General features: G+C 35.8%; 54 protein-coding genes (2 of these 54 running past the window's edge). 24 read left to right on the plus strand and 30 right to left on the minus strand.

Features of this window, described 5'->3' with window-relative positions; genetic code table 11:
- Positions 1–1,297: the 3' end of a methylmalonyl-CoA mutase family protein gene (locus ACKXGU_RS12485; protein WP_463465616.1), read on the plus strand. It extends 2,120 nt beyond the left edge of the window; 1,297 of the gene's 3,417 nt are visible here — the last part of the coding sequence; the start codon falls outside the window, past its left edge; the stop codon is at positions 1,295–1,297.
- A gap of 2 nt (positions 1,298–1,299) precedes the next feature.
- Here the strand turns inward: ACKXGU_RS12485 and ACKXGU_RS12490 are convergent, their stop codons facing one another.
- Together ACKXGU_RS12490 and ACKXGU_RS12495 are read right to left on the minus strand one after the other, a co-directional pair.
- Positions 1,300–1,920, minus strand: a complete 621-nt coding sequence (locus ACKXGU_RS12490) for a hypothetical protein (RefSeq protein ID WP_463465617.1) — start codon at positions 1,918–1,920, stop codon at positions 1,300–1,302.
- Between the two features lie 42 nt (positions 1,921–1,962).
- Positions 1,963–2,304, minus strand: a complete 342-nt coding sequence (locus ACKXGU_RS12495; protein ID WP_463465618.1) for a hypothetical protein — start codon at positions 2,302–2,304, stop codon at positions 1,963–1,965.
- Between the two features lie 172 nt (positions 2,305–2,476).
- On the opposite strand from ACKXGU_RS12495, the gene ACKXGU_RS12500 reads away from it, so the two are divergent.
- The gene (locus ACKXGU_RS12500; protein ID WP_463465619.1) at positions 2,477–2,920 is read left to right on the plus strand and encodes an Lrp/AsnC family transcriptional regulator; all 444 of its coding nucleotides are present in this window, start codon (positions 2,477–2,479) and stop codon (positions 2,918–2,920) included.
- Positions 2,921–2,922: 2 nt separating this feature from the next.
- Here the strand turns inward: ACKXGU_RS12500 and ACKXGU_RS12505 are convergent, their stop codons facing one another.
- Complete coding sequence (locus tag ACKXGU_RS12505) at positions 2,923–3,432, minus strand: hypothetical protein (RefSeq protein WP_463465620.1); 510 nt, start codon at positions 3,430–3,432, stop codon at positions 2,923–2,925.
- On the minus strand, positions 3,425–4,642 hold the full coding sequence (locus ACKXGU_RS12510; protein WP_463465621.1) for an MDR family MFS transporter: 1,218 nt from the start codon (positions 4,640–4,642) through the stop codon (positions 3,425–3,427). The genes ACKXGU_RS12505 and ACKXGU_RS12510 overlap by 8 nt, the downstream gene beginning before the upstream one ends.
- A gap of 229 nt (positions 4,643–4,871) precedes the next feature.
- Here ACKXGU_RS12510 and ACKXGU_RS12515 point away from each other — a divergent pair, with 229 nt between their 5' ends.
- Complete coding sequence (locus ACKXGU_RS12515) at positions 4,872–5,474, plus strand: DUF1684 domain-containing protein (protein WP_463465622.1); 603 nt, start codon at positions 4,872–4,874, stop codon at positions 5,472–5,474.
- Here the strand turns inward: ACKXGU_RS12515 and crcB are convergent.
- The 6 genes from crcB to ACKXGU_RS12545 form a co-directional block, all read right to left on the minus strand.
- On the minus strand, positions 5,471–5,842 hold the full coding sequence (crcB, locus tag ACKXGU_RS12520) for a fluoride efflux transporter CrcB (RefSeq protein WP_463465623.1): 372 nt from the start codon (positions 5,840–5,842) through the stop codon (positions 5,471–5,473). The two genes, ACKXGU_RS12515 and crcB, sit on opposite strands and share 4 nt — an antisense overlap.
- The gene (locus ACKXGU_RS12525) at positions 5,843–6,865 is read right to left on the minus strand and encodes an SRPBCC family protein (RefSeq protein WP_463465624.1); all 1,023 of its coding nucleotides are present in this window, start codon (positions 6,863–6,865) and stop codon (positions 5,843–5,845) included.
- Positions 6,866–7,127: 262 nt separating this feature from the next.
- Positions 7,128–8,645 (minus strand): T9SS type A sorting domain-containing protein, encoded by a 1,518-nt coding sequence (locus ACKXGU_RS12530; protein WP_463465625.1) that lies wholly within the window; start codon positions 8,643–8,645, stop codon positions 7,128–7,130.
- A gap of 261 nt (positions 8,646–8,906) precedes the next feature.
- Positions 8,907–9,524, minus strand: a complete 618-nt coding sequence (locus ACKXGU_RS12535; RefSeq protein ID WP_463465626.1) for a response regulator transcription factor — start codon at positions 9,522–9,524, stop codon at positions 8,907–8,909.
- Positions 9,521–11,167, minus strand: a complete 1,647-nt coding sequence (locus tag ACKXGU_RS12540; protein WP_463465627.1) for a tetratricopeptide repeat-containing sensor histidine kinase — start codon at positions 11,165–11,167, stop codon at positions 9,521–9,523. Before ACKXGU_RS12540 ends, ACKXGU_RS12535 begins: the two co-directional genes overlap by 4 nt.
- Positions 11,168–11,365: 198 nt before the next feature.
- The gene (locus ACKXGU_RS12545) at positions 11,366–11,806 is read right to left on the minus strand and encodes a hypothetical protein (RefSeq protein ID WP_463465628.1); all 441 of its coding nucleotides are present in this window, start codon (positions 11,804–11,806) and stop codon (positions 11,366–11,368) included.
- 86 nt (positions 11,807–11,892) lie between these two features.
- Here ACKXGU_RS12545 and ACKXGU_RS12550 point away from each other — a divergent pair, with 86 nt between their 5' ends.
- Both ACKXGU_RS12550 and ACKXGU_RS12555 read left to right on the plus strand, forming a co-directional pair.
- Positions 11,893–12,084, plus strand: coding sequence for a hypothetical protein (locus tag ACKXGU_RS12550; RefSeq protein WP_463465629.1), 192 nt, complete (start codon positions 11,893–11,895; stop codon positions 12,082–12,084).
- A 70-nt stretch (positions 12,085–12,154) separates the two neighbouring features.
- Positions 12,155–12,541, plus strand: a complete 387-nt coding sequence (locus ACKXGU_RS12555) for a pyrophosphohydrolase domain-containing protein (RefSeq protein ID WP_463465630.1) — start codon at positions 12,155–12,157, stop codon at positions 12,539–12,541.
- 26 nt (positions 12,542–12,567) lie between these two features.
- Here ACKXGU_RS12555 and ACKXGU_RS12560 read toward each other — a convergent pair whose 3' ends face one another.
- Entirely contained in the window at positions 12,568–13,638 is a 1,071-nt protein-coding gene (locus tag ACKXGU_RS12560) for a branched-chain amino acid aminotransferase (protein ID WP_463465631.1), read from the minus strand.
- Between the two features lie 116 nt (positions 13,639–13,754).
- Between ACKXGU_RS12560 and ACKXGU_RS12565 the strand changes: the two genes are divergently transcribed.
- The 5 genes from ACKXGU_RS12565 (at position 13,755) to ACKXGU_RS12585 (ending at position 16,828) form a co-directional block, all read left to right on the plus strand.
- Complete coding sequence (locus ACKXGU_RS12565; protein ID WP_463465632.1) at positions 13,755–14,276, plus strand: DUF4920 domain-containing protein; 522 nt, start codon at positions 13,755–13,757, stop codon at positions 14,274–14,276.
- Positions 14,277–14,720 carry a hypothetical protein gene (locus tag ACKXGU_RS12570; RefSeq protein WP_463465633.1) on the plus strand — a complete coding sequence of 148 codons (444 nt, stop codon included), beginning with the start codon at positions 14,277–14,279 and terminating at the stop codon, positions 14,718–14,720. It begins immediately after the preceding gene.
- Positions 14,721–14,722: 2 nt separating this feature from the next.
- Positions 14,723–15,406, plus strand: coding sequence for a tRNA (5-methylaminomethyl-2-thiouridine)(34)-methyltransferase MnmC2 (mnmC2, locus tag ACKXGU_RS12575; RefSeq protein ID WP_463465634.1), 684 nt, complete (start codon positions 14,723–14,725; stop codon positions 15,404–15,406).
- Positions 15,407–15,589: 183 nt separating this feature from the next.
- The gene (locus tag ACKXGU_RS12580) at positions 15,590–16,492 is read left to right on the plus strand and encodes a TIGR01777 family oxidoreductase (protein WP_463465635.1); all 903 of its coding nucleotides are present in this window, start codon (positions 15,590–15,592) and stop codon (positions 16,490–16,492) included.
- A gap of 45 nt (positions 16,493–16,537) precedes the next feature.
- Complete coding sequence (locus ACKXGU_RS12585; RefSeq protein ID WP_463465636.1) at positions 16,538–16,828, plus strand: hypothetical protein; 291 nt, start codon at positions 16,538–16,540, stop codon at positions 16,826–16,828.
- Positions 16,829–16,896: 68 nt separating this feature from the next.
- On the opposite strand, the gene ACKXGU_RS12590 is transcribed toward ACKXGU_RS12585, so the two are convergent.
- From ACKXGU_RS12590 to ACKXGU_RS12615, 6 genes are all read right to left on the minus strand, one after another.
- Positions 16,897–17,619 (minus strand): hypothetical protein, encoded by a 723-nt coding sequence (locus ACKXGU_RS12590; protein WP_463465637.1) that lies wholly within the window; start codon positions 17,617–17,619, stop codon positions 16,897–16,899.
- 164 nt (positions 17,620–17,783) lie between these two features.
- Complete coding sequence (locus tag ACKXGU_RS12595) at positions 17,784–18,134, minus strand: hypothetical protein (protein ID WP_463465638.1); 351 nt, start codon at positions 18,132–18,134, stop codon at positions 17,784–17,786.
- A gap of 245 nt (positions 18,135–18,379) precedes the next feature.
- Positions 18,380–18,733 (minus strand): DoxX family protein, encoded by a 354-nt coding sequence (locus tag ACKXGU_RS12600; RefSeq protein ID WP_463465639.1) that lies wholly within the window; start codon positions 18,731–18,733, stop codon positions 18,380–18,382.
- Complete coding sequence (locus ACKXGU_RS12605; protein ID WP_463465640.1) at positions 18,726–19,709, minus strand: peptidase associated/transthyretin-like domain-containing protein; 984 nt, start codon at positions 19,707–19,709, stop codon at positions 18,726–18,728. The genes ACKXGU_RS12600 and ACKXGU_RS12605 overlap by 8 nt, the downstream gene beginning before the upstream one ends.
- Position 19,710: 1 nt before the next feature.
- A complete protein-coding gene (locus ACKXGU_RS12610) occupies positions 19,711–21,504 on the minus strand; it encodes a DUF885 domain-containing protein (protein ID WP_463465641.1) in 1,794 nt (597 codons plus the stop codon).
- Positions 21,505–21,623: 119 nt separating this feature from the next.
- Complete coding sequence (locus ACKXGU_RS12615) at positions 21,624–21,971, minus strand: DUF6249 domain-containing protein (protein WP_103051882.1); 348 nt, start codon at positions 21,969–21,971, stop codon at positions 21,624–21,626.
- A gap of 139 nt (positions 21,972–22,110) precedes the next feature.
- On the opposite strand from ACKXGU_RS12615, the gene ACKXGU_RS12620 reads away from it, so the two are divergent.
- The 3 genes from ACKXGU_RS12620 to ACKXGU_RS12630 all read left to right on the plus strand — a co-directional run bounded on the left by ACKXGU_RS12620 (position 22,111) and on the right by ACKXGU_RS12630 (position 24,258).
- Positions 22,111–22,701 (plus strand): RNA polymerase sigma factor, encoded by a 591-nt coding sequence (locus tag ACKXGU_RS12620; RefSeq protein ID WP_463467434.1) that lies wholly within the window; start codon positions 22,111–22,113, stop codon positions 22,699–22,701.
- Positions 22,682–23,095: a hypothetical protein gene (locus tag ACKXGU_RS12625; RefSeq protein WP_463465642.1), complete on the plus strand. Its 414-nt coding sequence runs from the start codon at positions 22,682–22,684 to the stop codon at positions 23,093–23,095. Before ACKXGU_RS12620 ends, ACKXGU_RS12625 begins: the two co-directional genes overlap by 20 nt.
- 158 nt (positions 23,096–23,253) lie before the next feature.
- Positions 23,254–24,258 (plus strand): hypothetical protein, encoded by a 1,005-nt coding sequence (locus tag ACKXGU_RS12630; protein ID WP_463465643.1) that lies wholly within the window; start codon positions 23,254–23,256, stop codon positions 24,256–24,258.
- 140 nt (positions 24,259–24,398) lie between these two features.
- Here the strand turns inward: ACKXGU_RS12630 and ACKXGU_RS12635 are convergent, their stop codons facing one another.
- The gene (locus ACKXGU_RS12635; RefSeq protein ID WP_103051879.1) at positions 24,399–25,058 is read right to left on the minus strand and encodes a YceI family protein; all 660 of its coding nucleotides are present in this window, start codon (positions 25,056–25,058) and stop codon (positions 24,399–24,401) included.
- Between the two features lie 157 nt (positions 25,059–25,215).
- On the opposite strand from ACKXGU_RS12635, the gene ACKXGU_RS12640 reads away from it, so the two are divergent.
- The 9 genes from ACKXGU_RS12640 (at position 25,216) to ACKXGU_RS12680 (ending at position 34,537) form a co-directional block, all read left to right on the plus strand.
- Complete coding sequence (locus ACKXGU_RS12640) at positions 25,216–25,743, plus strand: nucleotide exchange factor GrpE (protein ID WP_463465644.1); 528 nt, start codon at positions 25,216–25,218, stop codon at positions 25,741–25,743.
- Between the two features lie 4 nt (positions 25,744–25,747).
- Positions 25,748–26,872, plus strand: coding sequence for a molecular chaperone DnaJ (dnaJ, locus tag ACKXGU_RS12645; RefSeq protein ID WP_463465645.1), 1,125 nt, complete (start codon positions 25,748–25,750; stop codon positions 26,870–26,872).
- A 296-nt stretch (positions 26,873–27,168) separates the two neighbouring features.
- Positions 27,169–28,095: an ABC transporter ATP-binding protein gene (locus tag ACKXGU_RS12650; protein WP_463465646.1), complete on the plus strand. Its 927-nt coding sequence runs from the start codon at positions 27,169–27,171 to the stop codon at positions 28,093–28,095.
- A gap of 2 nt (positions 28,096–28,097) precedes the next feature.
- Positions 28,098–29,411, plus strand: a complete 1,314-nt coding sequence (locus ACKXGU_RS12655) for an ABC transporter permease (protein WP_463465647.1) — start codon at positions 28,098–28,100, stop codon at positions 29,409–29,411.
- Positions 29,412–29,417: 6 nt separating this feature from the next.
- Entirely contained in the window at positions 29,418–30,305 is an 888-nt protein-coding gene (locus ACKXGU_RS12660) for a mechanosensitive ion channel family protein (protein WP_463465648.1), read from the plus strand.
- A gap of 6 nt (positions 30,306–30,311) precedes the next feature.
- Complete coding sequence (locus tag ACKXGU_RS12665; RefSeq protein ID WP_103051873.1) at positions 30,312–31,475, plus strand: sigma-54-dependent transcriptional regulator; 1,164 nt, start codon at positions 30,312–30,314, stop codon at positions 31,473–31,475.
- Between the two features lie 136 nt (positions 31,476–31,611).
- Positions 31,612–32,490, plus strand: coding sequence for a PPK2 family polyphosphate kinase (locus ACKXGU_RS12670; RefSeq protein ID WP_463465649.1), 879 nt, complete (start codon positions 31,612–31,614; stop codon positions 32,488–32,490).
- Positions 32,491–32,561: 71 nt separating this feature from the next.
- Positions 32,562–33,965: a M20/M25/M40 family metallo-hydrolase gene (locus ACKXGU_RS12675; protein WP_463465650.1), complete on the plus strand. Its 1,404-nt coding sequence runs from the start codon at positions 32,562–32,564 to the stop codon at positions 33,963–33,965.
- 2 nt (positions 33,966–33,967) lie between these two features.
- A complete protein-coding gene (locus tag ACKXGU_RS12680; RefSeq protein WP_463465651.1) occupies positions 33,968–34,537 on the plus strand; it encodes a hypothetical protein in 570 nt (189 codons plus the stop codon).
- A gap of 217 nt (positions 34,538–34,754) precedes the next feature.
- On the opposite strand, the gene ACKXGU_RS12685 is transcribed toward ACKXGU_RS12680, so the two are convergent.
- From ACKXGU_RS12685 to lysA, 6 genes are all read right to left on the minus strand, one after another.
- Entirely contained in the window at positions 34,755–36,491 is a 1,737-nt protein-coding gene (locus ACKXGU_RS12685; protein WP_463465652.1) for an amidohydrolase family protein, read from the minus strand.
- Positions 36,492–36,502: 11 nt separating this feature from the next.
- A complete protein-coding gene (locus tag ACKXGU_RS12690; RefSeq protein WP_463465653.1) occupies positions 36,503–37,918 on the minus strand; it encodes an MBOAT family O-acyltransferase in 1,416 nt (471 codons plus the stop codon).
- A 2-nt stretch (positions 37,919–37,920) separates the two neighbouring features.
- Positions 37,921–38,958 carry a hypothetical protein gene (locus ACKXGU_RS12695; protein WP_463465654.1) on the minus strand — a complete coding sequence of 346 codons (1,038 nt, stop codon included), beginning with the start codon at positions 38,956–38,958 and terminating at the stop codon, positions 37,921–37,923.
- A 248-nt stretch (positions 38,959–39,206) separates the two neighbouring features.
- The gene (locus ACKXGU_RS12700; protein WP_463465655.1) at positions 39,207–39,719 is read right to left on the minus strand and encodes an SRPBCC family protein; all 513 of its coding nucleotides are present in this window, start codon (positions 39,717–39,719) and stop codon (positions 39,207–39,209) included.
- Position 39,720: 1 nt separating this feature from the next.
- Positions 39,721–40,806 (minus strand): aromatic ring-hydroxylating oxygenase subunit alpha, encoded by a 1,086-nt coding sequence (locus ACKXGU_RS12705; RefSeq protein ID WP_463465656.1) that lies wholly within the window; start codon positions 40,804–40,806, stop codon positions 39,721–39,723.
- Positions 40,807–40,896: 90 nt separating this feature from the next.
- Positions 40,897–42,102, minus strand: coding sequence for a diaminopimelate decarboxylase (gene lysA, locus ACKXGU_RS12710; protein ID WP_463465657.1), 1,206 nt, complete (start codon positions 42,100–42,102; stop codon positions 40,897–40,899).
- A 176-nt stretch (positions 42,103–42,278) separates the two neighbouring features.
- Between lysA and sucC the strand changes: the two genes are divergently transcribed.
- Entirely contained in the window at positions 42,279–43,469 is a 1,191-nt protein-coding gene (gene sucC / locus ACKXGU_RS12715) for an ADP-forming succinate--CoA ligase subunit beta (protein WP_463465658.1), read from the plus strand.
- A gap of 36 nt (positions 43,470–43,505) precedes the next feature.
- Here the strand turns inward: sucC and ACKXGU_RS12720 are convergent, their stop codons facing one another.
- Positions 43,506–43,784: a DUF1456 family protein gene (locus ACKXGU_RS12720; protein ID WP_463465659.1), complete on the minus strand. Its 279-nt coding sequence runs from the start codon at positions 43,782–43,784 to the stop codon at positions 43,506–43,508.
- Between the two features lie 247 nt (positions 43,785–44,031).
- Here ACKXGU_RS12720 and ACKXGU_RS12725 point away from each other — a divergent pair, with 247 nt between their 5' ends.
- Positions 44,032–44,433, plus strand: coding sequence for a hypothetical protein (locus ACKXGU_RS12725; RefSeq protein WP_103051859.1), 402 nt, complete (start codon positions 44,032–44,034; stop codon positions 44,431–44,433).
- Here ACKXGU_RS12725 and uvrB read toward each other — a convergent pair.
- The 5 genes from uvrB to ACKXGU_RS12750 form a co-directional block, all read right to left on the minus strand.
- Positions 44,430–46,433, minus strand: coding sequence for an excinuclease ABC subunit UvrB (gene uvrB / locus ACKXGU_RS12730; RefSeq protein ID WP_463465660.1), 2,004 nt, complete (start codon positions 46,431–46,433; stop codon positions 44,430–44,432). The two genes, ACKXGU_RS12725 and uvrB, sit on opposite strands and share 4 nt — an antisense overlap.
- A gap of 70 nt (positions 46,434–46,503) precedes the next feature.
- Positions 46,504–48,834, minus strand: coding sequence for a choice-of-anchor L domain-containing protein (locus tag ACKXGU_RS12735; RefSeq protein ID WP_463465661.1), 2,331 nt, complete (start codon positions 48,832–48,834; stop codon positions 46,504–46,506).
- A 66-nt stretch (positions 48,835–48,900) separates the two neighbouring features.
- Entirely contained in the window at positions 48,901–53,766 is a 4,866-nt protein-coding gene (locus tag ACKXGU_RS12740) for a choice-of-anchor L domain-containing protein (protein ID WP_463465662.1), read from the minus strand.
- 90 nt (positions 53,767–53,856) lie between these two features.
- Positions 53,857–55,695 carry a gliding motility-associated C-terminal domain-containing protein gene (locus ACKXGU_RS12745; RefSeq protein WP_463465663.1) on the minus strand — a complete coding sequence of 613 codons (1,839 nt, stop codon included), beginning with the start codon at positions 55,693–55,695 and terminating at the stop codon, positions 53,857–53,859.
- A 41-nt stretch (positions 55,696–55,736) separates the two neighbouring features.
- A protein-coding gene (locus ACKXGU_RS12750) for a T9SS type B sorting domain-containing protein (RefSeq protein ID WP_463465664.1) crosses the window boundary here: on the minus strand, positions 55,737–57,671 show its 3' portion. Its footprint extends 459 nt past the window's final position; the window shows 1,935 of its 2,394 coding nt (coding positions 460–2,394); its start codon lies beyond the right edge, outside the window; it ends in the stop codon at positions 55,737–55,739.

The raw sequence follows: 57,671 nt of genomic DNA on the forward strand, positions 1-57,671 counted from the left end.
TAAAGACAATGGACTTGAAAAAGAAGTAGAAGCCAAGATTGCCAAAATATACAAGGAAAAAGGCGTGGAGCGCCCAAAATATAATGGAGATTTACCTGAAGGCAATGATGGATTGGGCTTAATGTTATTGGGTGTTACCGGAGATCAAGTGTTGCCAGCAGATGCTTATCAAGAGATTAAAACCCGAACGATTGCGCAGGTTAGGGGAACGGTTCAAGCAGACATTTTAAAGGAAGACCAGGCTCAAAATACCTGTATTTTTTCAACGGAATTTGCTTTGCGATTAATGGGTGATGTTCAAGAATATTTTATTGACAATAACGTCCGTAATTTTTACTCGGTTTCCATTTCAGGATATCATATAGCAGAAGCGGGAGCCAATCCTATTACGCAATTGGCTTTAACCTTATCAAATGGTTTTACCTATGTGGAGTATTACTTATCAAGAGGAATGGATATTAACAAGTTTGGACCAAACCTATCGTTCTTCTTTTCGAATGGTATTGATCCTGAATATGCCGTTATTGGTCGTGTAGCACGAAAAATTTGGTCGAAAGCCATGAAGTATAAATATGATGCCAATCCAAGAGCTCAAATGCTCAAATATCATATTCAAACTTCTGGACGTAGTTTGCACGCGCAGGAAATTGACTTTAATGATATTCGTACAACACTTCAGGCACTATATGCTATTTATGATAACTGTAATTCATTACATACAAACGCTTACGATGAGGCCATTACAACGCCTACAGAAGAATCTGTGCGTCGTGCTATGGCTATTCAGTTGATTATAAACAAGGAGTTAGGACTTGCTAAAAATGAAAACCCAATACAAGGTTCGTTTATTATTGAAGAATTAACCGATTTGGTTGAGGAGGCTGTATTAATGGAATTTGATAGAATCACAGAACGCGGTGGCGTGTTGGGAGCTATGGAAACTATGTACCAGCGTAGCAAGATTCAGGAGGAAAGCTTATACTACGAAACCTTGAAACATAATGGACAGTTCCCAATCATTGGAGTTAATACATTTTTAAGTTCAAAAGGGTCTCCAACGGTTCAGCCTGCTGAAGTCATTCGTGCGACTGAAGCTGAAAAGCAATATCAAATTAAAACGCTAGAGAACTTACATAAAGGTAATGACACGACGGCCTTATTAAAAGAATTACAACAAACAGCTATTAACAATCAAAACATATTTGAAGCACTAATGGATGTCTGTAAAGTATGCTCTTTAGGACAAATTACAGATGCGTTATTTGAAGTTGGTGGACAGTATCGTAGAAATATGTAATGTTATTTTTTATCAAATACTCTTTTTAGAGCAATACCCAATTTAAACCCAGAAATAGTAAAGGCATTTTGAATGCGCCTCAAATAGGTCCATTCACTGTCGTTGTCCTCCTTGTCATTATCGGCTGTGGTTATCCCGACTGGAATGGTCGTAATTTTCTTTTTGGTATTTTGTTCAAAGATGTGAAGTTTTAATTTAACTTTTGAAGGTGATTTTGCAATGCCTATATCATATCCTGCATAAATCCATGACACTTCAACCAGCATATAATAATTGGTGCTCAAGGATTCATCTAAAGAAAAAATGGGAGCTTGATAGCGTTCTAATGTTTCATTGAGTTTGGAAACGTAAGCCTCTTGCCATAAAAAGTCTTTATGTTTAAAATAGGCATTGGTCCAACCTGTGCTATCCTTTTGTCTAGAGGCCATTTTTTCCTTGAAATAATCAATAAAGGCTATTTCCGAAAGGTTGTCAGCATTAAATGATAGATTATCATACTTGAATTTAACCTGAACATGGGTTTCGTTTTTTAGAAATTCCAGTTTTTTCTTGTCAATTTTAATATGTTGGGAAAATGCAGAAAGGCTAATTGTTGTTAAAACAACCCATAAGATATATTTCATGGATATCTATTAAAGATTCATGTTAAATATAGAAAAAGAGCACTAAAGAGTCAACATCCAGGTGTGTTGTAATTTTTTGAATTTTTGTAGTTCAGAACGCAACAAAGGCAGGTAATCCTTGCCATTACTATTGCAGTCTTCCAAACGTTTTACATTTTTGTTTAAGAGCGAAGTTAGACGTTTAATAGAGGCGATATGCTTGTGTTTTTTTTCTGTGTAGCGTTCCTGTTCCGCTTTTTCAATTTCAGGAGCCAATGACACGGATTGCTGCACAATATCTCCTGAAAAGTAAATATGGTCATCTTCTGCACCATTGGGTAGTAATCCATTTAAATCTTGATTCAAATAAGTAGAAATACTTCTGGATAGGATGATAATTTCCATAGCCTTCTGATATATAGGCGAATGGAACAAATTTGATGGCGCGTTTGATAACATGATTATAATAGCAATTTTATCAAAATTACTTACTAACGCTGAATTTATTATTTAATATTTAATGTGAAATTGTATATTTGATTTAATTATTAATTATTTTAAGGTATTTTTATTTAAAATGAGTATTGATTCGTTAAACTGGAAGATTCTTGGTTGTTTGCAACAAAATGCCCGCATGAGTAATGCAGAAATAGGACGGCGGGTTGGGATAAGTTCGCCGGCTGTTTCAGAACGTATCAAGAAAATGGAAGATTTGGGGATTATTCAGGATTATCATACAACTGTTTCTCCTTTTGATGTGGGGTATCAATTAAAAGCCCTTATAACCATTCGTGCTTTTATGGGTATGTTAAAACCCTTTTTGGAAAAGGTTAAGACTTATGACGAGGTTATCAATTGTTACCGGATTACCGGGAACGAGAACATTGTCATGGAAGTGGTTTTAAAAAACCAAAAGCATCTGGAAACGTTTATAGATCAACTAATTGTTTATGGTGAAGCTAAAACACAGATTGTGCTATCACATGTTGTGAAGCACAATCCGGTTAAGCCATTAAAATAAGGTTAATCCTCATCATTATCATCTTCATCATCATTAAATGGAATGTCATCGTCTGGATCATGTTCATCATATGCTATTCCAGGTGGGTTGAATAATCCCCAACGATCAATAATATAGTTCCAAGGGTCGAAAGTTTTTACCCATTCGGCAAACAAAATTCGAAAATCTTCCATTTCTTCACGCAGAACATCCAAATATTCAGTTTCTTTAAATCCGAAATGCTCTAGAGTCGATAAATCTGTAAGTATTTCTCTGGCTGCCTTTCTAATTAGGGTCGCATTCTCCATTTTTATATCATATAGAACATTTTCATCACTAGCTCCTGCAATTTTAGCAGGAAGTATGAGCGAATTATCAACGAGATAGTTTATGCTATCATCGATCATTTTGCCATCTTCTTCCGTTTCAAAAAACATTTCGGACTCCATGGTTATTTCAACAATAGAATCAACAAGTTTTCTGATACTTTCTGCTTTTTGAAATATCGGTGAGTTTTCCCAAAATCTATTCATGACTCAATTCATTTTTAGCTTTTAAATATCGCTTTAATATCCATAATAAAAAAGCACAAATCATACCAAGTCCTGTCATTATGTACCAGGTGTTGTCAAATCCGAGGTGATCCACCAATTGCATGCCGGCATTATGTCCAAAAATATGGGCTATCGAGAATGAAATGGTGTATAAAGCCATATATTCTCCTTGATTTCCTTTCTTGGCACGTTCCATAGCAAATGCATTGGAAAATGGAAAGGCTATCATTTCGCCCACTGTCATAAATAACATACCTGCCAACAAGATACCAACCCACGAAGTGAGATTTAGTACCAAAAAGCTTGCTGCCGTCAAAAATGCTCCAACCAACATTAGAAATGGCTTGGAATATTTTGTGTTTTCCAACCACTTAATGAGTGGCATTTCCAATAAGAAAATAAAAGCACCATTTAACCCCAATAATAGCCCTATTTCCAATTCGTTTAAAGTATGTGCATTTTTGTAATAAATGGGCATGGTTGAAAAATATTGTAAAAAGATGATTCCAAATATGGTCATGGATGCCAGAAACATCCAAAAGACTTTATCCTTATAAGCCGACTGCGGATTATCATTAATGACATTGTCAACAATCCTAGCTTTTTTAGGGTTTAAAACATTTATAAGTAGCAAAGTTGCCAAAATACAGGTAATGCCATCTACCCAAAACAAACCACCATAGCTCATAGTTGTAATGATTAAGCCTCCTAAAGCAGGTCCAGCTGAAAAACCGAGGTTTATTGCCAATCGTATTAAGGTTACGCTTCGTGTTTTGTTTTCAGGTTTACTATAGGCACTTAATGCCACGTACATAGCTGGACGAAACATATCAGCAACCAACATTACCAAGAAAATACCCAAACAAATACTAACGAATGTATTTAAAAACTGAAGTCCTATAAATAGGATACCTGTAGTCAACAAGCTTCTAACCATCACTTTGTAGTAACCAATGGTGTCGGTTAATTTACCACCTAGCCACGAACCTACAAAAGAACCTAAACCAAATGCTGACATAATCCAACCAACATCTGAAGGTTCAAAATGCAAATCCTCTGTAAGATAAAGTGATAAAAAGGGGATGACCATAGTACCAGCCCTGTTTATAAGCGTTATCAAGGCTAACCACCAAACTTCCCGAGAGAGTCCTTTGAACGTATTTAAGTAATTGTTGAATAAAGTTTTCATTTTGATTGATTGTTATAAAAATAAAAAGTCCGACGATATCGTCGGACTTTTCTATATTGTTAATTTGTATGTTTATATCATCATAATATATAGCTAGCCCAACTCCTTTTCAAAGAGGTCTGTCTTTTAGTATATGTTACGATGCAGTTTTGCATAATTTTTCTATTTGTTAACCAAAACTAGGTAAAAAAACTTTAAGTTGTATTTTTGAAAACGAAAAAAATAGAAAATGAAAAAACTTTTTGTCCTTTTTTTGATAGTTTCCGTAAGTGCTTGTGCTCAAAAAAAAGAGCCCATTACTGGAGAAACCGATTGGCAACGTGAAATGAATGCCAATTTTAAAGATGCTTCAAAATCACCATTAAAAGATAAGGACCGAAAAACATTTATGGGACTCGATTTTTTTAAGTTTGATTCCATTTATGTGGTTCATGCGACATTAACAAGGACCCCAAATGAAAAACCCTTTAAAATGAAAACCACAACAGAACGGCTACCTGAATATGTCAAGTATGGCGTTGTTTCCTTTGAACTTCACGGTGAAAATCATCAATTGAATATCTATCAGAATATAGGATTATTGTCAAAACCTGGTTACGAGGATTATTTGTTTTTGCCTTTTTTGGATAATACCAATGGTGAGGAAAGCTATGCTGGAGGTCGTTATGTGGAATGTCGTATTCCAGAGGGCAATAGTCTAACCATTGATTTTAACACGGCTTATAATCCGTATTGTGCCTACAATGAAAAATATTCCTGTCCTATTGTTCCCAGAGAGAATTATTTAGATACTAAAATTGAAGCAGGGGTTAAGGCCTTTAAAAAACATTAAACGAACTTTACGACATACATTCCAAAAAATACGGCTAGAAAACCGATAATAAAACTTGCAATGGTATAGATTGCAAAACTGGTAAAATCACCAGACTTCAGTAAAACATGGTTTTCATAAGCAAATGTTGAGAATGTGGTAAATCCACCACAAAAACCTGTTGCCAATAGCAGCGTTTGGTTGGAGTTAAGGGTGTCGTTTTTAGCTGCCAAACCTAGAATAATTCCTATGAGTAAACTACCTAAAATATTAGCAGTGAATGTACCATAAGGAATGCCAGATTCATGACTATTTAGGAACTTACCAATGATGTATCGGAGAACACTTCCAACGCCACCACCAAGAAAAACGAGAAGCAGGTTTTTCATTTATTCCTCAATTGCGATATAAATTTCCGTAATCCAATCGGCTGGATTAGGTTTGGATTCTGGATCGGTTAGATAAACCTCTAGCATAGGTCCGGTTTCTTTAGGAATCAATTGATAGTTTTCAATATATCTAAAAGTTTCATCCCAGGCCTCTTTTAAGTTGGTGTAATTCCCTTTTAAGGTTGTCTTGACTGCTTTAAACGGCTCCAGTTGACCACTTAAAATATCGCTTTCGGTAGTAATTACTTGATTGGTAGTAGGAATGCAACATGAAAATATGACTGCATTGTTGGCTTCATCCCATTTGTGGTAATTTACGTATGGCGCTCCTGCCATAGCAATCCTATTTTTCATAGCGTAGCTGCCAATTTTTGACAACATTTCGGTCATTTTTGTTTCAAGGTCATCCATTTTACAGGATGTCGTATTGTAAATATAATATCCGCCACCATGATTGGCTAAACCATCTACTTTAACAGAATATTTCATCATAGATTCTACAATGAGGCTATCTAATTTTTCTAACCCACGTTCAAAATCGGGACCTATCATATTGTCAAAACCTCCAGACACTAGAGCTGTTGCTTTAAACATAAAAGGCACTTTGTCACAATGCATTTTCCATGTAACATTGGTTTTCCCGTCCTCTGAAGGCTCAAAATTCCAAGTGATATTTGAGGGTTCAAAATCTCCAAACTGTAATTCCTGTTCTATGGATTGGTTCGGATTGGTTGTCAATGTGGTCATTTTTCCTGACCCATGAGAATCAACCCAACTGTAAGACCCTCCAACACCAGCAGTAGTATCACCCAAGGTAATAACCGTTTTAGGATCTTTTTCTACCCAGCTTGACCAAGCTTCCCAATTTTTAAAATCAATAACATTATTGTATATAACAGCTGAAGGAGCGTTAATGGTTCGTGTTCTTTTAACCTCAAAGAAATTTGGCTGAACGGCAATATAGATAGATATGCCTATCACTAAAATCAATATGGCAAAGAGAAGGTATTTGATTGCTTTCATTGTTGTTAAGTTAGTTTACCAAATATAGTAAAATTTGCAGGTATTTTTCGTAAAGGGAAAAGGTGATAAATAAAAGAACCTCCAAATGGGTTGGAGGTTCCGAATAAATAGCTTTAATAAAAAATACTCCCTATTTTATTTTAAAACTATATAAACTTATTTAATATAATGACACTATAAAATACCCGATAGTGGGTATTTTATGCCATTAAAAAGGTCTAAGTTCTTAAACTTAGACCTTTTCAACAATTTAATAACGTGGTTATTTTTTAAGAATTTTTTGGGTGGTTGAAAACTGCTCATTCTCCAATTTCAACACATATATACCTGGTTGCAGGTTGTTTGTGTCAATTCTGGAAGTTTCTGAATAAATATTTTGATTTGTTATTTTACGGCCCCTTAAATCATAAATCGTCACTGTGGAATTGATGGCATTTTCCATTTTAATGTTTATATAATTTGTCGTGGGGTTAGGATAAATGCTAATGTCTTTTGATGTGAAATTATCAATACTTAAAGTTCCGCCAACATCAACAGTAATGCCAGATCGTGTGACAATAAATCCAGGTACATCAGGATTGGTTATCTGGCAAGAATATACTCCGGAATCCGAAGGTTGGGCGTTTACAATAGTATAGGTTGATTGATCGGCGCCATCAATAGAAACATCATCCTTAAACCATTGGTAAATATTATCCGTTCTTAAATTTGAGCCCACTCGAGTAGTTCCTGGTACATCGGTAAGTGTTAATGTAATATCTTCTCCTACATCAGGTGTAACCTCTTCTGGAGGGTCTATAGTGTACTGTGGCTCAAATATGAAATTTGGAATATTGGCTTGATATGTTGCGAATTCATCTGCAATATCGTCAAAATGAAAAAAGTTTTTTTCAATACGTAATGTCTCTAATGGTAATGCAGTCAAATCAGGAAAGTCTCCACTGTAAACACTGGAAGCCCATTCAGAACTGTCTCCAACACCTCCAATAAGGTATAGTTCCCTCAAATTAACCAAATTTTGAAATGATGCTGGAATAGTACCAGATAATCCATTTTGATTGAGCCATAAAATCTCTAAATTGGTAAGATTCCCTATTTCTGGAGGTATGGTACCAGAAAATGTATTTGGAGACATATCCAACATAACTAAATTAGTAAGATTGCCTATTTCTGGAGGAATATTTCCAGTAATTTGATTAGCCCATAGACCTAAGCTGGTTAGTTCTGGAAAATCACCAATTTCAGTAGGCAATGTCCCAGTTAAATTGTTGCTTCCTAATGTAATTTCAGTGACATGACCAACACCACCAATATTTTCAGTTGTAACACCATACCAGTTATAAACAGGTTCTGCACTATTCCAGTTGGTATTATTGGTCCAGGAACCACCGTTGGTACTATTGTAAAGTGCAATTAAGGCATCTCTTTCACTACCAGGTACAGCTAATGGTGTTTCATTAGTGAATATTATGTTTGTTAACGCATCAGATATAGGCCTATGTATCAGAACGTAGTAGTTGTTTCCCGAAACAGGAGTGAATGTAGTACCCGGAGTAAAGGCACAAGCTGATACAGTAGTTAACTCCGTTTCATCTGTTATACTTAAACTAGGAGCGCTAAACACAATTGCAAAAGTTTGCCCTAATGCCCCTGCACTTGAATCTTCAAGATTGATTTCAACGGGATAAGAGTTTGTGGCAGTAAATTTATAATAAACAAGATTATAGTTGCCTACGGGACATCCAGCAGGCGATATACCACTTGCTGTGGCTAAATCCATTCTAATATTGCTATCGGTATAGGGGAAGGTATTTATCAATGTGGCATTTTCCAGTAGGTCGTTTACCTGGAACCTGACCAAAGGAAACCAAAGTAATAAGTGTTGTAAAGAATAGTAGTGTTTTTTTCATAATTTTGAAATATTGATTAGCGTTCATAAAGTTAAAATGATGAATACTGTTATGAAATACTCAATTTGAGTATTTTTATTTCAAATTTAGAAGATGTGAATACGGCAAACCATACCCATTAATAGGTATTTTTAAAAATCGTACTTTTTTTCCAAAGCATATCGCATGAGCTCACCTTTGCCTTGAAGACCTAGAATTCGAATCATATTCTTTCTGTGTGTATCAACAGTTTGTACGCCAATAAAAAGTTCATCCGCTATTTCTCGAGACGTTTTCCCTTGAGCAATGAGTTCTAAAATTTGATTTTGCCTCTTTGTGAGTAGTTTTTTATTATTGCTTTTATTGTCAAGGTTTTTAATGTTGATTTTGGCATCATAGTAGTTATAGTCATTTGCAACCGTATGAATGGCTTCACGAACTACTTCTAATGCAGAATTCTTTAAAATATACCCATCGGCTCCGGCTTCAAGCATTTGGTTTACGGCTTCGCTTTGGTCGAACATGGTAAATGCGATGACTTTAGTTTTTGGAAATTCTTTTTTAATGTGTTTTGTAGCTGTGATACCATCCATTTTCGGCATACGTATGTCAGTTAGGATTACTGATGGTTGTTTAAGCCGTACGAGTTTTAGAAGAGTCTCGCCATCATTGGCGGTTCCAACTATGGATATGTCTTCCTCGTATTCTAACAGCAGTTTTATTCCATCAATCAACGATTGGTGGTCTTCAGCAATGGCTAGTCGTATCATATTGGAATGTCAATAATTATGGTTGTTCCTTTGTTTATTTCAGATTCAATGGTCATAGAGCCATTTAGATGTTCCACCCGTTTGTTTATACTACTGATCCCCATACCTTTTTTTGTTTTGGTTATTTGATTTGGATTGAAACCAATACCATTATCTTCTACCATAATGTTAAGCGAGTCATCATGATTGGTTAAATGAATATTGACTTCGGTTGCATAGGCGTGCTTAATTACATTGGTGATTAATTCCTGAATAACTCTGAAGATGGTCAATTCTAAACTGTTTTCCAATCTGTTCTCTAAACCGTGGTCAATGACTTCAATATTAATCTTATTGGATACCGATAGGTTTTGAGCCATATCCTTGACCGCTTTTAGAAGACCTTGCTTGGCAATGACGCCTGAATTTTTGGCGTGGGCAATACTTCGTATTTTTTGATAAGCTTGATCGAGTAGGTCATTGGTTTTTTCAAATAGGTCTGTTGTTTGTTTTTCCTTAAGACTATTAAAATGCCATTTTACAGTGGTCATCAAACTGCCTAGATCATCATGCAGATCATTGGCTATACGCTGACGTTCTTTTTCCTGACCAGCTATCATGGCGTCTATAGACAGTAATTCCTGTTCTTTTAATACCGTTGCTAATTTTTGTGTCTGGAGTTCTTTTTCCTGTTCAGCCAGTTTTTGTTTGCGTTTGGTGATTTTGTGTTGCTGAATTGCAAATAGGCTTCCACTGAATAAAATAAAAACAGCTGCAAAAAGAAGGTTCCTATTTTGTTTGCGCTTTGTTTCGCTTTCAAGATTGTCAGCACGAAGTTTTTCGTTGTCATACTGCTCTTTGATATTAGCAATTGCTTGCCTTTGTTCTTGGATGTTTAGGCTGTCGGTAAATTGGTTAGCTAGTAATAAATTTTCATAAGCTTGTTTATAGGTGCCTTTGAGGGCATACATTCTTGATAGATTTTCCCTTATTTTTTTATTGTTGTGAATACCATTTTCTTCAGCGGAAACACTATCGGCTTTAAGATAATATATTTCGGCTTCATCGTAAGATTCCTGATTTTTGTAAGAAACACCTAGATTAAGAAAGACATTGAAATAAGATTTTTTAGAGCTGAAATGGGGGTGTTTTTTTAAAAAATCTAAACTTTTTTGGTAATAGAAAATGGCAGAATCGGATTTTAGAAAGTTGTCCTCGAATAAAGCTCCCAAATTATTATATGTGTAAAGTAAGTAAAGACTGTCTGATATAGAAAAGTCATACTTAAGAATTTGTCTAAAATGGGATAGCGCTTCATTGTTTTTATCTCTATAATAATAATAGTTTCCTAAAAGGAATCTATGGATAATCTTAAAATGGGAGTTATTATACTCATTGGCATATCTTTCTAATAAATTGAGGTACTCAAGATTGTAGAAATTGTCGTTGTTGTAATCATAAGTTTGCCCTAAAGCAGCTAGACTATGAAGTATTGTAATGGAATCATTAACTTTTTCAGCTTCTTTAAATGCCTCATAACTTTTTTGGAAAAATAGAGAGTCGTTATTAGTGATTTTGTTGTAAAAGCCATCAAAGTATAAAAGCCTACAGTATTCTCTTTGCGGTAGTTTTTTTTGACTTAATTGCATAATATAAAAACCCATGGAATCAGGGTTTCGCAATCTGCTATGATAAACAAGTCTAAAAAAGCTTTTATGGGTTTTAGAGTTATTTATTTTGCTTTCAAGCAATTTGATGGGAGTAGCGGCATCAAAAAAAACATATGCCGAATCATTTTGCCCAAAAACTATAGGGCAATAACTGATCCAAAACCATATAGTATAGAGCAGTTGTTTCACAAACTAACTTGATTTACATTTTAGGGTAATAGGAGAGCCTTGAATTTCAGATTCTTTTTTCTTTTTAATTACCACTTCATTGTTACAACCGTAACCTAGAAATATAACTATAACTGTTACTGTAGAATTAGGATCTTTGGACATACCTGTTTTCTTGACAGGCAAATATTCTAAATTTTTGCTCGTATAATCACCTCCTGAACATTCATAAGTTATAATATTGTCTTTGGCAGATACTTCAACAAGAGTTGCTTTTTCTGGGTAGGGAATAGTATATTCTACTTTTCCTGATACAGTATCATAACCATAATATTTGTCAGAATCTATAGCGCAATCGGATGAACAAAAATCAAAAACAGCTACGTCAGGATTTTGAGATTTATCTTTACAACTGTTTAGGCTTAAAATTAAAGAGATGAACAAAAAGGTAAAAGAAATTTTCATAATAGGGCTGTTTAGTTTTCTCAAATATTAAAATAAATAATAGACCGCAACATACCCATTAATGGGTAAAAATAGATTATACGAATATGGTCGGTTCTGAAGCGTTTATCAAGTTAGGTATTTTCCTACTGGAAAACAAGCTTGATAGCTGTAATAAACAATATAAAGGAAATAAAGGCAATCAACACCCAAATACTACCTTTGTAATGTTTTTTGTGAAGTTGGATATCCTTTCTGTAGGCGTAAATGAGCACCACTATAAAAACAATGGCAAATAAAATCCCAAAAACTAATTGACCTTTTGTAAACATATCCTTAATTTTATGCAAATTTAAATAAAATATATTGATGAAGGATAAAATTGAAGCTGTTAAAATGTTCCATAAAGCCTTTAAAATTGGGCATAGAGAGACTCCGAAAGCCGATTTGGGTCTGGAAAAGAACATGTTACGTTATAAGTTAATGCGCGAGGAAAATGAAGAATATTTAGAAGCGGCCAATAACAATGATTTGGTTGAGGTTGCCGATGCTTTGGGTGATATGCTTTACATTTTATGTGGAACCATTATTGAACATGGATTGCAGCATAAAATTGAAGAAGTTTTTGACGAAATTCAACGCAGTAATATGAGCAAGTTGGGTGAAAATGGCGAGCCTATTTACAGGGAGGATGGTAAGGTTCTAAAAGGCCCCAATTACTTTAAACCTCATATTGAAGAAATACTCAATAAATAAAAAAGCAGCCATTGGGCTGCTTTTTTCTATTTTACTGGATATCGCCATCCGTGTTTATCTTCCGATAGATTATGTTGAATATTAAGCAATTGTTTTTTAAACATAGCTGCATATGAATCATCTAAATCCGGTATTTCATAAGTTGTTCCAGCATGCTCAAAAGCCGATACTGGACTAATAACTGCAGCAGTTCCCGTTCCAAAAATTTCCTTTAAGGAACCATTCCTAGCGGCTTCTTTTATTTCCTCAACTTTGATACGCCTTACTTCCATATCAATATTATTGTCTTCGGCTAATTGAATAACACTTTTTCTGGTGATACCATCCAATATTCTGTCACTGGTAGGAGCCGTTATTAGCTTATCATTTATTCTGAAGAAAATATTCATGGTACCAGCTTCTTCCAAATATTCATGTGAATTAGCATCCGTCCAAATAATTTGTTGGAATCCTTTGGCTTGAGCCAAGCTGGTTGGATAAAATTGCGCACCATAATTTCCTGCTGCTTTGGCAAAACCAACACCACCATCGGCAGAACGGCTATACTTTTCAGCAATCAATACACGTACCTTTCCAGTATAGTAAGCTTTGGCTGGCGAGCAAATAATCATGAATCTGTAATTGCTTGAAGGTGCCGCTGCAATAGCCGAATCAGTAGCTATGGCAAATGGTCTGATGTATAGTGAATTTCCAACACCTGGCTTAACCCATGCTTTGTCGAGATTAAGAAGCGTCAAGAGTCCATTCATAAAATATTCTTTTGGGAATTCAGGAATGGCCATTCTTGCTGACGATTTATTAATACGGCTATGATTATCTTCTGGTCTGAATAGAAAAACCTCACCATTGTCATCTTTATAAGCCTTCATGCCTTCAAATACGGCTTGCCCATAATGAAACACACGTGCCGAAGGATCAATGGTCATGGGTTGATACGGCATTATTTGTGGCTGTTGCCATTTTCCATCAATAAAGTCGCACAAAAACATGTGGTCCGTGAAAATCCGACCAAAATTGATGTTGTCAAAATCTACATCATGAATTTTCGTTTTTTCTGCTTTTACTATATCGATTTCGTTAATGTCTGCTTCTATCATTTTAATTAGGTTTTTTGGTGATGCAAAAGTACTTAATTTCGCCCTTATAAAAAACATAATATTTCCTTAAATAAATTGTATATTTGGGCAAATTTTTAAAAAATAAATTTAGAATTATGAAAAACATATTGTCCCTTTTATTGCTTGTATTTATAGTGGTTTCTTGTAAGAATGAACCTAAAGCTACTGAAGTTGAAACGACTGAAGTTACCGAAACGGAAACTCAAGAGGTTGCTTACGCATCTTTTGGTGAAAAAATTGAAGCTGATGATGCTGTGAGAGTGGCTGAAATGTTAGAAAAATTTAAGGCTATGCAAGTAGGTGATAGTACAGCTGCTAAATTGGTTGGTAAGGTGAATGAAGTTTGTCAAGCAAAAGGCTGTTGGATGCGTGTTGATTTAGGTAATGACGAAGAAGTGATGGTGAAGTTTAAGGATTATGGTTTCTTTATGCCAAAAAACATAGCAGGTAAAGATGTCATTATGCAAGGGCAGGCTTATGTTTCTGAAGTTTCTGTTGAAGAGCAACGTCACTATGCTGAAGATGCTGGAAAATCTGAAGAAGAAATAGCGGCTATTACCGAACCAAAGCGTACCTATTCATTTATGGCCGATGGTGTGCTATTGATTGAAGAATAAATGAAACAATTTATAGTAATATTATCCCTTCCGGTTCTTGTTTTTAGTTGTCAAAATAAGGCTGAAGAGCCTGTAAAGACTTCTGAAAGTGACAAGATTGTTTATGATATGTATGAGCCGTCAGAAATGGCCAATCTCATGAACCAGATGTATGCGCACAACCTCCAGGTTAAGCAAGATATTCTAGACGGCAAAACACCAACCGAATTCCCGATGGATTTCATGAAAATCCATACAGCCGAGTTGTCTGATTTCAAAGACCGTAATGAGGTTTTTGAGAGTTTTTCCAATGTGTTTTTAAATGCCGAACGTGAAATTTTCAACGAGGATTCTGAAGTTCCTGTAGAAGAGCGTTTCAATAATGCTGTAAATGTTTGTATTTCCTGTCATCAAACCGAATGTACAGGTCCAATCCCACGTATTCAAAAGCTACTAATTAAATAGGGTTGAAACGTAAAATCATTACGACTGCAGACGGTTCCAAGACCATACAAATTGAAGATTGGAACGAGCAGTACCATTCCATACATGGCGCATTCCAAGAAGCTGTGCATGTCTTCATTAAGCATGGTTTGCGACATGTGATTGATCATGGGAATATTTCTGAACCTATATCTATTCTTGAGATGGGTTTTGGAACTGGACTCAATGCGATGCTAACGCTTCAGGAAGCTCAAAAACTGAATACCTCTGTTAACTATGTGGGAATCGAAGCTTATCCTGTCTCGCAGGAAGAGATTAATCAATTGCAATACGAAGCACTGTTTGGAAGTGATAGTCAATCATTTTTAAATATGCATGCGCAGAAATGGGAAGTTCCTAAATCTATATCACCCAATTTTACCTTGACCAAGTGTCAGCAATTTTTTCAGGATATCACTGATACCAATACTTTTAATCTGATTTATTTTGATGCTTTTGGCGCACGCGTGCAACCTGATTTGTGGACCGAAGCCATTTTTTCAAAAATGTATCAGGCTTTAAAACCTCAAGGTGTTTTGGTAACCTATTCGGCTAAAGGTAGTGTGAGACGTGCCATGCAAGCCGTAGGTTTTGAGGTGGAACGCCTGCCTGGGCCTCCTGGAAAACGTGAAATGCTTCGAGCAACGAAGCATTCGGCGAACATGTGAGCCAAATGTTCTCTTCAATGAAGCATTCGATAAGCTTGCGAGCCAAATGCTTCGAGCAATTAAGAATTAGCGAAATTTAAGCAGCGTATTTACTTTACTGTTAACAACCGTTAAATCTGTTAAACCTTAATTAAACCAAAGACCTTTGGGTAAACTATTCCGTATCTTTACAAAAAATTGTTTATGAAGGTTCTCATTACAGGAGCAACGGGTTTAATTGGTCAAGCTATTGTAAAACAATGCTTGGAAAAGGGTTGGGCAGTCCATTATTTAACGACGTCAAAATCTAAAATCGAAAACTCAAATACTTACAAAGGCTTTTATTGGAACCCCAAAGATCACGTAATTGATGAGGCTTGTTTTGATGGTGTGGACACCATCATCAATCTGGCAGGTGCAAGTATTGCCAAACGCTGGACGGAATCTTATAAACAAACGATTTTGGATAGTCGGATTAACACCTTAAGATTGCTTTACAGCAAACTTTCTGCTACAAAACATACCATTAAACAATTGATTTCTGCCAGTGCCATTGGTGCTTATCCAGATTCTTTGACCAATTATTACGAAGAAACTTTTCCAAGCTATTCCAATAGTTTTTTAGGAGCCGTTGTTGAAAAGTGGGAGACTGAAGTTGATGCTTTTAATGCGTTGGATATCACAGTTTCCAAAGTGCGTATTGGTTTGGTGTTAGATGCCCAAGAAGGCGCCTTGCCACAGATTGTCAAACCCACCAAGTTTGGAATGGGAGCGGCTTTTGGCAGTGGTAAGCAATGGCAATCCTGGATACATGTTGATGATTTGGCAGGTATCTTTATGTATGTAGCCCAGCACCAATTGGCTGGTGTCTTTAATGGGGTTGCACCAAATCCGGTGAGTAATACTGAATTGACAAAAGCGGTTGCCAGTACCTTAAAACGCCCTTTAATATTGCCCAACATCCCAAAAGCGATGATGAAACTGCTATTGGGCGAGATGCATATACTCTTATTTGAAAGCCAACGGGTGAGTTATAAAAAAATTGAAAATACGGGCTTTGAATTTCAATTTGTGAATTTAAAACCTGCTTTGGAAGATTTGCTGTAGTTTTTCAACCCTTACTTCTATGGGTTTATATTCAAGTGGGTTTGCATGTTGCATACTTTTACGGGAATAGTCAATCAAAAGTCTGGAATGCTTAATCAAAACTCTAGAATGCTTAATCAAAAGTCTGGAACGCTCAATCACAACTCTGGAACGCCTAATCAAAAGTCTGTACCGTTCAATCACAAGTTTGTACCACTTAATCAAAACTTTGTACTAGTCAATCAAAAGTGGAACATGGCCCATCAAAACTTTGCGGTAGCTAATCAAAACTCTGGAATGCTTAATCAAAAGTGGAACATGGTCAATCAAAAGTGGAACATACTCAATCTAAAGTAGAACATGGTCAATCAAAGGTGGAACATGGTTAATCAAAAGGAATTATAGACGGTGTTGGCAGCCGTTTTTTATCTGAGATTATATGAGGCATTTTCAATGTCATATTTAAGTTCTAAACTCGGTTTTACAATATTTCCTAAAGCATCATAAAATTTCCATTTTTTCTCTGAGACTTTGGATACTTTTATCGTATTGTAACAATTAATACCAACTACAGAGGTATTGATACTATCAATGTCGAAAACGCCTTCAGCAATTAAGTTCCTATTAGAATCCCAAAATTTCCATAGTCCAACTTTATAAAAATAATCGATAGAATCCATTTTTATACCGCAACTCGCATATTTGCTATTTTTGAGACTTCCAATTCCATAAATATTACCAAAGTCAATTATCCAATTATTGTTTTTCCATAGATATTCAAGCTCGAGAAATTCCTCATAAGAGTTAAACGTTTTGGAAAGTTTAATTACGTTGTTCTTTTGATTTCGAAATTCCAAATCAATTTTTTCTTCTTCAATATAAATCAATAAATTTTTAGATTTCAATAGTACAATTGGATAGTTGGTTATAGTTTCAACTTCTATAAATCCATTTAAATTTTTTAAGTAGTTCTGTAGCTTCTTGTATTTTTCAGAAGTACTTTCAATTATTTCTAATTTACCCTTATCCCTTTCGTAATTTAATCTTAATTCAATAGACTCATCTTCTAATATAGACCAGTTATTTTTTCTTTCACAACCATATACAAACATTAGAAAAATTAGAAAAGAAAGTTTTACCTTATTCATGTTTTAGAGTAATTATAATGGCTGCCAACGGTTTGGCTATGATTCCGTTGCGAGGAAAATCCGTAGGATTTTCGGAGTAGGAATCGAGCCAAGTTAAATATACAGTTTTTTGGTTTAGCATTTAGTGAGCAATGGATTATAGCCGTTGTTGTACTGCTTTTTTTTTATTCCGTATTGAATTCATTCTTTTTTAACTCCAAGCTTTCCCTATAATGTCCGCCAAAATAGGAAACAGACTTTTTAGTCAGAACTGCTTTATTTCCTGCTTTGGGAATTGAGTCCGAATATTTAAAATATAGCGTGTCATTTTTTAATTCCACTGTCCCACTATAAATATCTCCTTTGCGTTCTAGTCCGCGAGATTCAAATTCGAATGTTTTGTCCTTATAAATTCTTAAATAAACCCAACCTAAAGGAGCTTCTCGGTCAGCTAAAAGAAGTGTTTCTTTTTCCTCTGTCCGTTTGCAGGAAGTCAGAGTAAAAGTCAGTATTAATATGATAATTGCGTGTTTCATTCAAATGCAGTACAACAATGGGATAAACACCATTGTGTTTAATCATATTATGTTTATTCCCCTAAAAATAGCTAAAAATCTTACAACCCGAGCTGGTTTTATGATTAATTGGGTGCGGGTTGATTGTTTGTGTAATTGATTTTAGATGCTGAAACAAGTTCAGCATGACAAGTACAACGTCCGTTCAGTATGACATTTCGACAAGCTCAATGCAAGTTTATTATGTTTTTTTTTATAAATTCAAATTACAAATACCCATAAGCCCAATACATCAAAACAAACTGTAATGGTATTCGGAGTATTAAAATCCATTTGGGAATGCCTGCACTGGCTTTTTTGCCTGATAGCATATAGAAGTGGACCAACAAAAATACCGTGAGCATTAACATAATGCCGTAAATAGCCCAAGCTCTTGTTTCTTTAAACAGTAGTGCAGTACCCAGCATGATTTCGGCCAAGCCGCTTAATAGTACCAAAGTTTTGTGGTTTGGTAAATACCGTGGCATAATGCGCATATACATTTTGGGTTTGACAAAATGCATGATGCCTGCCACTATATACAGTGCTGCCATGGCATATAGATGCCAGGGGTTATTCATCTTTATAAACCTTGTAGGTAATACCAATACCGTAATTGGTGAGTCCGGTTTTAAGCAAACTGGAGTCCATACTACCGGGTTTGAACTGTACCCAGTCGTTGCCACTTATAAACACGCGTTTTATAAAGGTGTTGTAGGTTTCAATCTCGTTGGTAAATGGTAATAGTGGTCTGAAATTGGTGGGTATTTTTACAATGCCACCATCGCGACCTTTTAGTTCCTTATATTTTTTGTTGGGTAACAGTTTGCCAGCTTCATCCGTGTAACCCAATACCTGCAGGGATACAAAGAATCCATTTTTGGGGTAGATGATGTTGTAGTCCGTGACATCTAAATTATAGGAATCGCCATCTTTTTCAGTCGCTCTGAATACAATATTATCATACACCAGCACGTCGCCTGGTTTGCCGTTATCGTTTTTATAAAACTTAACCTTAAACAGGGTTGAAAATGGTTTTTTATCGGCGTTTTTCTTTTTGCGTTGTTCCCAGTCCCGAGACTCTAGTGTAATGGGGAAGTGGATGGTGCTTAATTTTTTAAGCTTGTCATTTGGGTTTGAAAAATAAACTGCAATCTCCGATTCTATGGTTGGCAACCAGCAATGGTAATAGTCATCATCCAGATAGGGCTCCATAGTTTCTTCCTTGAACTTTCGGTTGTTGGCAATCAGAACCACTTCATCTAAATGACTGATTTCCTCTTCCAGTAAAATAGTACTGGGTAGTTGTGCTGTGGGAATTATCACATTCTTATAACTCAATGCCGAAATGTACAAGGTATCTACATCGGGATAGAGTTTTTTGGTGAATACAAAAGCACCTTCGTCATCGGCAAAAATACCTTGTCCGTCACCAAACGAAATGGTGGCATAGGCAATGGGTGTTTGAGACGCTTGGTCTAGAATAGTTGTTTTTTGCGCATGGGAAACCCATGTTAACAGAACAAAATTTAATAGGGCAATTCTTTTTAAAATCATATTATTTGTTTGCCGAAATCCACGCATTGATTTTGTCCTCTAGCAGTGCTAAAGGTACACAACCAGGCTCCAGGACTTCGTTATGAAACTGACTAATATCAAATTTAGTGCCTAATTCTTTTTCGGCTTTGGCGCGTAGTTCTCTAATTTTTAATTGACCGATTTTATAGGATAGTGCCTGACCTGGCATAGCCATATAGCGTTCAATTTCAGAAATGATGCTGGCTTCGCCTTCGGCTTCGTGATCCAACGAATATTGAATGGCTTCTTCACGTGTCCAGCCTTTGGTGTGCATACCTGTGTCAACCACCAAACGAATGGCACGATGCATTTCCATGCCCAACATACCAAAATATTGATACGGATCGGTATATAAACCTAATTCCTTTCCTAATGATTCCGAGTATAAAGCCCAACCTTCGCCATAGGCACTGTACCAAAGCGTTTTTCTAAATTCGGGTAAATCGGTATCTTCTTGTTGCAACGAAATTTGATAATGATGCCCAGGAATAGCTTCGTGCAAGAATAAGGCTTCATCACTAAAGGTGTTGTAAGCTGTTACATCTGGAATCGGCACATAAAAAATACCTGGTCTGGTGCCATCCAATGACCCTTGATTGTATTCTGCACTAGCGGAAGCTTCACGGAACGCCTCGGTACGACGCACTTCAAAAGGTGTTTTCGGTTTGACATCAAATAACTTTTCTATCTGTGGTTTCATAGTTTCATGAATCGCATTGAAATTGTCAATAACCTGCTGTGGCTCGGTAAATGGCATCAATTCTTTATTGTTTCTTACAAAATCAAAAAACGCTTTTAAATCGCCTTCAAAACCAACTTGTTCCTTCACTTTTTCCATTTCCGCTGAAATACGCGCTACCTCACTTAAACCAAGCTTGTGGATTTCATCGGCTGTCATATTGGTGGTCGTAAATAACTTAATCATGTGGTTGTAATAGGCCGTTCCATAAGGCGTGTCATCAATTCCAGAGGATTCCCGACCAGCAGATAGATAATCGGTTTTTAAGAAATCATAAAGGCTTTTGTAAGCTGGTATAATTTTGTCATTCAGTTTGGCTGTATAAGCTTCTTTTAGGGTTGTTTTGTCTTCGTCGCTAAAACTATCTGGCATATTTTTGATAGGCGAGTAGAATAGGTGGTTTTCAATATCTTCTGAAGCACCAGATTCTATTTGCGGTAATACTTTAACAATTAATGATTTTGGCAATACATATCCTTCTGTTATTCCTTTTTGCATATTACTTTTAACAGATTGCAGCCACTCGGTGTAGCCATCCAAACGCTTTAACCAATTGTTGTAATCATCAACCGTTTCAAACGGTTGTGCACCTGCGCCACTTGCTAATTGACCAACAGAAAGATGAGGGGACCACATTTGATCAATAGGGACCAGTTCACGCTGTTTGAATTTAAAATCTTCCAGGGCAATTTCAACTTCCCATTTTAAAATAGCTTTCGACATTTTTTGACTATCGGTCAAGGCGCTGTCAGGAAATGCCATAAGGTCATTCAAGTATTGACTGTAATAGTTTTTGCGCTTTAAAATATGTTCTTCAGATAAGGTATTGGGATATTGATCATTATAACGATTATCTCCAGCATAGGTGGCACTCACAGGGTTTAATTTCAGGCCGTCTTCGTAATATTTGTCCAATAAGGTATCAAAAGCTTCATTTGGCATGGTCATGGTTGTTTCGGTGTTTTCTGTAGTTTTTTCTTCCTTGCAAGATGATAAAACAAAAAGGAGGCAACAAAAGGTTAAAAGGGTTCTCATAACGTTTAAAAAATCAAAATTTGAAAGCTAAAGATACACATTCTATTATTCAATCCATGCCAAAAAAAAAGCTACAATCTAAATGACTGTAGCTTCAAGGCGTGTTTAATTGTAATTGGTTAGTCTTTGTCCAAATTTTTGGTCATGTTGAAACCGATAAATAATCCCACTCCAGCTGTAAAGAAAATGGTAGCAGGATAAATAGCATCGCTATCCAAAGTTGTGTAATTATCCAGTAAGGAGGCAATAAAGGTTCCCAATCCAATGCCCATTAACAGTAAAGCTAAGTTTAAGATAATGACTTTCCAGATTGGCGCTGTATGTTGCTTACCTTTCATGAAGATACTGGCATCGGCACCTTTTTCTATTAGAGCCAAGCGTTCTTTGTTTCTAGTAGAGAAGTATAAGTAAAATACTCCAAATACTGCCCCGAAAATAACCGGTATAATTATTAATTCTGATCCCATAAGTGTTTGTTTTTAATTGATTACTTTTAATGTGTTCATAGCTTATGACGACAACTTGTAATTTATGGTTACAACTTTTTTAAATTATTTTTCATTTTTTGATGTAACCACTACGCATAAGGTGTCGTCTAAAAAACAGATGACCACCAACAACGAACAGACTGTAATCAATGACATTATAGCAGGTAATACCAATGCCTTTGCTGTATTGGTTGATAATTATAAGGATATGGTGTTCACCTTGGCATTAAGAATGTTGAAGAATCGAGAGGAAGCCGAAGAGGTGTCTCAAGACTCGTTTATTAAAATTTACAAATCCTTAAATAAGTTTAAAGGGGATTCTAAATTTTCGACCTGGGTTTATCGGGTTGCTTATAATACCTGTTTAGATAGAATTAAAAAGCATAAACGGAGTCAGACACATATTCCTATTGATGCCTTTACCGAGCGTCATGTCAAAACAATTGATAATGCGCTGGATAGGATGGAACAGGAAGAAAGAACGCAGGCCATTCAGAACTGTTTGCAATTATTGCCTAGTGAAGATAGTTTTTTATTGACATTGTATTATTTTGAGGAGCAGTCGTTGGAAGAAATATCAAAAATTACGGGTCTGACAGCCAATAATGTTAAAGTGAAATTATTCAGAAGTCGCAAAAAGCTGGCGGTAATTTTCAGTCAGCAATTAGAACCAGAAATCATTGAATCGTATGGAAAAGCATTTAGATAAAAAAATAGAGCAAGTAACGGACAAGTTAATGAAAGAAAGCAAAGTTGAAAAGCCGTCTTTCAACTTTACGGATTCCGTGATGCAAAGTGTTCACAACATGAAAGCGAGCCATATAACGGAATATAAACCTTTAATATCCAAACAAGGCTGGATTGGCATTGGTATTGCCTTTATCTTAATCATGTATGTGATTTTTACTAATTCATCATCGTCAGAGTCAAGTTGGTTACAGACAATAAATTTCAATAAGCTATTAAACTTTAAATTTATGGATAGTTTGTTTTCTATGAATGTTTCAAAAACGGTTTTGTATTCAATCTTGTTCTTTGGATTGATGCTTTTTGTCCAAATTCCGTTATTAAAGAATCACTTTGATAAGCGTTTTGAAGTTTAAATTTAGTTTTATAAAGCTTTGAATCCCTTTAAAAATAAGGGTGTTGAGCTCTTTTTTAAAAATTAACACATTTTTTAAAACCCTCCCAAAAGTTTTTTCGTAAGTGTTGGCAATGGTACTTGTTACCAGATTAATTATTAATCCTAAAACCAAACATTATGAAAAAAGTATCTCTATTGGCCTGTGCCATATTGCTATGTTTTACAACTGGTTGCGAAACGGAATCGATTGACGCCACAAATCAACCTTCCAACATATCAAATCTCAAAAAAGCTTCAAAAACGGGTTCATCCGTGTATGTCTCTTCAAACACGTCAGGAATCTTGGGAATATTCAACATTGAAAATGGGTCATCTAAAATGATTGGACTCCCTTATGCTGATGCCGACGGTGTTGTGTATGATGGTAGTCGTGACGCTATTTATCATGTTAATAGAAGTGATTCAAGATTGGTAGCTATACCCAATATTAGTCATGCGATGACAGGTGATATGGTCATGCCAACAGCTATGGGGTCAACTTCATTTACAAACGGCCGTGAAGCTACATTTTATAATAACAAAGTAGTTGTTGTAGATGATGTAACACCAGGAAGATTATCAAGTTACCACGTTAACACGAGACAAATCAGTGATTTTAGAAATTATGATGTTGGTTTTGAAGTTTGGGGAATCCAGTCTACAGGTAAAGATCTTTGGGCTATAGAAGATGTCTCAAACGTATTGGCTTATTTTGAAAACTTCCACAATGCACCAAGCGGTGATTTACCGGCAACAAGTGAAGTGGCTATAGAAGGATTGGTGCGTACGCACGGATTAAATTATGATGAATCATCAGATATTATGGTATTGACCGATATTGGATCAGCGGGTTCACCAGATGATGGCGCATTGGTGGTGATAACCGATTTTAAAAATAAATTTATGCAAGCTGGAGACGGAGGAACGATTAGTTTGTCTGACCAGATTCGCATTGCAGGTGATTTAACGCAATTGGGAAACCCAGTTGATGTTGTTGTGCGTGCTCAAGAGGGAGCTATTTATGTAGCAGAACGCGCACAACAAAAATTCTTGGTATTTGATATACCGATGGATAATTGTAATTGTGAGCCAACCCATAGTTATGACTTTCCGGGAGCAAGTGCTCTTACAACAGATTTTTAGTGGGCTATTAATTGAAATCGTTACGTTAGGGCGTAACAACACTAAACTGAAGACCTTTTGTGTTAAAATGCAAAAGGTTTTCTATTATAAAAAAAAGCCGCTTCACATGAAGCGGCTTTTAAATTCAAGCTGTTTATTTTTTAAGATTCTTTGTTAGCAACCAATGTGATTTGTAATTCAAATTCATCATTGATAAACTTGTCACCTAAATCATCGAAGAAGGATTTAGAACCATATTTTACATTCCATTTAGAACGGTCAATTGTAAACGTTTCACTGGTTAAAGTAACTGTGTCACCATTTTCAGTAATGGTAACAGGAATCGTAATGTTATTTTCGGCATCCTTCATTTTTAAGTTTCCTGAAAGCATCCCTTTTCCATCTTTCATTTCAAAACCGGTAACTGTAAATGCTGAAGAAGGATATTGTTCTACATGAAAAAAGTCATCACTTTTTAAGTGACCAGTTAATTTAGCGTTACCTTCTTTTTCTGCTGGAATATCAGTTACTGTAATAGAGTTCATGTCTATTAAGAATGTACCGCTTTCTATGGCATCACCTTTCATGGTCAAAACACCATTTTCGATAGAAATAGTACCTGTGTGCGTACCAGTTGGCTTAAACCCTTTCCACATAATAGTAGAATTGGCAGCATCAGCTAAATATTTTGTTGAAACAGCAGTCATTTCAGCCGTTTCTTCAGCAGCTGTTGTTTCAGCTTCTTTGGCTTTATCTTTACAATTGGTTAATGCAAGTGCGAATACAGCGATACCTGCAAAGGTCAAAAATCTTTTTGTCATAATAATTTCTTTTAGTGTTAAGCAACAAAAATAATCATTTGTTAGTAAGATTTGTTTAAAAAAAACTTAAAAAATAATTGGTGACATTTTGACATTTTAATCATAATGGCAGTACTTTTGCCATCGTTTTTATGTTAAAATAATTGATTGTAAAGCAATGAGCAAAAAAGATAAAAAAGAAGTAGAATCTTCAGAGCAGGTTGAAGAGCAAGTATTGCAGAAGGATGAATCAACCGTTGAAGAAAAGCTTACGAAATCATTAGAACAAGAAAAGGATAAATTTCTGCGATTGTTTGCGGAATTTGAAAATTATAAAAGACGTACAGCAAAAGAGCGTGTAGACTTGTTTAAAACAGCCAGTGAGGATGTTATGTTGGCCATGTTGCCTGTTTTAGATGATTTTGAGCGCGCCTTAACCCACATTGAAGAGGACAAAGAGGCTGAAGAACTTCGTAAAGGTGTGTTATTAATTTACCAAAAATTAATGAAAACGTTAGAGCAAAAAGGTTTAAAACCTTTGCAGGTAGCAAGCGGAGATGATTTTAATGCTGATGTGCATGAAGCTATTACACAAATTCCTGCACCAACAGATGATTTAAAAGGTAAAATTATTGATGTTGTTGAAAAAGGTTATCAATTAGGAGACAAAATAATCAGATTCCCAAAAGTAGTTATAGGACAATAAGGACATGGCAAAAAGAGATTTTTACGAAGTATTAGGTGTTGATAAAAGTGCTAGCCCAGCCGATATTAAAAAAGCTTACCGAAAACTGGCTTTAAAATATCATCCGGATAAAAATCCAGATGATAAAGAAGCTGAAGCTAAATTTAAGGAAGCTGCGGAAGCTTATGAAGTGTTGAGTAATGCTGATAAAAAATCGCGTTACGACCAATTTGGTCACCAAGCTTTTGAAGGTGCAGGTGGTTTTGGTGGCGGCGGCATGAATATGGATGATATTTTTAGTCAGTTCGGTGATATTTTTGGTGGTGCTTTTGGAGGCGGCGGATTCTCTGGTTTTGGCGGTGGCTTTGGCGGCGGTCAACGTCGTGTAAAAGGTAGTAACTTACGAATTCGTGTGAAGCTGTCATTGGAAGAAATAGCCCATGGTGTTGAGAAGAAGGTGAAAGTAAGACGTAAAGTTCAAGCTTCAGGAACAACCTATAAAACCTGTTCAACCTGTAATGGTTCTGGTCAGGTTACGCGTGTTACAAACACCATATTAGGTCGCATGCAAACAGCTACAACCTGTAATGTTTGTGGTGGTGCTGGTCAAACTATCGATAAAAAACCTCATGATGCCGATGCTCAAGGAATGATAGTAAAGGAAGAAACGGTTTCCATAAAAATTCCGGCAGGTGTGGTTGATGGTATGCAATTAAAAGTTACCGGAAAAGGTAATGAGGCTCCCGGAAATGGTATTTCTGGAGATTTATTGGTGGCTATTGAAGAAGAAACTCATGAAACACTTCAAAGAGAAGGTGACAACTTGCACTATGATCTATATGTCAGCTTACCTGATGCCGTTTTAGGTACTTCAAAGGAAATAGATACCGTTACTGGAAAAGTGCGTATTAAAATTGAAGCAGGTGTGCAGTCAGGAAAAATATTGAGGTTAAGAGGAAAAGGAATACCATCCATTAATGGTTATGGTAAAGGGGATTTATTGGTCCATGTGAACGTTTGGACGCCAAAAACATTGAATAAACAGCAAAAGGAATTTTTTGAGGCTATGCGCGAGGATGATCATTTTGAACCAAAACCTGAAAGTGGTGATAAATCATTCTTTGAAAAGGTGAAAGATATGTTTTCATAAAATAATTGTTGCATCTAAAGCCTCTGTAAATCAAATATCTAAAAAGTCTTTGTAAGATTTTTTCTAAAGATATTTTTTAGCTTTTTGCCTCTATATCAGAAAATAATACTATATTTGATTTATCACTATTTAATAATAGTGGTAATTTTTCTTTTTCATAGCAATTTTTTCCCATCCTTTAATTAATTTTTTAGGATGGGTTTTGTTTTTATAAAGCCCAATTAAAAGATAAATTAATTTAGTTTGCGGCTTACATTTAATATATTTACATCCAACTAAATCATATTAAAACTAGTATGGGAAACTTATTGGAAACGCATACTGTTTCCAAAAAATTTGGACACTTTACAGCCTTAAATAATGTTTCTATAGCTGTTCCAAAAGGAAGTATTTTTGGTCTCTTAGGGCCAAATGGTGCTGGCAAAACAACCCTTATTCGAGTCATTAATCAAATCACCATGCCAGATACTGGTAATGTGATTTTGGATAATGAGCCACTGCAACCCCACCATGTCAGAGATATAGGCTATTTACCAGAAGAGAGAGGCTTGTATAAATCCATGAAAGTAGGTGAGCAAGCATTGTATTTGGCCCAACTCAAGGGTTTGAGTAAAAGTGAGGCCAAAGCACGACTGAAGTATTGGTTTGACAGATTGGAGATAGGTGATTGGTGGAATAAGAAAATTCAGGAGCTATCCAAAGGTATGGCCCAAAAGATCCAGTTTGTGGTTACAGTGTTGCACAATCCAAAACTCTTGATTTTTGATGAGCCGTTCTCTGGATTTGACCCTATTAATGCCAATTTAATCAAGGACGAAATATTGAGATTGAAAAATGAAGGTGCCACGGTTATTTTTTCAACGCATCGCATGGAGTCTGTTGAAGAATTGTGTGATCATATTGCATTAATTCATCAATCCAATAAAATTCTTGATGGAAAACTAATCGACATAAAAAAGCAGTTTAAAACCAATACGTTCGAAATAGGGATTAGAACCAATGATGAGATCAGTCTTCAAAAGGAAATTGCTGATAAGTTTCTGGTTTCACCTGCAGATTTTAGAACTATAGGTGATGAGTTAAAACTAAATGTAAAGTTAACTGATAATTTATCGCCTAACGATTTATTAAGTTACTTAACTTCTAAAGGTGAAGTTTCTCATTTCGTTGAATTGGTGCCATCAGCCAATGATATATTTATTCAAGCAGTCAAGAATCATTAAGCATGAATCATTTACCACTTATAATAAAGCGCGAGTATTTAACCAAGGTTAAGAATAAGTCTTTTTTGATTATGACTATTTTGAGCCCAGTTATCATGATTGCTTTAATAGCAGTAGTTGCTTATTTGTCGCAATTAAACAATAATTCAAAGCGACATATTTCTATTTTGGATGAATCAGGTAAAATCAGTTCCATATTCGAAGATTCCGATAATATCACGTATACTGTTTTAGAAAACGTGTCCCTCAATGATGCCAAGGAAATAGTGAAGGAACAAGAAAACTATGGACTTTTATATGTTGAAAAACAACTTGATATTAGTGACATAGCAAAACACATTAAGTTCTATTCTGAAGAATCACCTTCAATAACCCTAATTTCTGATTTAGAGGGTAAATTGGAAAAACGTTTAACCGATTTAAAATTGGAAGCTGTTGGCGTTGATATTAAGAAGATACAGTCAGCGAAAGTGAGAGTTGATATTGAGCAGGAGAGTTTTGATGGTGAGAAAACGTCAAAGATTGACAGCATTATGAAATTGGCATTCGGTGGTGCTGCTGGTTACTTACTCTTTATGTTTATCATAATTTATGGTAACATGATTATGAGAAGTATCATTGAGGAAAAAACGAGCAGGATTATTGAAGTTATTATTTCTTCGGTAAAACCCGTTCAACTCATGTTGGGAAAGATTATAGGTACGTCATTGGCAGGAATTACTCAATTTGTTATTTGGATTCTGCTGGGTGGTGTATTGCTCTCCATTGTGTCAGCTATTTTTGGTTTGGATCTCATGCAATCTCAATTACCTAGCGAAGAATTGATGAGTCAAGCCATGAATAACAATAACATGACTATGGAAATGCAAAATATAATTGTGGCTTTTAATAATTTACCGATTACCAACTTAATTTTTGCATTCATTCTATTTTTTATAGGCGGGTATTTGCTTTACAGTTCATTATATGCTGCTATTGGGGCAGCTGTTGATAATGAAACTGATACGCAACAGTTTTTGTTACCTATTCTGATGCCTTTGATTTTGGCTGTTTATATTGGTATTTTTACAGTAATCGAAGATCCACATGGAACGGTTTCAACGGTATTTTCCTTTATTCCGTTTACCTCACCTGTGGTCATGCTCATGCGTATACCATTTGGAGTTCCTATTTGGCAACAATTGTTGTCTTTGTTACTATTGTTGGGAACATTCATGTTTACTGTTTGGTTTGCGGCAAAAATTTACAGAGTTGGAATTTTAATGTATGGAAAAAAACCAAGCTACAAAGAACTTATAAAGTGGATTAAATATTGATAGGCTATGCAAAATCAACTAAACGATATAGAAGATATTGTTAAGGAAAGTTCCATTTGGGAAACTTTTGTTGACTTTTTAGGAACGGTACTTTATGTCAATGAGGATAAAACCATTAAAATAACAATCGGTCTTATCTTGTTGGTTGTTGTCATCTATTTGGTGACAACGGTTGTATTGAATATTGTTAAACGGTTGTTTACAAGGAGTTTGCCTAAAGACGATAAAGCCAAGTTTAATACTGTTTTTTCTTTTGCAAGATGGGTGGTTTATTTAGTTGTTTTGTTGATTGTATTTGATTCTGTAGGTGTTAATGTTACAGCCATATTTGCAGCTTCGGCGGCATTATTGATCGGGATTGGTTTGGCATTGCAAACCTTGTTCCAAGATATTATTTCAGGTGTCTTTATTTTGATTGATCAATCCGTTCATGTTGGCGATATTATTGAGATTGAAGATAAGGTGGGTCGTGTTGAAGAAATTAAATTACGAACAACCAGGGCTGTAACCATTGACAATAAAGTACTTATTATACCAAACCATTTATATTTAACAAATAGCCTGTACAACTGGACTCAAAATGGTGTGTCAACGCGAGAAAGTGTTTCTGTAGGCGTTGCTTACGGTAGCGATGTGCAGTTGGTAAAGAAATTGTTATTGCAGGCGGCAAGTTCCCATCAAGATGTTATTGACTATCCTGAGCCAACCGTTTTGTTTACGGATTTTGGAGACAGCTCCTTAAATTTTAAAGTTATTTTTACAATTAATGACAGTTTTAAAGCACAATTTCCTAGAAGTGATATTCGTTTTGAAATAGATAGATTGTTCAGGGAAAACAATGTTACCATACCATTTCCACAAAGGGACATTCATATTATTGAAAATAAGAAATAAAAAACAATGCCTAAAATATTAGTAATAGAAGATGAAGCGGCTATTCGCCGTGTATTAGTTAAAATATTATCAGAAGAAAGCGATACCTATCAAGTTGAGGAAGCTGAAGATGGCCTTCAAGGAGTTGAGGCTATAAAAAAAGAGGATTATGATTTGGTGTTGTGTGATATTAAGATGCCCAAAATGGACGGTGTTGAAGTTCTGGAAGCAGTTAAAAAGATTAAACCCGAAATACCAATTGTGATGATTTCTGGTCACGGAGATTTGGATACGGCTGTCAATACCATGCGTCTAGGAGCTTTTGACTATATCTCAAAACCACCCGATTTAAATCGCTTGCTGAATACTGTCCGCATTGCTTTAGATAGAAAGGAACTTGTTGTAGAGAACAAGATGCTCAAGAAAAAGGTGAGTAAAAACTATGAGATGATTGGAGCGAGCGATGCCATCAATCAAATCAAGGAAATGATAGATAAGGTCGCCTTAACAGATGCACGTGTTTTAATAACAGGGCCCAATGGTACAGGTAAGGAGTTGGTTGCTCATTGGTTACATCAAAAAAGTGAACGTTCAAAGGGACCACTCATTGAAGTAAACTGTGCTGCAATTCCAGCTGAATTGATCGAGAGTGAGTTGTTTGGCCATGTTAAAGGTGCTTTCACAAGTGCTGTTAAAGATCGCGCAGGAAAGTTTGAAGCGGCAAATGGCGGCACCATTTTTTTAGATGAAATTGGGGACATGAGCTTATCTGCACAAGCCAAGGTTTTGAGGGCTTTACAAGAAAATAAAATACAGCGTGTAGGTAATGATAAGGACATAAAAGTTGACGTTCGGGTCGTTGCTGCCACAAATAAAAACCTAAAGAAAGAAATTGAAGACGGAAATTTCCGAGAGGATTTATATCACCGTTTAGCTGTTATTTTGATTAAAGTCCCAGCATTAAATGACAGGCGAGAGGATATTCCGTTGTTGGTTGAGCATTTTTCCGATAAAATTGCTCAAGAGCAAGGAACAGTCAAAAAATCTTTTTCCGATAAAGCAATCAAGTTGTTGCAGGAATATGATTGGACGGGTAATATTAGAGAGTTGCGAAATGTCGTAGAGCGTTTAATTATCCTTGGAGGCAAAGAAGTCAGTGAAGCAGATGTTAAGATGTTTGCTTCTAAATAAGTCATGATAATTCAGTCATTAAGCACCTAAAATAGGTGCTTTTTATTTTTAAAATATCATTCGATTGATTCCCTAACAAGGGTATTTAATTATAGAATTCAGAATTATTATATTTATGAACCATTAAAATGCATTTATGAAAGATATCGATATTCAAGAGTTTAAAATCAAGACCCCTGTTAAAATAAAAGACCTGCCAACATATTTTGATTTGGATGCTTCTGAAAATAAAATAGAAGATGGGTTGGAGGATGTCTGTAAAAAATTGGCCAAAATTCAAAACGCCATGTATGCTCATGGCAAATATGCCGTATTAATTTGTATTCAAGGGACTGATACTGCTGGCAAGGATAGTTTGATTCGTGAAGTTTTTAAAGATCTCAATGCTAGAGGTGTGGTCGTGCATAGTTTTAAGGTTCCTACCGAATTGGAGTTGAAACATGATTACCTTTGGAGACATTATATAGCCCTTCCTGCTCGAGGGAAGTTCGGTGTCTTTAACAGAACCCATTACGAAAATGTGTTGGTAACACGGGTGCATCCGGAATATATTTTAGGAGAACACTTGCCTCACGTAAACTCATTGGATGATATAAATGACGAATTCTGGGAAAAACGATTTCGGCAGATTAATGATTTTGAAAAGCACATTGCTGAAAACGGCACCATTATTTTTAAGTTCTTCCTACATCTATCCAAAGATGAACAAAAAAATAGGTTATTGAGAAGATTGGATAAACCGAATAAAAATTGGAAGTTTTCACCATCAGATTTAAAAGAACGTGAGCTTTGGGCTGCCTATCAAGAATGTTATGAAGATGCCATAAACAGAACATCCAAACCGCATGCGCCTTGGTATACCATACCAGCAGATGATAAAGCGACAGCTCGATACATAGTTGCCAGAGTTCTATTGGACACCTTAAAAACCTATAAGGATATCAAAGAGCCTGAATTGGATGATGAAGTGAAAGCTAATATTGAAATTTACAGAACGCAACTGCAAAACGAATAAATTAAGGTTTCTTTTAGAATTGATGTCTACTAGAAAGCCTATCTTTATTTCATAATTATAAATTAAAATTCATGAAGCAATTTCTTAGGCTGATGCTTTTGTTACTGGCAGCCAATATTCAAGCACAATCAGATACAGAGACTTTAAGAACTATTTATACTACGTCATTGACCAATGGTAAAAGCTATGAATGGCTTGATTATTTATCCAATCAAATAGGAGGTAGGCTTTCGGGTTCACTCAATGCTGAAAAAGCAGTTCAATACACTAAAGAAGAACTTGAAAAATTAGGACTTGATAAAGTTTGGTTACAGCCAGTAATGGTCCCCAAGTGGGTTCGTGGAACGAAAGAATATGCTTTTATTGAATCGAATACTGGTGTGACTACTACCGTTAACATTTGTGCGCTAGGAGGTTCTATTGCAACACCGTTTGGAGGAATAAAGGCTCCAGTGATTGAGGTTCAGGATTTTGATGAATTAAAAGCCATGGGTAAAGAGAAAGTTACAGGTAAAATTGTTTTTTTTAATAGACCTATGCAGGCTGATTTAATCCAAACTTTTGAAGCATATGGAGGTTGTGTCAATCAGCGTTATGCTGGTGCTATGGAGGCCGGAAAATTGGGTGCTGTTGGTGTTATTGTGCGATCTATGAATTTACGTTTAGACGATTTACCTCACACAGGAAGCATGAGTTATGGTGACTTGCCAAATTCACAACGTATTCCATCTGCTGCAATAAGTACCAATGATGCTGAAAAATTAAGTAGCATGCTGGCTTTGGATAAAAACTTGAAATTCTTTTTCAACCAAACCTGTCAACAGCTTAAAGAAGTACAATCGTATAATGTCATCGGCGAAATAACGGGAAGCGAATATCCAAATGAATATATCATTGTAGGTGGGCATTTGGATTCTTGGGATTTGGGTGATGGTTCTCATGATGATGGTGCTGGTTGTGTGCAGTCCATGGATGTGTTACGCTTGTTAAAGGAAAGCGGCATAAAGCCAAAGCGAAGTATCCGAGTCGTTTTGTTTATGAACGAAGAAAATGGCTTAAGAGGTGCTACAAAATATGCTGAAGTAGCCAAGCAAAAAGGGGAGAATCATATTTTTTCACTGGAGAGCGATGCTGGAGGTTTTACACCTCGTGGTTTTAGTTTTGATTGTTCTGATGCTGTCTTTAATAAAATTGAAAGCTGGAAGTCATTATTTAAGCCGTATTTAATACACTATTTTGAGCAAGGTGGCAGTGGAGCCGATGTTGGGCCATTAAAGACCGAAACCAATGTTTGCGCTGGTTTACGTCCCGATTCCCAACGTTATTTTGATCATCATCATGCTGCCAATGACACCTTTGAGCATGTGAACAAACGTGAGCTGGAATTAGGAGCTGCTACTATGACAAGTTTGGTATACTTAATTGATAAATACGGAATATCGCCAATTTCTAATAATGAAAAAATAAAAGATTAAGAATGAATAAATTATTTCTAGTGATAATCTCATGTATAGCGCTTTCGCTTCATTCACAAGAACAATTATCTTATTACGAAATTCCTGAATACCCGGAAGCCTTTACGGCTGGAACTGTAGCGGCAAGAGCGATTGATGGTTTAGGCTTTCGGTATTACTGGGCAACAGAGGGTTTAAGAACAGATGATTTAAATTTTAAACCTAATGATGATGCGCGCTCCAGTATGGAAACCATCGAGCATATTTATGGACTGTCCAAAGTTATTGTGAATGCGACGCTAAAGAAAGACAATAGTCAAAATGATGTAGATGAAGTCGTTATGAGTTTTGAAAACATGCGAAAAGCCACGTTGATGAATTTTAAAACTGCAGCCGATATTTTAAGAAATAGCGATGATATTAGTCAATACAAACTTATTTTCGGCAATCGGGAATTTCCATTTTGGAATCAAATTAATGGACCTATTGAGGATGCTGTTTGGCATTGTGGGCAGGTTGTGCTTTTAAGAAGATCTTCTGGGAACCCCTTTAATTCAAAGGCCAGCGTTTTTACAGGGAAATTAAGAGAGTAACTATTTAAGACTGTTTTTCGTTCTTTTCCTCTCGCTTCATTTCAAAATATTTAGTTATAAGCCGCATTCCCAATCTAGCAAACAGGATAATCGCAAATGCCATAACTATACTAAAACCATCCATAACATATCTTTAATGCAAAGATACGGGCTTTAGCATAACTGAAAGCATCTAAGGAGCGCTTTAACTAATAATTATGACAAGAAAGAAATAGTATTAATTGATGAAGTAAACTTTTTTTATTTTTCCATCTTCAATGTGATAAATGGCTGTAGCTTCCATGAATCTGTCTCCAAACCGAACACGTTCTTCATCAATAACAACATTACCTTGAACAATTCTGTTTTCTAACTCACAATGTAAGTTTGGTGTGTTTTCAAACATAGAAGCATAACCAGAACGCATGGCATCTTTTCCTTTAAATAATAATTTATCAGGGAAATTATAAACTTCAACATCGTTGGCATAAGGTTCTAGAAAGGCTTCGATATTTCTTGAGTTGTAGGCATTTAATTGTCTTTGAGCCAATACTTCTGGTGTGTCTTCAACAATTGAATCTACGTTAAATGCCTGACCTTTATTGATAACTTGGTTAATGGTTGTTAAATTATTTATGTTTTCAATGGGGTTTTTATCTAAAAGTATCAGGTTTGCTTGTTTACCAACACTTACAGAACCAAGATTGTTTTCGTGACCTAATACCTTTGCGCCATTTAAGGTAGAAGCTTCTATAATTTGCCAATTGGTCATACCGCTTTCTTTCATGGCCAAAACTTCTGCTTGGTATGATGAAGCATGCATAGTCCCTATGTTTCCAGCATCAGTTCCTGTAGCAATTGTAACACCGGCATCAACTAATGTTTTTAGATTGGTCATCATGTTGGATTCCATGTTTTCAGAACGTGATTTCGATTGTTGCGAACTGGCCATGGTTTTATATCCGTCAACCAATTCCTTATTGTCTACATGTGATAAATCCATTAAAGAACCCAATTGATAAGGGTTGGATTCCTTTAATTCATGATTGTTAAAGCTATAATCTTGAGCAAATGTTTTCATATATCTGTCATGCACAATCAGTGTAGGACAAAGAATGGTGTTGTTCTTTTTTAATAGATTGGCAAATTCAGTTGTAACTAATTCATCATCCACACTGTGGACTAGAAAATCGGCGCCATTTTCAACAGCTAATTGTGCTGTAATGCGTTGTGTTGCATGTACAGCCACTTTTAAGTTGTTTTTATGAGCTTCTTCTATTATAGCTTTAATAATAGGTAGATTTTTTCTAGCACTACTTTCCGTATCCAAACCATCTACACCAACAATATACCATATCTTAATAAAGTCGGGATGGTATTGTAATTGATTTTGAACCATTTTAATGCCATCGTCAACTGTTTTTACTAATGTGAAGGGTTTATCATTATCGAGGGTTTTATAAACTTCAGGTTCATAAGTGGTAAGCAACGGACCTGTCATATAAATATTTGGGGCAAAGGCTTTATCAGTAAATTCATTTCTTTTTTTTAGCATATTATAAGAACTCCCAACATCAATTACAGAGGTTATGCCATTTTTTAGATAGCGTTTTAGAAAATCTTCCATATTACTCTTTGTAAGTTCAATCTCTTGATCGTAAGGCATTTCACTGCGTAAATCAATAACATCAGGCCTTGCATAGAGGCCGCCATTTTGAAAAAAATGAACATGAGCATCTACCAAACCAGGCGCTAAAAATTTATTGGTGCCATCAATAATTTTGGCCGATTCTTGGATTTTTGCCTTTTTGCTGGATTGGATATTTGAAATTTTATCGCCTGTAATTTCTACAGTTTGATTAGGTATTAATTTTTGATTCTCAACATCAATAATGGTTACATTTGTGATATAGGTTTGTGAAAAAACAGTTGTTGATATAAGTAATAAACATAAACGTAAAAGTGATTTTTTCATGAAGTGGATTTTTAAAATTGAAAATAAATAAATTGTTCGCCACTGCCCTGGGCAATAACAATTAGGAAAACCAATACGGCCCAAAATACTCCAAACAAAATTGGATTTGTTTTTTCAGAAATAGCTTTCATAGAGGTGTTTCTCATAATCCAGTGGCATGTAAAAAGCATTAGGATAACAACTAATACTTTAATGATATCAAATGATTGCAAAACTTTAGTGCCCTCGGTATTCATAAAGAACATAGATGCAATCATATTTTTGGCAGTCACAAATTCTCTGGCTCTAAAAAATACCCAAGTCACATTTACCAGCATATAGGTCAAGAGAGCCAAGAAGATTCCGTTGTAGGCTGTTATTTTGATTTTAAGCTTACTTTTTAATAATCTTTCAACTACCAAATATATGCCATGAAGGGCTCCCCAAATGACGAAAGTCCACGCGGCACCGTGCCATAATCCTCCCAAAAGCATGGTTAGCATCAAAGCCACATACATTCTGGTTATGCCATGACGATTTCCACCCAATGGAATATAAAGGTAATCCCTTAACCAAGTAGATAGTGAAATGTGCCATCGCTTCCATAAATCAGAAAAACCAATAGCAGCATAAGGATACTTAAAGTTATCAGGTAAAATAATACCTAGCATAAGTGCTATACCAATAGCGCAAGTTGAATACCCTGCAAAATCAAAGAATATCTGTCCAGAAAAAGCCAAAGTTCCTGTCCAGGCATCCAAACTGTGTAAAACATCTTTTGAGCCAAATACGGTATCGGAAGTTTCAGCAAGGAGTGTGTCGGCCAAAACTATTTTTTGAAACAATCCTATTGTTAATAGGAACGTTCCCCAAAAAAATTGATTGGCAGTGGCTTTTTTCTCCTCATAAAATTGGGTAATCAAGTCTTTGGCTCTAACAATTGGACCTGCTACCAGTTGCGGGAAGAAGGTGACATAAAGAGCGAAATCCAAAAACGTTCTGGCGGGCTCAGTCTTTCGATTATACATGTCTATAGTATATGACATTGTTTGGAATGTGTAAAATGAGATTCCCATAGGTAAAATAATATCCATAGGTTGTGCTTGAAATTCAACACCGATTGCATTCAAACAATTTGTAAAGTTTTCCAAAAGGAAATTCCCGTATTTAAAGAAAGCTAGAAAACCAAGGTTTACAATCATGCTTAACAGTAACCACATTTTTCGCTTTCGCTGATTTTTCTCTATTGCCAATTTTTTACCAGCTGTCCAATCAACCACAGTTGAAATCCAAAGCAAAATGACCAATGGTGGATTCCAAAGTCCATAAAATATATAACTAGCCAATAAAAGCATTCGCTTTTTATTGTTCCAACTAAATAGTTTTGAGTAATAGAGTGCTAAAACGATTACCAAAAACACTATAAAACTTAATGAATTAAACAGCATAATTAGTTAGTTTTAGAGTTAAACGAAATGCCATCTTCCTTCATGATTTTGATAAGTTCGGCTGTGAAAAATCTGGCATCTTCAGTTGAGAGATGAGACCATTCTGGCAGATGTAGGTTGCCAAATTGTTCGTAATCCATATAATGATAACTTTTAACTTCTGCTTTTTTGACCAATTCATCCCAAAATAAATCTCTTGAAAAACCTTTGCTTTCCGCCTCTTTAAAAAGGCCGGATGAAGGACATCTGACTAAAACCAATTGACCACCTTTATCCTTGAATTTTTTTGCCAGATCCACAAAAGCATTTGTTGTTGCCTCCCGTTCAGGAGGTGGGAAATCACCACCTAAAAGTGTTTTCCAGACTTCCTTGACTGTGTTGGCATAGGCCGTATCTGTTATCATACGTTCTGGCATTTTCATATGTCGCTCTAAAGTGATTTCTTCAAAATTATTGAATGGTGGATAAAAGGGTTCGGATCGTTCCTTTAATTGAATTTTGTTCAATAATGTTTTAAGGTCAACATCACTATCCCAACTTTCATCACCATCCCTGTAGAAAGCTAAATGTTTTTGAAGTGGCACGGATAGTTTATGATTAAGCCTTTGGGCGTATGTTCTATTGTAATAGTAATCGACGAGTGATTGTGGTCGTTTTATGGGTGAGGCTTCAGGAAAAAGGGTTGAAAAAAACAAGCCTGGTGTGACACCAACCACTAACAAGCCATTGTAATTGGTTTTTTCAACTATGTCTTTAAAAACAGGTAGTGGTGAAGCGCCTTGAACGGCCAGCATAATAGGTTTAGTATTTGTTTCAGTTTCCCAAACATCTAATTGAATGTCATATAGAATTCTAGATGAGCCTATAAAGACGGCTGTGTTTTCTTGAAAATCCTCCAGTTTAGCTCGCTGATTGGCCCAAAGGTTTTTATTGTCGTCAATATTAGGTTCAAGGCCTTGATAACGCCAATACCATTCCCAAGATATTATAGCTACGAGACTCAAGATTATCGTGACGAAGAATGAAAGTTTAAGGTTCATATGGTTTTTGGTTGGTTAAAAGTGTTTTGCAATAAATTAGAAAAATAGGAGATGTATGCATTATCTGTTGTGCAGATGGCAAATCTAATGGATAGGAAACAAGTTGTAGGTTTAGAGTAGAGATTTGAAGTCAAATTTATTGCAGTCTTTGGCGCAAAAATTTTGGCTGATTTCATATATACGAGTCTTTTAAATGCTATTAAAAAGACTTGAGGAGGTTTTAAAGATAGTAAAAAAAAGAGTGTAAATTACATGTTCACAAACACATAGCCTGAAAGTTCATTTTCCTTTAAATTAATTTCAGTTTCATTGAGTAAAATGCCATGTTCAACGAATGCCTTTAAGTTTGTGAGCCAAAAAGTCCATCCGTTGCTGCAGCCAAAATGAATACGCAACTTGCTTTCGTCATCTTCTGGAATTTCAAACTGTTTTAAAATAACAATAACAACACCATTTTTATCTTCTAGCTTAATAGATACTTTAGAGCCTTCAAAAGAAAACTCTAAATAATCTTTGTCATTAGCTTTTAAAATGGTTCCGTTGGCTTCGCCATCCCAATTATGCCAATGCCAAGTGTAAGTATCTCCAATTTGAACGAATTCAGTTTCATCTTTTAAGTTTCCGTTTTTATCCTTAAACCTTGCTTGACTTAAGAACCAAGATGTAATGCCCTTTCCGGTAGCCCATAATTCATAAAGCTTTTCAACGGTAGATTTTATGTAAATCTTTTTTTCAAACGAATGCCATTGAAGTTCTTCCATACTATTTTAAATATTTTGCAAGCAAACCATGAAAATGATGAACCCCTTTTTCACGAGTTGGCGAAAAACGACCTGTGTTATAATAGCGCGATTGAACACCTTTGTGGACGCCTTCAACAACAAACTCGTCTTCGCGTTCTACTTTATCCAAAAGCGCACCAGCACCTTTATTCAGTTTGGTTTCGTCATAAACGTAAGTAATAAAGGATACTTTGGTTTTGTTCAGGCTAATAGGTTTAACCACATTAATAGATAAGCCCCAAGGATAAAAATTAAACATCATATTCGGGAAAATCCAATAATAATAAGCGGCAATATTTTCGCCATAATCTTTATGGTATTGTGGTAAGTCAAAAACCTCTTCACCTTCATTAGCATAGCCTATTTGTAAATTGCAATGGGTGTAGATTTCAGTGGTATAGTTACCATAGTCCAAAACACTATTTAGATCATCGTGAACAAAGGGAATGTGAAATCCTTCCAAATAATTATCACAATATAATGCCCAATGACAATTTACCAAGTAGTCTTTACTGGAACCAGTGTCTAATTTAAACTGATGCAATGGTAAAAAACCAATACGTTCTATCATAACACTCAAGACATCATCTAAATCAAAAGCAGGATTTAAACCAACAAAAACAAAAGGCCCCAATGTTCTGACCAAAAACTCACGCAAACTATCACATGGTCTAGGGAAGTTCTCGGCTTCTTCAAACTCTGGCATGGATTTAAAGGTTCCATCCAATCCAAAACGGCGTCCATGATACATACATCGCAATTGTTTCATTTTCCCGGGATTGTTAACAACAATGTTGCCTCGGTGGGTACAGACATTGCTGAAGCATTTGATGCTATCTTCCTCGTCTCGAGATAAAACCAAGGGTTCGGTAATGTAATTATCCAAAAGAATAAAAGGGTGTACAGTTTGATTAAAGGGCACTAAATTTTCGTCACCAATGAATTGCCAGGTTTTGACAAAAACCTGTTCTTTAATATCCTCAAAAACGGTTTGACTTCTATAAAAATCCGCAGGTAAGGTCTCTGCAACTTTTATATCAGGATCGACATAGAATTTTTTGCTCATGGATACCGAAATTTATGGTCACAAAAATTACAGTAATTTCAGAACATGAGCAAATCTATGTTCTTTAATTCGTCAAAAGGACAAACTACGTTATATGGATATTTCTATTTGGTTTTTAATGATATCATCAAAAGTTTCACGCTTGCGTATCAAATGTGCTTTGCCCTCATGCCATAAAACCTCAGCAGGTCTATATCGGGAATTATAGTTGGACGCCATAGAATAACAATAGGCTCCAGCATTTTTAAATGCCAAGATATCACCTTCGGTAATTTCACTAATTCGACGATTGTTAGCGAAAGTATCGGTTTCACATATATATCCTACAACCGAATAAAAGCGCTCGCGTCCATCGGGATTTGAAATATTAATAATTTCATGTTGCGAACCGTATAGCATAGGTCGGATTAAGTGGTTAAAACCCGAATCCACTTGAGCGAAAACTGTTGAGGTTGTTTGTTTGACCACGTTAACTTTGGTTAAAAAATAACCAGCCTCACTTACCAGGAATTTCCCTGGTTCAAAAGCCAAGGTGAGTTCTTTACCATATTCTTCACAAAACTCATTAAAACGTTTGCTTAATTTTTTTCCAAATTCTTCAATATTGGTCTCAATATCACCTTCTTTATAAGGGACTTTAAATCCTGAACCGAAATCTATAAATTCTAAATCTGAAAAGTTTTTGGCTGTTTCAAAAAGGATTTCACTGGCATATAAAAACACATCAATATCCAATATATCACTTCCCGTATGCATATGAATCCCATTTATGGTCATATTGGTATTTTCAACTATCCTTAAAATATGAGGTATTTGGTGGATGGAAATACCAAATTTACTATCAATATGCCCAACGGAAATATTCGTGTTTCCACCAGCCATAACGTGTGGGTTAATGCGAATGCAAACAGGTATTTTTGGATATTTTGTACCGAACTGTTCTAATATAGATAGGTTATCAATATTAATTTGAACACCTAAATTAGCGGCAAGTTCAATTTCTTCAAGCGATACACCATTAGGGGTGTAAATAATGTTTTCAGGTGAAAAACCAGCAACCAAACCTAGTTTTACCTCTTGGATGGAAACCGTATCCAATCCTGAACCTAATGAGTTCATAAGTTTAAGAACAGAAATATTGGATAATGCCTTCACGGCATAGTTAATCTTCACCTGTTTCACCTTATTAAAAGCACTTGTTAAACGTTTATATTGAGACACCATTTTTTCAGAGTCATAAACATAAATTGGACTTCCATATTCCGCTGCAATTTGTAATAAGGTTTTTGAATGCATTTTATTAATTATTAGATTTTGCAAAACTAATAAGTATTTTGGTTCAGTCCATAGAATATAGGTATTTATATCAAATTTCAACCAATTAAAAAGTACAATAAATACTTCCGTTAAAATTTATTGGTAAAAAGTATTAGTATGATTACTTTTGTGCCACTTTAAATATTGATTACAAGATGAACTTACACGAATATCAAGGAAAAGAAATATTAAATAGTTTTGGAGTGCGTATACAACGTGGTATTGTTGCACAGAACCCGCAACAAGCTGTTGCTGCAGCCAAACAATTAACTGATGAAACAGGTACAAGTTGGCATGTTATAAAAGCACAGGTGCATGCAGGTGGCCGTGGTAAAGGAGGCGGTGTGAAACTGGCCAAAAACTTAAAAGAAGTAGAAGAAATTGCTGGGCAAATCATTGGAATGAATTTAGTGACACCACAGACTTCTGCTGAAGGTAAACGTGTTCATCAGGTTTTGATTGCTGAAGATGTTTACTATCCAGGTGAAAGTGAAACGAGTGAGTTTTATATGTCAGTGTTGCTGAATAGAGGTACAGGTCGTAACATGATTATGTATTCTACAGAAGGCGGTATGGATATTGAAACCGTTGCAGAAGAAACACCTCATTTAATATTTACTGAAGAAATTGATCCTGCTGTTGGATTAATGCCATTCCAAGCGAGACGTATAGCTTTTAATCTTGGTCTGAGTGGAACCGCATTTAAGGAAATGACCAAGTTTGTTGCGGCTCTTTATACAGCTTATGTGAAATCAGATTCATCACTATTTGAAATCAACCCGGTTTTAAAAACTAGCGATAATAAAATTATGGCTGTTGATGCTAAAGTAACGATTGACGATAATGCGCTTTACAGACATAAAGATTACACCGATTTAAGAGACTTACGCGAGGAGAACCCTATTGAGGTTGAAGCAAAAGAAGTTGGCTTAAACTATGTGGATTTAGATGGTAATGTTGGTTGTATGGTTAACGGAGCTGGATTGGCTATGGCTACTATGGATTTAATCAAGCAAGCAGGTGGTGAACCAGCCAACTTTTTAGATGTTGGAGGAACTGCTGATGCTGCCAGAGTAGAAGCTGCGTTTAAAATCATTTTAAAAGATCCTAATGTCAAGGCTATTTTGATTAATATCTTTGGAGGTATTGTGCGTTGTGATCGCGTAGCACAGGGTGTTATTGATGCTTATAAGAATATGGGAACGATCAATGTGCCGATTATTGTACGTTTGCAAGGCACCAATGCTGATATAGCGAAGGAGTTGATTGATAACTCTGGATTGGATGTTATGAGTGCCACTGAATTTCAGGAAGCAGCTGATAAAGTACAGCAAGTCCTTTCCTAAAACAGGAAATAATATTATATATATTAAAAGAGTAGCTTAATTGTTGCTCTTTTTTTGTTCAGGCTTATGGTGGCTTTTTGCAGGTTTCTTTTTAGGAGGCATGGGTCCTCTTAAATGTATAACCAATCCGTTAAGGAAATTACGTAAAATCTGATCGCCACATTCTTTATATTTTGGGTGATCTTCATTCCTGAAAAAAGCCCCTAATTCACTTTTGGAAATTCTAAAATCTACCAATTCTAAAATTTTCACGATTTCATCATCGCGGAGTTTTAGAGCTACACGCAGTTTTTTAAAAATATCGTTGTTTGTCATTATTATGTGTTTGGTTTGATTGGGTGTTTAAAATCCGTGTCTAAAACCTGAAACCTGAATTTATCGACGAAATGCAAAAATCACATAAATAGCTTAATTTCAGACAAATACATTTCTATCTTTGAGTAAATGTAGGAAAATATCGATTAAAAGCACCCGATTTTTCGATAAGTTACAATTTATAGCGGATTATTAAAGAGTCTTTATCAGTATCTTTATAACACTAATTAATAATCCATTCCTCACAATGATAAACAGGGTTGAAAAATTGAGCCTCCTATCTGAAATGATTTCGTTTGCAAAAAATGAAAGTCACCTAAAACCTATTGAATATAACTTTCTTTTGGCTATAGCAAAGCAATTGGATATTTCAAGAGAGGATTTTGATTATTTAATTGAACATCCTATTAATTATATTCATTTAGAATCGCATAGCGAACGAATTGTTCAGTTCCATCGGTTGGTATTATTAATGAATATCGACCAGGAGAATAGTCCAAAGGACAAAATCAAGTTGCATAATTTTGGCTTACGCATGGGATTAAGTCATGAATCCATTAATAAGGTTCTTTACTTAATGGAGAGTTTTCCTAATAAAATTGTGCCACCAGATGTGTTAATTGACATTTTTAGGGTCCAATACAATTAGATTTTAAGTTTTTCCAATTTATCTTGATAGACTTTTATCTCATCCCTAAATTTTGCTGCTTCCAGGAAATCTAATGCTTTGGCAGCTGTTTCCATCAATTTACGCTTTTCACGAATTTTTTTCTCTAACTGGCTTTTGGTTAAATAGTCACTTTCTGGTTCTGCAGCCCTGGCGGCTTCTAGTTCATAACTGTAAGTGCTCACTGAATTTTTAGCCAAAGCGTTGTCCAGACTTTTATTTAAGGCTCTCGGTTTGATATTGTTTTCAGTGTTATATTGAATTTGCTTTTCCCGTCTATAGTTGGTTTCATTGATTGTCTTTTGCATACTGTTGGTTATTTTATCAGCATACATAATGGCTTTACCATTCAGATTTCTGGCTGCTCTTCCAACTGTTTGGGTCAATGATCTTGCAGAACGTAAAAAACCTTCTTTATCGGCATCCAAAATAGCTACCAATGACACTTCGGGTAAATCTAATCCTTCTCTCAATAAATTAACACCAACCAATACATCAAAAAGACCTTTACGCAAATCTTGCATAATCTCCACACGTTCTAAAGTGTCTACATCACTATGGATGTAGCGTACCCTAATTTGAATTCGTGATAGATACTTGGTTAATTCTTCTGCCATACGCTTAGTCAGCGTAGTAACTAAAGTACGTTCATCCTTTTCAACACGCTGCTGAATTTCCTCAATGAGATCATCAATTTGATTCAAACTAGGTCTTACTTCTATTTCTGGATCAAGAAGTCCTGTAGGACGAATAACTTGTTCCACGTAAACACCACCTGTTTTTTGAAGTTCATAGTCGGCTGGTGTGGCACTTACATATATGACTTGGTTTTGTAGTGCTTCAAACTCTTCAAACTTCAACGGTCGATTATCCATGGCAGCAGGTAGTCTAAAACCGTATTCGACTAAATTTTCCTTACGGCTTCTATCACCACCATACATGGCATGTACCTGGGAAATAGTTACGTGGCTTTCGTCAACCACCATTAAATAATCGTCAGGGAAATAATCCAACAAGCAGAACGGTCTCGTTCCTGGTTGTCTACCATCTAAATAACGCGAGTAATTCTCAATTCCAGAACAATAGCCCAATTCTCGAATCATTTCCAAATCAAATTCTGTCCGTTCTTTAAGGCGTTTAGCTTCCAAATGCTTGCCAATATCCTTGAAAAAATCATATTGTTTAACCAAGTCGTCTTGGATATCCCGAATGGCATTTTGCAAAACTTCTGGTGAGGTTACAAACATATTTGCTGGATAAATATTCAAACGGTCGTATTTTTCAATGACTTCATTCGTTTGAATGTTGAATGCTTCAATATCTTCAATTTCATCACCAAAAAAGTGAATGCGAAAAGCATGATCATCATAACTCGGGAAAATATCAACGGTATCGCCCTTGATTCTGAAGTTACCATGATTAAAATCTGCTTCCGTTCTAGAATACAAACTTTGAACTAATTGATGCAGCAGTTTGGTGCGAGAAATAACTTGGTCTCGTTTTAATGTGATCACATTTTTCTGAAATTCAACAGGATTACCAATGCCATACAGACAAGAAACTGAAGCAACCACCAAAACATCCCGACGACCAGATAAGAGTGATGAGGTCGTGCTCAAACGCATTTTTTCTATTTCTTCATTAATGGAGAGATCCTTTTCAATATAAACGCCCGAAACTGGAATATAGGCTTCTGGTTGATAGTAGTCGTAATAGGAAACAAAATACTCGACGGCGTTGTTTGGAAAAAACTGTTTGAATTCTGAATACAACTGGGCTGCTAACGTTTTGTTGTGAGCCAGCACCAAAGTTGGTTTTTGAACTTCCTGAACAACATTGGCAACGGTAAACGTTTTACCAGAACCCGTAACACCTAATAGCGTTTGGTATTTCTCGTTTTGATTGATGCCTTCAACTAACTGACTAATAGCCTCTGGTTGGTCACCTGTGGGTTGGAATTCGGATTCTATTTTGAATTTCATAGCAAAATTTCAGCTTGTTCTAAAGCCCTAAATTAATTATTCTTTATGAGTTTAAAAACCTTCTGGCTTTTTACCTTTTAAGTGTAAAATGCCCTGTGAATGTCCTGCCGTTTGGTAAAGTGGCCAGATACCAATAATCATCAGTCTTTAACAGTTTTCCGTTAAAGGTACCATCCCAGCTATTTTCTGATGTGCCAATCTCTTTAATGAGTTTACCGTACCTATCAAAAATTTTGATTCTGATAGGCCTAGTTTTGTCACTGATTCCTTTTGGGTTCCATGTATCATTTATACCGTCACCATTTGGTGTGAAGAATTTTGGAAAGCCAAAAACGGCTACTTCTTCGGTAATGACACCACAACCGTTTTTATCACGAATCAACAGTATATGTGTGTCAGCCAAAACATTCGAGAAAAAAGGTTCATCTTGATACACACCATAGTCTAAAGCATATTCATAATCACCTTCACCAGAAACCGTAATCGCGATGGTATTGTTCTCAACCCCATCATTGACTACAATGCTTTCTATAGTGGCGGTGTTAGAGGGATTTACGGTTATTTCCCGACTTATTGAACAGCCATTAGTATTGGTAGCAATTACTACGTAAGAGCCAATTTCATTAATTTGGATACTTTCAGAATTCAGAAACAAATCATTTCCATCTAAAAACCATTGGTAGGTCAGGTTACTTTGATTCGTTGCACCAGATTCTAAAGTAATGGTCTGTGGATATTCATTTAAGCAATAAATTAGTGTTTCTTTATCACGAATTTCGGGACTATCAAACACGAATAAAGGCAACGTTGTGTGTGCAAAACAATTACCACTGTCTCGTATTTGAACAAACAATTCATCGACATAGGGATTGCCTATATTTTCATATTCTGAAGTAATAGGGTTGTCTTGATTGATTAAATCAGCTTCTGAACTATAAAATGTGATGTTAGCTGTATTGGGCACATCAGGATTGTTTAAAACATGGCTTTCCAAATCAGAAATACTAAAGATTGTAATACCATCATTATTGTCATCGCATATAGGAAATGTATCTAATGAAACTGGATTATTTGCAATATCGAGTATGACTTCAGCTACAGAAATACAGCCATTACGATTAACAACTCTCGCATAAACTGTTTGGCCAATACTAGTATTTTGGTAACTGGAAGGATTTGCAATAAGTCCATTATCTGAACCTTCGGCACCTATTAGGGTTTCGTAAAAGTCAACTACGGTTAAATTTTGATCACCACCAATGATATCGATGCTGGCATCCCATAAATTATAAGTTGTAAGGCCATCCAAATCGATATCACAGGCAATCAATGTGGTGTCAAAAACAACAGGGTCTGAAGCATATTCAATTTCGATATCGCCGTAAGCTATACAGGTTCCGTTGATGGTTACTTCCACGTCATAGGTTCCAGATTGTGTTACTTCATAAGTTGCGTTGGTTTCTGAAGACAGTTCGACACCGTCTTGAAACCAGGTATAACTAGCAGCATTGGTCTGGAATGCGTCAAGGATTAAGGTCTCATTCGTACATAAGGCATTGTAGTTGGCAATAAGCCTATCTGAGCCTAAATCTGCACTCAATTGAAAACTACCTGCTTCCAAAAAGACAGCCGAATCATAACGGTAATTAATATGGTCTGCGATCACCAGTTTAACATGATAGGTTGTATTAGGAATCACATCGGCAACTGCTGTTAAAATAGCTGTTTGGCCATTAAAATTTATTGGTGCTGACGCATCGTTCCATCCACCAAAATAACCTTCATTAATAGGATCGCATCCACCACCTCCAGGAATCCCTGAATGCACAGTTGTTACTTTTATTGGTGTTTCTGTTCCAGGAACAACGGCAATATTTTCGTATTGTGTAGTTCCATCAGGGCGAATGAGAAAACCGAAAAGGTCTGAATATTGACAAGTATTATTATTGCCTTCCTGATATTCTTCGGAAGCAAAAATATATCGAAAGCTGATTTGATTGGCAACAGCTTCAAAATTGAACTCAATAATCGTGGCATTTAATGTGCTACTTTCTTCAAGAACGGTTTCCAAGTCGTTGTCACCATTCCAATTGGGTGCATCATCATCACTTAAGGAGGTGTTTGGGCCTTGAACATTATTTAATCTTCCAGTAGATAATACCACACCACTTTGAAACGGGAAGCTACTGCCTGTAGCGTCAAAATAACCATAACTTAAATCTGAACCTCCGAAATCACCGCCAACCACATTAGTCACATTAACATTGGTAATACAGTTACTGTCAACCAAAATATCCTCAATAAGTTGTTGTGGGGAATAGGTGTTAGCATCTACTTGAACATTTTGGGACCAAGTAAAAAGAAAGGAGCATAAAGCTATAAAAAACAAGTAGTTTTTCATTCTATTTGATTGGAATACAAAGATAAGTAATATCCTATGTTTAAACCTTAATTACTTGTTAATGCATTAACGCTTAAGTGCAAAATGCCCCTTGACTTCAAATTTGATATCTCCTTTAACTACTTTAGCTACAAACCAATAATCGTTTGATGGCATTGGGCTGCCATTATAAGTGCCATCCCAACCAACGGAAGTATGTGGTAGGGTTTTAAGCAGTTTGCCATAACGGTCATAAATATGCACGATGGTTCCGGCTAACTGATTGACGCCAGTAATATGCCAATAGTCATTTTGACCATCTTGGTTTGGTGTGAAGAATAATGGGGTATCAATAATGACAATTTCCTTAATAGCCGAGGCGCAGCCATTTAAATCGTAAACTTCAATGGTGTGAGGACCCAGTGTGACATTATAAAAAACATTGGATTCCTGTGGCACACCATGATCCAAAATGTACATATAATTACCAATACCACTTATGGTTACGGTAATATTGTTTGGGTTGGAAAAGTCAACAGTCTCTGTAAATTCGATAGTAGCTTGTTCTGATTCGATGACATTGAAAGTACTAGTTGTTGTACAGCCATCAACGGAAGTTACGGTAACAGAGTAAGTGCCTATTTCGGTTATTTCAATTTCTGAAGTTGTATCATTTGTTGACCACTGATAGGTGTCGGTGTTAAAACCTGTTTCGGCAGAAACGACTAATGGTAAATTATCCAAACAAACCGTTTGGTCTGGAATATTAACATCGGGTTTTCTAAAAATAATAGTTTCAAATTGGGTAATATTGAAACAACCCGTTTGATTATTTTCAACACGCACATATAAAGTTTGCTCATTAAAAGCGAAATAGTTTAAGTCAGCTATGGCATTTACATTATCCATGGCTTCTTCTTCTAGTTCAAAATAGGAAACGGTAAACAAGTCTGGATTTTGACTGCCCAAAACAATGGAATTTTGAACCGATAAATCAAAAACCAACATGCCATCGTAATCGTCATCACAGGCTTCTAAATTGGGAGGTGTAACCACATTGGGTGTTGGATTGACTCTTAAATTGAAACTGTCAACGGCAATACAACCTGTTTGCGTGTTGACCGCTCTAATGAAAAGGGTATCGTTATTACTGCTGTATGTATAATTTTCTGAAAGGGCATTTTGATTATTATTCGCATCGGTTTGATTACTATAAAACGACACTGCTACATGTTCTTGATTTCCAATAAGCGCATCCAATGTTTCGTTTAAATCAAAACTGTTGGTATCGTTATCACAAATAGGATAGTTACCAATATCATTGATTGTAGGTGGTAGGTTTACAATTAAATTCAACGGAATGGTCACATAACAATTGGAAACCGTATTGGTTATTTTAATATAAACGGTTTGCGGATTGGCAATGTTGCTATAATTGCTTGGATTTGAAATTGGGTTACTACCAGATTCAACATCGTCCAAAGATTCATGATAAGTAACCACAATATCGTCCTGTCTGATATCCAAAACTTCAATCTCGGAAACTGTTAAATCGAAGGTTACAGAGCCATCATAATCTGTGTCACATTGCTCCATTGCTGATGCTAAATTCACCAATGGTACTTGTATGACATTTAATCCAAATTCAGCAATACCATGACAATAGGTGCCATTTTCAATACGGGCATAAATTTGTTGTGGATTGGTTTGATTGCTATAGTTTGTCGGTAGTTCATTTGTTTCATTTTCAGCATTTTCCAGGCTGTCATAAAAAGTGATTATTAAATTATCTGTACTGCCTTGAGACATATCAAAAACGACTTGCTGAAGGTCAAATTCCTCCTGACCATCATTCGAGATATTATCACATAAATAAACATCCAAAGGTGGATTGTAAACTGGTAGCGAACCGACTTCAATATTGAAATTAGAAACACCAAAACAGGTTTCGTCGGTTAAATTTTCAACTCGAACATATATGATTTGAGGATTAGAAGTGTTTTGATATACGTTATTTTTGTCAATTTCATTGGTACGGTTTATGGCATCCGTTTCCGTTTCAAAATACAAGACCTGCTTGCCTGTTTGGCCGTTTAATATTTCAGTGTCTTTTTCAACAAAATAAAAATCAGCTATTTGATTTCCATCGCTTTCACAATTTCTAAAATTGGTTATCTCAAGAAAGCTGGGCAGGGTGTTGATGTATACTTCAAATATTTCTAGAGAGAAACAACCAGTATCTTGGTTTTCAACACGTGTATATATAGTTTGTGTTTGCGTATTATATGCAGAAGGACTACTAACGGCATTAATATTACTTTCAGCATCTCCTTGAGAGGTGTGAAAACTGACGTTAATGCCATTGGTATCTGTGATAATTTCAGGGATTTTGGCTTCTAGATTAACCACCGAAAAACCATCTTGGTTATCGTCACAAACAATAATATCGCTTGCTTCTGAAATGCTAGGTGCCATTAAGACTTCAATTTCTAAAGGAGCCACATCACTACAATTGGTATCGTTGCTTACAACACGAACGAATATTGTTTGAGGGTTGCTGATATTGTTGTAAAATGGTGGTAATAGGTTTTCGTTATTGTCGGCATCTTCTTGTGTTAAGAAATAAGATATGTTTGGATTTGTTATTCCAGTACTCACATAAGAATCAAAAGTTGCTAATTCAATAGCGGTAAAGCCATCATCATCATTATCACAATAAGTAACAGGGTCTAGTGTTGGTATAATAACTGCTGGGTGAATAATTAAACTGACATCAGAAAAATACGTACAATCGTTACTGAAAACGGTCACAAATAATTGATGTGGACTATCCGTAACTTCGTATGGAATTGATTGATCAATTGGGTTTGTGTTATTGTCTCTATCTGTTTCTGTTTCAAAGAAATTAATCTGGACATTTTCTAGACCATTGATAATATTTTCAGCAATATTTTCAAGGTTGAAAGTTTCAATACCATCATTGGATGCGTCGTCACAGCGATAAAAATTTTGGAAATTTGTGCCTGATTCTAGAATATTAGTGTGTAATTCAATAGTAGAAATGGAAACACATCCTGTATTGTCATCAATGACTCTTATGTAAATAGTTTGAACGTTGGGAACAGTATTTTCATAATTTTCAATATCGCTTATCGGGTTGTCACCAGTCTGTGCATCCTCATAACTCGTGTGAAATGAGGTAGAAACACCTGTTGTTCCTTGCAATACATCATCAATAATAGTTGATAAGTCAAAAGTTTCAAACCCATCACCGTCTTGTTCGCAAGCGTCAATTACTTGGGTTTCATTGTTAATGAACGGTGTATCCAGTACATTGACAACCAAAGAGGTCGTAGTCATACACCCTGTTACAGCATTAACGACTCTAATAAACAATTGTTCATTTTGGTTGGTGTTAACATAAGGAATGGGTACTGCATTTATTCCTGCATCGGCATCTTCTTGAGAATAATGATAGGATACCAATAAGTCTGGATTACTATTGGTTATTTCATCGTTTTTTATAGTTAAATCTATGGATGTAAAACCATCGGAAGTAGCATCGTCGCAAACATCTAATTGTGTGGGTTCGGTTATAGTTGGTATAGGATTTACGATAAGATTAAAAGATGTAAATGCTAAACAACCGTTATCAATATCTTCAATCCTTACAAAAATGGTTTGCGGATTGGTTGTATTCTGTATATTGGTTGTAATCGGATTGTTATTGTTCTCTGCGTCATTTTGTGAGTAATGATAACTGATGTTGTAATTGGAACTGGGCACGGCACTAAGTACTTCATCATTTTTAATTGTCAAGTCAAAGGTTTCAATACCATCATTACTTGGGTCGTCACATACTTCATAATTACTGATATTTTCGGCAGATTGTTTGGAGTTTAACGTCACTTCAATAGTGTCTTCAATTTCACAGGTTGTATTGTTAATTGGGATCGAGATTTGAACCGTGTATGATCCACTGGAAGTAACTAGCAGATTTGGACTCGTTTCACCAGAAATTAGATTGCCATTTAGAAACCAGTTGTAAGTTGCCAAATTATTTTCTGTGTCGGCCGATAAGGTAATATCTTCTGCACATGTTGTAATGTCTGGACCTAAATCGACTGTTGCATTAAAACTATTACCTTCAATAAAAACAGCAGAGTCAAAATTTTCATCTGTTTGATCGGCAATGACTAACTTAATATGATATTGTACATTGGGTTGAATGGAGGCTGTAGCTGTTAAAACTGTTGTTCTACCATTAAAATTGGTATCGCCTAAATTATAGCCTTCAAAGTAGGATTCATTAGAGGCTTCACAAAAACCAACTATTTCCTCATGAATCGTATTGGTGTTAACAGGTGTTGAGGTTCCTGGAATTAATGCCACATTTTCATAAGGATTAGTCGTACCAGCTTCTTTGATTAAAAATGCAAATCCATCGGAGTATTCACAGGGATAATTGGCAAAATACTCTTCTGATGCTAAAATATAATTGAATTGTACCTGATTGGTTACAGATACAAAATCAAACTCGATAGAGGTGGCGTTTAATGTGTTGGAAATTCCCAAAGCATTTTCTAAATCAGCATCAGTTCCCCAGTTCGTCTCACCATCGTTTAGTGTGTTGGCATTGTTGGTGTTGCCAGCAGAATTAGCATTCCCAGAGGATAATAGAATACCATTTTCAAATGGAAAATTGGAACTGGCGCGTTCAAAATACCCGAAACTACCAATGCCGTTTACAGAACCATTGCTGTTAGAAGTAATATTGGACACTTCTACACAGCCTTGAATCAACCTGTTTTGAATAAGGTTTTGAACAGAAACGGTATTATCAATAGAGATTTGTTGTCCAAAAACGTGGTGATTAAACCCTAAAAACTGGCTCAATAAAATAGAACAAAACAGTAGTTTGTTGAGGGAGTAGGGATTAATGTGATTTTTCACGTTTCGATTTGTTGGCTTTTACGGAGGTAAACCTAAACAAAAAAACGATAAAAAGCAAAAAATATCGATGAAATGCAATATTTTTAAATTTTAATAGGTCATATATACAAAACCAGTCAATGGTTTGTAATTGCCGTCATTCAGATAGAGGACGTAATAATACGTGCCAACAGGTAATAAATTTCCTTGATTAGTCAATCCTCTATTGGCTCTCCCATCCCATTTGGTATCATTGTTTCCTTCAAATATGAGTGTTCCCCAACGGTTGTAGATAAGCAATCGGTGTCTTTCAAAAATGTTATACAGCCCTTGTATATTAAACCAGTCGTTATAACCATCATTATTGGGTGTAAAAACCTGTGGTACGTAAGGAGGACAATTTTCAACTAAAAGTTCAAATACATATATTTCATAACATAAAGCTGTCTCAACTCTTATATAAATAAATTCGGGTAATGCATTATTTTGATAATTGTCAGGTATTAAAATGGCATTAGAATTAGCTTGTAAGTCCTCCAATGAGGTGAAATAATTAACATCTTCTGGCGATTCTACTGATAGATTCTCTTCTTTAATAGTTAGGTCAAAAATTGCTGTATTGAAACCAATATCACAGCCTATAATTGGTTCAAGCGGCTGTATTTCAGGAAATGGGATGAGTTCAATGGCAGTGTTGGTGGTATTGTTTGTTTCATTAAGTTCCAATACAATTCCATTACCGCTACCATCGTCATCGACCATAATGTTTAAAATAAAATTCAGTGGTAAACCATCAGGAATGGTTATTAATATGCTATTACTTTCACTTCCTCCTATAGGGATGTCATTCATGGTTTGGCTTTGAGCAATAAGTTGAGAATCTGCATAAAAGGCGATAGGCGTGTTAGCCGGTAAAATATCTGTTGCATTGATATTGTAGACTGTGTAATCAATTTCCAGATCTCTGGACGCACAAAATTTTTCTATGTTATCAATTTGAACAGTCGCATCAGGAAGTTGGCTATTTAATACGGTTATGACATTATTTAATATGATAAGGTCAGCATAAATAGTCCCGCCAATGGTCTGCCCCGTTGTCAGTTTTATTTCAACCGACGTATCGCCAATGTTAATATTATTCTCAATATTATAAAAATCCAAATCGCAATTATAGAATTCGGTACTGTTGGTAAAGGAATTAGTACCATTGAAGGCATTGTTGGCAGGATTTAATGGAGGATTGGAGATAATATTATTATTAATTGAAAGCGATTCGCCAAAATTGAGCAACGAATCACCTTCCCATGCTAAAAACCCAATTTTAGCTCCATCGTTATCAAGTACATTAATGTTTTCTAAAGTGATTATTTTTTCCTGGACGTTTCTGTTAATAATTTCCAATCCTTGAAATAGATTGATTTGATTTAGTGGCAGGTTAGCATTTTCATAAATAATGTAAATGGCCCAACCGCCAAAATTGGTTCTATTTCCACAATATCCGGGGAATGTGCTCAAAGGTTCAGAAATGTCCAAATCAGAAAAAGTATAGATGCCATTTCCAGTTGTCTGTATATATTGAGTTATATCGGTATAGCAGGCAAAATAGGTAAGCCACCCATAATTTGGGTCATCATAGTCTACGGTATAGGTGTCATCAGCTGCAATAAATTCCTCATTGAGTTTTACTTGAGGGTCACCACTACCTGATCCAGCCCAATAAAGGTAAGCGGCAACCACATTGTCATCGGAATTTAAGGTTAGTTCGGCTTCAGATTCAGAAAGTAGTTCACAAAACGATTGGTCAATATTATTTTCAAACTGATTTAAGGTGTTTCCAATTGCCGTATAGTCAAAACGACCATTGAATTGCTGGAAAAGCTCTATTTCCTGACAGAACATTGGATCAGAATAAAGGAAAATTAAGAGTAGAAATAATATAAACCGATACATATCACATGTTGTAACAGTTTAAATTTACAACAATTTAGCAATTAACGCTTTAAAGTAAAGTGATCTTTATATATCGTGCCATCTTGAAGCGTTACAGAAAACCAATAACCTCCTGTAGGTAACAGGTTTCCGTTAAATGTGCCGTCCCAACCCTCACTTGTTGGTAAAAGCTCCTTCATGAGTTTTCCGTAACGATTGAAAATATATATTTTGGCATTGGGTTGAAATTGAGCCGTTAAACCTTTTACTTGCCAGATATCATTATTGCCGTCGCCATTTGGGGTAAAAACTTTGGGGAATCCAATAATCGAAAACAGACTTTCAGCAATTCCGCAGTCGTTTTTATCCCGAACATAAACCGTATGGACACCAGGTTCTAAATCGGTAAATTGAGGACTGTCTTGATAAGGACCGGAAACATTATCAACTGCATATTCATAATCACCCATACCATTTGCAAAAACCATTATCGAGTTTCCATGGTTTACTGATACATCGGATATTGTGGCAATACTCGAAGAACTAACAGTAACAACACGTTCAGCATAGCAACCTTCAGGGTTTTGATCAGATATTGAGGCTATTGGAGTAATTTGAACCGTGTAGTTGCCTTGTGTTTGTACCATGATTTCAGCAGTCGTTTCTTGTGTTTCCAACCATAAAAAATTATAATCGGAAAGGGTTCCCTCCAAAGGACCAACATCTATTGTTACCGAATCACCTGGATTGTTCTCGCAGAAAAAAGCTGTATCTGATTCTTCAATGTTTGGAATAGGAATAGTCTGTAATTCCAATTCACTTATGCTGTAACAATCACCTCTAAAACTGTTTTGTAGACGAACAAAAATAGTTTGTGGATTTGTCGAATTATTATAAGTGGTTACATTGGTAATTTGGTTTTGATAGTTTTCCGCATCATCTAGATTGTCATAAAAGGAAATGGCAATAGTAGCATCATCAATAATTTCTGATGGAATTGCAGATAATAAATCAAACATTGCAGACTCTGTATCTATTTCACAAGCAATCAAAGGCTCAAGATTAAGAGCTTCCGGTCGATTTGAAATGGTAATCGTTCTGTAAACCGTTTGTATTTCACCTTCGGTATCAATTGAAATAGTGACTACAAATTCACCAGTCCCAGAAAAGACATGTGTTGGATTTAAATCGGTTGAGGTGTTGTTGACGCCAGAAGCAGGATCCCCAAAATCCCAGCTAATAGCATTTATGATTGTTGAGGTGTTGATTTCAAATTCTGTGGCATCTCCAAAGCAGGTATTTCTGAAAATGTTAGTGGCAAAGAAATATGATTGAATAAAAGGGGGTAAACCCAATCTGCTGATTCTACCTCCCAAATAAACTCCTTCAAGCTCATAATTGCAGTCGGCACCTATTTCATTTGGGTTTGAAATAACGCTGAGATATTCACTATTTTGAATGGCAAGGTAAACCTTACCATCCAAGGCCTGTTGCAGGGCACCAAAAGTTTCACCAACTTCTTCAGCAACAATGTAGTCAGAATTGATCACAGCAGTTTCCGTTGGTTGGGTTAAATCATATTGATGGATTTTGGAGGTGTCATTCTCAAAATTAATTTCAGTGACATACAATAAATTACTGTCAGGAGAAAATTCGCAACCATAAGGCCCTAAAGTTTCTGTAGAGTAGTTGTCAATGGTAATTGGATTTGAGAGCATTCCTGTTGAGGCATCAAAATCAAAAACTTGTGTAGAATTGTTTATATACGATTTGACACAAGCAATTTTCTCTCTGTTGGGAGAAGCTTTGATATAACCAATGGAATTGTTTAGGTCTCCACCATGGAACTCACCCACGGCACTCACTACGGGAGTTCTGTTAACACCTGTATCGGATACCAGATAGGCTATAAATTCATTGCTTTCCCATTTATGGCTAATTACCCAAATATTTTCGCCGTTAGAGCTTTCAATAGCAGTAATCTTTTCGGTGGTGGG

It is taken from the genome of Hanstruepera sp. CR43 (assembly GCF_055227665.1).

Excerpts from the sequence above, each read along its gene's own strand:
- ACKXGU_RS12490 (WP_463465617.1), bottom strand. The coding sequence starts at position 1,920 with ATGAAATATATCTTATGGGTTGTTTTAACAACAATTAGCCTTTCTGCA.
- ACKXGU_RS12495 (WP_463465618.1), bottom strand. The coding sequence starts at position 2,304 with ATGGAAATTATCATCCTATCCAGAAGTATTTCTACTTATTTGAATCAA.
- ACKXGU_RS12500 (WP_463465619.1), top strand. The coding sequence starts at position 2,477 with ATGAGTATTGATTCGTTAAACTGGAAGATTCTTGGTTGTTTGCAACAA.
- ACKXGU_RS12505 (WP_463465620.1), bottom strand. The coding sequence starts at position 3,432 with ATGAATAGATTTTGGGAAAACTCACCGATATTTCAAAAAGCAGAAAGT.
- ACKXGU_RS12510 (WP_463465621.1), bottom strand. The coding sequence starts at position 4,642 with ATGAAAACTTTATTCAACAATTACTTAAATACGTTCAAAGGACTCTCT.
- ACKXGU_RS12515 (WP_463465622.1), top strand. The coding sequence starts at position 4,872 with ATGAAAAAACTTTTTGTCCTTTTTTTGATAGTTTCCGTAAGTGCTTGT.
- crcB (WP_463465623.1), bottom strand. The coding sequence starts at position 5,842 with ATGAAAAACCTGCTTCTCGTTTTTCTTGGTGGTGGCGTTGGAAGTGTT.
- ACKXGU_RS12525 (WP_463465624.1), bottom strand. The coding sequence starts at position 6,865 with ATGAAAGCAATCAAATACCTTCTCTTTGCCATATTGATTTTAGTGATA.
- ACKXGU_RS12530 (WP_463465625.1), bottom strand. The coding sequence starts at position 8,645 with ATGGATTTAGCCACAGCAAGTGGTATATCGCCTGCTGGATGTCCCGTA.
- ACKXGU_RS12535 (WP_463465626.1), bottom strand. The coding sequence starts at position 9,524 with ATGATACGACTAGCCATTGCTGAAGACCACCAATCGTTGATTGATGGA.
- ACKXGU_RS12540 (WP_463465627.1), bottom strand. The coding sequence starts at position 11,167 with ATGGGTTTTTATATTATGCAATTAAGTCAAAAAAAACTACCGCAAAGA.
- ACKXGU_RS12545 (WP_463465628.1), bottom strand. The coding sequence starts at position 11,806 with ATGAAAATTTCTTTTACCTTTTTGTTCATCTCTTTAATTTTAAGCCTA.
- ACKXGU_RS12550 (WP_463465629.1), top strand. The coding sequence starts at position 11,893 with ATGGTCGGTTCTGAAGCGTTTATCAAGTTAGGTATTTTCCTACTGGAA.
- ACKXGU_RS12555 (WP_463465630.1), top strand. The coding sequence starts at position 12,155 with ATGAAGGATAAAATTGAAGCTGTTAAAATGTTCCATAAAGCCTTTAAA.
- ACKXGU_RS12560 (WP_463465631.1), bottom strand. The coding sequence starts at position 13,638 with ATGATAGAAGCAGACATTAACGAAATCGATATAGTAAAAGCAGAAAAA.
- ACKXGU_RS12565 (WP_463465632.1), top strand. The coding sequence starts at position 13,755 with ATGAAAAACATATTGTCCCTTTTATTGCTTGTATTTATAGTGGTTTCT.
- ACKXGU_RS12570 (WP_463465633.1), top strand. The coding sequence starts at position 14,277 with ATGAAACAATTTATAGTAATATTATCCCTTCCGGTTCTTGTTTTTAGT.
- ACKXGU_RS12580 (WP_463465635.1), top strand. The coding sequence starts at position 15,590 with ATGAAGGTTCTCATTACAGGAGCAACGGGTTTAATTGGTCAAGCTATT.
- ACKXGU_RS12585 (WP_463465636.1), top strand. The coding sequence starts at position 16,538 with ATGTTGCATACTTTTACGGGAATAGTCAATCAAAAGTCTGGAATGCTT.
- ACKXGU_RS12590 (WP_463465637.1), bottom strand. The coding sequence starts at position 17,619 with ATGAATAAGGTAAAACTTTCTTTTCTAATTTTTCTAATGTTTGTATAT.
- ACKXGU_RS12595 (WP_463465638.1), bottom strand. The coding sequence starts at position 18,134 with ATGAAACACGCAATTATCATATTAATACTGACTTTTACTCTGACTTCC.
- ACKXGU_RS12600 (WP_463465639.1), bottom strand. The coding sequence starts at position 18,733 with ATGAATAACCCCTGGCATCTATATGCCATGGCAGCACTGTATATAGTG.
- ACKXGU_RS12605 (WP_463465640.1), bottom strand. The coding sequence starts at position 19,709 with ATGATTTTAAAAAGAATTGCCCTATTAAATTTTGTTCTGTTAACATGG.
- ACKXGU_RS12610 (WP_463465641.1), bottom strand. The coding sequence starts at position 21,504 with ATGAGAACCCTTTTAACCTTTTGTTGCCTCCTTTTTGTTTTATCATCT.
- ACKXGU_RS12615 (WP_103051882.1), bottom strand. The coding sequence starts at position 21,971 with ATGGGATCAGAATTAATAATTATACCGGTTATTTTCGGGGCAGTATTT.
- ACKXGU_RS12620 (WP_463467434.1), top strand. The coding sequence starts at position 22,111 with ATGACCACCAACAACGAACAGACTGTAATCAATGACATTATAGCAGGT.
- ACKXGU_RS12625 (WP_463465642.1), top strand. The coding sequence starts at position 22,682 with ATGGAAAAGCATTTAGATAAAAAAATAGAGCAAGTAACGGACAAGTTA.
- ACKXGU_RS12630 (WP_463465643.1), top strand. The coding sequence starts at position 23,254 with ATGAAAAAAGTATCTCTATTGGCCTGTGCCATATTGCTATGTTTTACA.
- ACKXGU_RS12635 (WP_103051879.1), bottom strand. The coding sequence starts at position 25,058 with ATGACAAAAAGATTTTTGACCTTTGCAGGTATCGCTGTATTCGCACTT.
- ACKXGU_RS12640 (WP_463465644.1), top strand. The coding sequence starts at position 25,216 with ATGAGCAAAAAAGATAAAAAAGAAGTAGAATCTTCAGAGCAGGTTGAA.
- dnaJ (WP_463465645.1), top strand. The coding sequence starts at position 25,748 with ATGGCAAAAAGAGATTTTTACGAAGTATTAGGTGTTGATAAAAGTGCT.
- ACKXGU_RS12650 (WP_463465646.1), top strand. The coding sequence starts at position 27,169 with ATGGGAAACTTATTGGAAACGCATACTGTTTCCAAAAAATTTGGACAC.
- ACKXGU_RS12655 (WP_463465647.1), top strand. The coding sequence starts at position 28,098 with ATGAATCATTTACCACTTATAATAAAGCGCGAGTATTTAACCAAGGTT.
- ACKXGU_RS12660 (WP_463465648.1), top strand. The coding sequence starts at position 29,418 with ATGCAAAATCAACTAAACGATATAGAAGATATTGTTAAGGAAAGTTCC.
- ACKXGU_RS12665 (WP_103051873.1), top strand. The coding sequence starts at position 30,312 with ATGCCTAAAATATTAGTAATAGAAGATGAAGCGGCTATTCGCCGTGTA.
- ACKXGU_RS12670 (WP_463465649.1), top strand. The coding sequence starts at position 31,612 with ATGAAAGATATCGATATTCAAGAGTTTAAAATCAAGACCCCTGTTAAA.
- ACKXGU_RS12675 (WP_463465650.1), top strand. The coding sequence starts at position 32,562 with ATGAAGCAATTTCTTAGGCTGATGCTTTTGTTACTGGCAGCCAATATT.
- ACKXGU_RS12680 (WP_463465651.1), top strand. The coding sequence starts at position 33,968 with ATGAATAAATTATTTCTAGTGATAATCTCATGTATAGCGCTTTCGCTT.
- ACKXGU_RS12685 (WP_463465652.1), bottom strand. The coding sequence starts at position 36,491 with ATGAAAAAATCACTTTTACGTTTATGTTTATTACTTATATCAACAACT.
- ACKXGU_RS12690 (WP_463465653.1), bottom strand. The coding sequence starts at position 37,918 with ATGCTGTTTAATTCATTAAGTTTTATAGTGTTTTTGGTAATCGTTTTA.
- ACKXGU_RS12695 (WP_463465654.1), bottom strand. The coding sequence starts at position 38,958 with ATGAACCTTAAACTTTCATTCTTCGTCACGATAATCTTGAGTCTCGTA.
- ACKXGU_RS12700 (WP_463465655.1), bottom strand. The coding sequence starts at position 39,719 with ATGGAAGAACTTCAATGGCATTCGTTTGAAAAAAAGATTTACATAAAA.
- ACKXGU_RS12705 (WP_463465656.1), bottom strand. The coding sequence starts at position 40,806 with ATGAGCAAAAAATTCTATGTCGATCCTGATATAAAAGTTGCAGAGACC.
- lysA (WP_463465657.1), bottom strand. The coding sequence starts at position 42,102 with ATGCATTCAAAAACCTTATTACAAATTGCAGCGGAATATGGAAGTCCA.
- sucC (WP_463465658.1), top strand. The coding sequence starts at position 42,279 with ATGAACTTACACGAATATCAAGGAAAAGAAATATTAAATAGTTTTGGA.
- ACKXGU_RS12720 (WP_463465659.1), bottom strand. The coding sequence starts at position 43,784 with ATGACAAACAACGATATTTTTAAAAAACTGCGTGTAGCTCTAAAACTC.
- ACKXGU_RS12725 (WP_103051859.1), top strand. The coding sequence starts at position 44,032 with ATGATAAACAGGGTTGAAAAATTGAGCCTCCTATCTGAAATGATTTCG.
- uvrB (WP_463465660.1), bottom strand. The coding sequence starts at position 46,433 with ATGAAATTCAAAATAGAATCCGAATTCCAACCCACAGGTGACCAACCA.
- ACKXGU_RS12735 (WP_463465661.1), bottom strand. The coding sequence starts at position 48,834 with ATGAAAAACTACTTGTTTTTTATAGCTTTATGCTCCTTTCTTTTTACT.
- ACKXGU_RS12745 (WP_463465663.1), bottom strand. The coding sequence starts at position 55,695 with ATGTATCGGTTTATATTATTTCTACTCTTAATTTTCCTTTATTCTGAT.